This window comes from Pseudomonas sp. NPDC089428, from assembly GCF_044749325.1.
In the GTDB taxonomy this organism is placed as follows: domain Bacteria; phylum Pseudomonadota; class Gammaproteobacteria; order Pseudomonadales; family Pseudomonadaceae; genus Aquipseudomonas.
Genome location: NZ_JBIVHT010000008.1, coordinates 223,043 through 278,502, shown reverse-complemented (window position 1 = coordinate 278,502; position 55,460 = coordinate 223,043). Strand labels below are relative to the sequence as shown.

55 protein-coding genes and 1 pseudogene (2 of these 56 running past the window's edge) are annotated in these 55,460 nt (G+C 63.5%); 27 read left to right on the top strand and 29 right to left on the bottom strand.

The genetic code is table 11. From position 1 onward, the window contains the following. Positions 1–446, top strand: partial view of a flavin reductase family protein gene (locus tag ACIPZ5_RS17625; protein WP_400809825.1) — the 3' portion only. 160 nt of this gene lie to the left of the window's left edge; only the last 446 of its 606 coding nucleotides appear in the window; its start codon lies off the left edge, out of view; the stop codon is at positions 444–446. On the opposite strand, the gene ACIPZ5_RS17620 is transcribed toward ACIPZ5_RS17625, so the two are convergent. After that, a complete protein-coding gene (locus ACIPZ5_RS17620) occupies positions 447–713 on the bottom strand; it encodes a hypothetical protein (RefSeq protein WP_079226713.1) in 267 nt (88 codons plus the stop codon). It lies immediately after the preceding gene. A gap of 12 nt (positions 714–725) precedes the next feature. Next, entirely contained in the window at positions 726–1,019 is a 294-nt protein-coding gene (locus ACIPZ5_RS17615; RefSeq protein ID WP_103449332.1) for a putative quinol monooxygenase, read from the bottom strand. Between the two features lie 202 nt (positions 1,020–1,221). Here ACIPZ5_RS17615 and ACIPZ5_RS17610 point away from each other — a divergent pair, with 202 nt between their 5' ends. Further along, positions 1,222–2,142 carry an AraC family transcriptional regulator N-terminal domain-containing protein gene (locus tag ACIPZ5_RS17610; RefSeq protein ID WP_400809824.1) on the top strand — a complete coding sequence of 307 codons (921 nt, stop codon included), beginning with the start codon at positions 1,222–1,224 and terminating at the stop codon, positions 2,140–2,142. Between the two features lie 2 nt (positions 2,143–2,144). Here the strand turns inward: ACIPZ5_RS17610 and ACIPZ5_RS17605 are convergent, their stop codons facing one another. After that, positions 2,145–3,782, bottom strand: a complete 1,638-nt coding sequence (locus tag ACIPZ5_RS17605; protein ID WP_400809822.1) for a 5-guanidino-2-oxopentanoate decarboxylase — start codon at positions 3,780–3,782, stop codon at positions 2,145–2,147. A 129-nt stretch (positions 3,783–3,911) separates the two neighbouring features. On the opposite strand from ACIPZ5_RS17605, the gene ACIPZ5_RS17600 reads away from it, so the two are divergent. Beyond that, a complete protein-coding gene (locus tag ACIPZ5_RS17600; protein WP_343598707.1) occupies positions 3,912–4,793 on the top strand; it encodes a LysR substrate-binding domain-containing protein in 882 nt (293 codons plus the stop codon). A gap of 43 nt (positions 4,794–4,836) precedes the next feature. Here ACIPZ5_RS17600 and ACIPZ5_RS17595 read toward each other — a convergent pair whose 3' ends face one another. Beyond that, on the bottom strand, positions 4,837–5,451 hold the full coding sequence (locus ACIPZ5_RS17595; protein WP_261941392.1) for an NAD(P)-dependent oxidoreductase: 615 nt from the start codon (positions 5,449–5,451) through the stop codon (positions 4,837–4,839). 107 nt (positions 5,452–5,558) lie between these two features. Here ACIPZ5_RS17595 and ACIPZ5_RS17590 point away from each other — a divergent pair, with 107 nt between their 5' ends. Continuing rightward, a complete protein-coding gene (locus tag ACIPZ5_RS17590; RefSeq protein WP_400809820.1) occupies positions 5,559–6,467 on the top strand; it encodes a LysR family transcriptional regulator in 909 nt (302 codons plus the stop codon). 45 nt (positions 6,468–6,512) lie between these two features. Next, on the top strand, positions 6,513–6,686 hold the full coding sequence (locus ACIPZ5_RS17585; RefSeq protein WP_177408513.1) for a hypothetical protein: 174 nt from the start codon (positions 6,513–6,515) through the stop codon (positions 6,684–6,686). Between the two features lie 19 nt (positions 6,687–6,705). On the opposite strand, the gene ACIPZ5_RS17580 is transcribed toward ACIPZ5_RS17585, so the two are convergent. Beyond that, positions 6,706–7,575: an oxaloacetate decarboxylase gene (locus tag ACIPZ5_RS17580; RefSeq protein ID WP_400809818.1), complete on the bottom strand. Its 870-nt coding sequence runs from the start codon at positions 7,573–7,575 to the stop codon at positions 6,706–6,708. A 353-nt stretch (positions 7,576–7,928) separates the two neighbouring features. Here ACIPZ5_RS17580 and ACIPZ5_RS17575 point away from each other — a divergent pair, with 353 nt between their 5' ends. Further along, on the top strand, positions 7,929–9,380 hold the full coding sequence (locus ACIPZ5_RS17575) for an MDR family MFS transporter (protein WP_400809817.1): 1,452 nt from the start codon (positions 7,929–7,931) through the stop codon (positions 9,378–9,380). 77 nt (positions 9,381–9,457) lie between these two features. Here ACIPZ5_RS17575 and ttgR read toward each other — a convergent pair whose 3' ends face one another. Next, complete coding sequence (gene ttgR / locus ACIPZ5_RS17570) at positions 9,458–10,090, bottom strand: efflux transport transcriptional regulator TtgR (RefSeq protein WP_261941396.1); 633 nt, start codon at positions 10,088–10,090, stop codon at positions 9,458–9,460. Positions 10,091–10,345: 255 nt separating this feature from the next. Here ttgR and ttgA point away from each other — a divergent pair, with 255 nt between their 5' ends. The 6 genes from ttgA (at position 10,346) to ACIPZ5_RS17540 (ending at position 19,528) form a co-directional block, all read left to right on the top strand. Next, a complete protein-coding gene (gene ttgA / locus ACIPZ5_RS17565) occupies positions 10,346–11,500 on the top strand; it encodes a toluene efflux RND transporter periplasmic adaptor subunit TtgA (RefSeq protein WP_261941397.1) in 1,155 nt (384 codons plus the stop codon). Between the two features lie 3 nt (positions 11,501–11,503). Beyond that, positions 11,504–14,656 (top strand): multidrug efflux RND transporter permease subunit TtgB, encoded by a 3,153-nt coding sequence (gene ttgB / locus ACIPZ5_RS17560; RefSeq protein ID WP_261941398.1) that lies wholly within the window; start codon positions 11,504–11,506, stop codon positions 14,654–14,656. Further along, positions 14,653–16,107, top strand: coding sequence for an AdeC/AdeK/OprM family multidrug efflux complex outer membrane factor (locus ACIPZ5_RS17555; protein WP_400809814.1), 1,455 nt, complete (start codon positions 14,653–14,655; stop codon positions 16,105–16,107). The genes ttgB and ACIPZ5_RS17555 overlap by 4 nt, the downstream gene beginning before the upstream one ends. 294 nt (positions 16,108–16,401) lie before the next feature. Next, on the top strand, positions 16,402–17,658 hold the full coding sequence (locus ACIPZ5_RS17550) for an OprD family porin (protein ID WP_261941400.1): 1,257 nt from the start codon (positions 16,402–16,404) through the stop codon (positions 17,656–17,658). Between the two features lie 224 nt (positions 17,659–17,882). Further along, positions 17,883–18,806, top strand: a complete 924-nt coding sequence (locus tag ACIPZ5_RS17545) for a LysR family transcriptional regulator (RefSeq protein WP_261941401.1) — start codon at positions 17,883–17,885, stop codon at positions 18,804–18,806. 203 nt (positions 18,807–19,009) lie between these two features. Beyond that, the gene (locus ACIPZ5_RS17540) at positions 19,010–19,528 is read left to right on the top strand and encodes a DUF962 domain-containing protein (RefSeq protein ID WP_261941402.1); all 519 of its coding nucleotides are present in this window, start codon (positions 19,010–19,012) and stop codon (positions 19,526–19,528) included. A gap of 117 nt (positions 19,529–19,645) precedes the next feature. On the opposite strand, the gene pcaC is transcribed toward ACIPZ5_RS17540, so the two are convergent. From pcaC to pcaR, 7 genes are all read right to left on the bottom strand, one after another. Then, entirely contained in the window at positions 19,646–20,041 is a 396-nt protein-coding gene (pcaC, locus tag ACIPZ5_RS17535) for a 4-carboxymuconolactone decarboxylase (protein WP_016488879.1), read from the bottom strand. Positions 20,042–20,051: 10 nt separating this feature from the next. Next, the gene (gene pcaD / locus ACIPZ5_RS17530; protein WP_343598710.1) at positions 20,052–20,843 is read right to left on the bottom strand and encodes a 3-oxoadipate enol-lactonase; all 792 of its coding nucleotides are present in this window, start codon (positions 20,841–20,843) and stop codon (positions 20,052–20,054) included. 11 nt (positions 20,844–20,854) lie between these two features. Then, positions 20,855–22,207 (bottom strand): 3-carboxy-cis,cis-muconate cycloisomerase, encoded by a 1,353-nt coding sequence (locus tag ACIPZ5_RS17525; protein WP_313713855.1) that lies wholly within the window; start codon positions 22,205–22,207, stop codon positions 20,855–20,857. Between the two features lie 9 nt (positions 22,208–22,216). Next, a complete protein-coding gene (locus ACIPZ5_RS17520; RefSeq protein ID WP_261941406.1) occupies positions 22,217–23,506 on the bottom strand; it encodes an MFS family transporter in 1,290 nt (429 codons plus the stop codon). Positions 23,507–23,703: 197 nt separating this feature from the next. Further along, positions 23,704–24,909, bottom strand: a complete 1,206-nt coding sequence (gene pcaF, locus ACIPZ5_RS17515; protein ID WP_205524627.1) for a 3-oxoadipyl-CoA thiolase — start codon at positions 24,907–24,909, stop codon at positions 23,704–23,706. A 152-nt stretch (positions 24,910–25,061) separates the two neighbouring features. Then, positions 25,062–26,405 carry an MFS transporter gene (locus ACIPZ5_RS17510; protein WP_343598711.1) on the bottom strand — a complete coding sequence of 448 codons (1,344 nt, stop codon included), beginning with the start codon at positions 26,403–26,405 and terminating at the stop codon, positions 25,062–25,064. 293 nt (positions 26,406–26,698) lie between these two features. Continuing rightward, positions 26,699–27,574: a pca regulon transcriptional regulator PcaR gene (pcaR, locus tag ACIPZ5_RS17505; RefSeq protein ID WP_400809812.1), complete on the bottom strand. Its 876-nt coding sequence runs from the start codon at positions 27,572–27,574 to the stop codon at positions 26,699–26,701. Positions 27,575–28,031: 457 nt separating this feature from the next. Between pcaR and ACIPZ5_RS17500 the strand changes: the two genes are divergently transcribed. Continuing rightward, the gene (locus ACIPZ5_RS17500) at positions 28,032–28,232 is read left to right on the top strand and encodes a hypothetical protein (RefSeq protein ID WP_085675141.1); all 201 of its coding nucleotides are present in this window, start codon (positions 28,032–28,034) and stop codon (positions 28,230–28,232) included. 96 nt (positions 28,233–28,328) lie between these two features. On the opposite strand, the gene ACIPZ5_RS17495 is transcribed toward ACIPZ5_RS17500, so the two are convergent. Then, a complete protein-coding gene (locus ACIPZ5_RS17495; RefSeq protein WP_343598713.1) occupies positions 28,329–28,490 on the bottom strand; it encodes a hypothetical protein in 162 nt (53 codons plus the stop codon). 57 nt (positions 28,491–28,547) lie between these two features. On the opposite strand from ACIPZ5_RS17495, the gene ACIPZ5_RS17490 reads away from it, so the two are divergent. Continuing rightward, a complete protein-coding gene (locus ACIPZ5_RS17490) occupies positions 28,548–30,020 on the top strand; it encodes an inorganic phosphate transporter (RefSeq protein ID WP_400809811.1) in 1,473 nt (490 codons plus the stop codon). A gap of 170 nt (positions 30,021–30,190) precedes the next feature. Here the strand turns inward: ACIPZ5_RS17490 and ACIPZ5_RS17485 are convergent, their stop codons facing one another. Beyond that, entirely contained in the window at positions 30,191–31,666 is a 1,476-nt protein-coding gene (locus ACIPZ5_RS17485) for a helicase HerA-like domain-containing protein (protein WP_343598714.1), read from the bottom strand. Between the two features lie 162 nt (positions 31,667–31,828). Between ACIPZ5_RS17485 and ACIPZ5_RS17480 the strand changes: the two are divergent. The 5 genes and pseudogenes from ACIPZ5_RS17480 to ACIPZ5_RS17460 form a co-directional block, all read left to right on the top strand. Beyond that, positions 31,829–32,845: pseudogene (locus ACIPZ5_RS17480) on the top strand (cache domain-containing protein); the annotation flags it as partial. Positions 32,846–32,938: 93 nt separating this feature from the next. Beyond that, complete coding sequence (locus ACIPZ5_RS17475; RefSeq protein WP_371856889.1) at positions 32,939–33,703, top strand: methyl-accepting chemotaxis protein; 765 nt, start codon at positions 32,939–32,941, stop codon at positions 33,701–33,703. Positions 33,704–33,919: 216 nt separating this feature from the next. After that, on the top strand, positions 33,920–35,041 hold the full coding sequence (locus tag ACIPZ5_RS17470; RefSeq protein ID WP_343598716.1) for a glycosyltransferase family 1 protein: 1,122 nt from the start codon (positions 33,920–33,922) through the stop codon (positions 35,039–35,041). Next, on the top strand, positions 35,034–35,798 hold the full coding sequence (locus tag ACIPZ5_RS17465) for a DUF2334 domain-containing protein (RefSeq protein ID WP_343598717.1): 765 nt from the start codon (positions 35,034–35,036) through the stop codon (positions 35,796–35,798). Before ACIPZ5_RS17470 ends, ACIPZ5_RS17465 begins: the two co-directional genes overlap by 8 nt. Then, positions 35,795–36,787 carry a lysylphosphatidylglycerol synthase transmembrane domain-containing protein gene (locus ACIPZ5_RS17460; RefSeq protein ID WP_400809809.1) on the top strand — a complete coding sequence of 331 codons (993 nt, stop codon included), beginning with the start codon at positions 35,795–35,797 and terminating at the stop codon, positions 36,785–36,787. The genes ACIPZ5_RS17465 and ACIPZ5_RS17460 overlap by 4 nt, the downstream gene beginning before the upstream one ends. A 188-nt stretch (positions 36,788–36,975) precedes the next feature. On the opposite strand, the gene purU is transcribed toward ACIPZ5_RS17460, so the two are convergent. Continuing rightward, the gene (purU, locus tag ACIPZ5_RS17455; protein WP_261941416.1) at positions 36,976–37,827 is read right to left on the bottom strand and encodes a formyltetrahydrofolate deformylase; all 852 of its coding nucleotides are present in this window, start codon (positions 37,825–37,827) and stop codon (positions 36,976–36,978) included. A gap of 296 nt (positions 37,828–38,123) precedes the next feature. Here purU and mvaT point away from each other — a divergent pair, with 296 nt between their 5' ends. Beyond that, on the top strand, positions 38,124–38,501 hold the full coding sequence (mvaT, locus tag ACIPZ5_RS17450; RefSeq protein ID WP_313714259.1) for a histone-like nucleoid-structuring protein MvaT: 378 nt from the start codon (positions 38,124–38,126) through the stop codon (positions 38,499–38,501). A gap of 70 nt (positions 38,502–38,571) precedes the next feature. Here the strand turns inward: mvaT and sbcB are convergent, their stop codons facing one another. From sbcB to ACIPZ5_RS17435, 3 genes are all read right to left on the bottom strand, one after another. Then, positions 38,572–40,008 carry an exodeoxyribonuclease I gene (sbcB, locus tag ACIPZ5_RS17445; protein WP_343598720.1) on the bottom strand — a complete coding sequence of 479 codons (1,437 nt, stop codon included), beginning with the start codon at positions 40,006–40,008 and terminating at the stop codon, positions 38,572–38,574. A gap of 46 nt (positions 40,009–40,054) precedes the next feature. Further along, a complete protein-coding gene (locus ACIPZ5_RS17440; protein ID WP_085675132.1) occupies positions 40,055–40,414 on the bottom strand; it encodes a PilZ domain-containing protein in 360 nt (119 codons plus the stop codon). Between the two features lie 125 nt (positions 40,415–40,539). Next, complete coding sequence (locus ACIPZ5_RS17435) at positions 40,540–40,926, bottom strand: tol-pal system YbgF family protein (protein WP_261941419.1); 387 nt, start codon at positions 40,924–40,926, stop codon at positions 40,540–40,542. 180 nt (positions 40,927–41,106) lie between these two features. On the opposite strand from ACIPZ5_RS17435, the gene pyk reads away from it, so the two are divergent. Beyond that, a complete protein-coding gene (gene pyk / locus ACIPZ5_RS17430; protein WP_343598721.1) occupies positions 41,107–42,561 on the top strand; it encodes a pyruvate kinase in 1,455 nt (484 codons plus the stop codon). 149 nt (positions 42,562–42,710) lie between these two features. Here pyk and ACIPZ5_RS17425 read toward each other — a convergent pair whose 3' ends face one another. Further along, positions 42,711–43,631: an iron-sulfur-binding ferredoxin reductase gene (locus ACIPZ5_RS17425; RefSeq protein WP_400809807.1), complete on the bottom strand. Its 921-nt coding sequence runs from the start codon at positions 43,629–43,631 to the stop codon at positions 42,711–42,713. 250 nt (positions 43,632–43,881) lie between these two features. Here ACIPZ5_RS17425 and ACIPZ5_RS17420 point away from each other — a divergent pair, with 250 nt between their 5' ends. Continuing rightward, a complete protein-coding gene (locus ACIPZ5_RS17420) occupies positions 43,882–45,405 on the top strand; it encodes a fumarate hydratase (RefSeq protein WP_110635935.1) in 1,524 nt (507 codons plus the stop codon). Between the two features lie 103 nt (positions 45,406–45,508). On the opposite strand, the gene ACIPZ5_RS17415 is transcribed toward ACIPZ5_RS17420, so the two are convergent. Together ACIPZ5_RS17415 and ACIPZ5_RS17410 are read right to left on the bottom strand one after the other, a co-directional pair. After that, entirely contained in the window at positions 45,509–46,381 is an 873-nt protein-coding gene (locus tag ACIPZ5_RS17415) for a carbon-nitrogen hydrolase family protein (protein WP_343598723.1), read from the bottom strand. Further along, a complete protein-coding gene (locus tag ACIPZ5_RS17410; RefSeq protein ID WP_343598724.1) occupies positions 46,378–46,968 on the bottom strand; it encodes a GNAT family N-acetyltransferase in 591 nt (196 codons plus the stop codon). The genes ACIPZ5_RS17415 and ACIPZ5_RS17410 overlap by 4 nt, the downstream gene beginning before the upstream one ends. 115 nt (positions 46,969–47,083) lie before the next feature. Between ACIPZ5_RS17410 and ACIPZ5_RS17405 the strand changes: the two genes are divergently transcribed. Further along, a complete protein-coding gene (locus ACIPZ5_RS17405) occupies positions 47,084–47,482 on the top strand; it encodes a nuclear transport factor 2 family protein (RefSeq protein ID WP_313713722.1) in 399 nt (132 codons plus the stop codon). Between the two features lie 114 nt (positions 47,483–47,596). Here the strand turns inward: ACIPZ5_RS17405 and ACIPZ5_RS17400 are convergent, their stop codons facing one another. The 6 genes from ACIPZ5_RS17400 to ACIPZ5_RS17375 form a co-directional block, all read right to left on the bottom strand. Then, the gene (locus ACIPZ5_RS17400; protein ID WP_054885073.1) at positions 47,597–48,175 is read right to left on the bottom strand and encodes a DJ-1/PfpI family protein; all 579 of its coding nucleotides are present in this window, start codon (positions 48,173–48,175) and stop codon (positions 47,597–47,599) included. 51 nt (positions 48,176–48,226) lie between these two features. Next, complete coding sequence (locus tag ACIPZ5_RS17395) at positions 48,227–49,384, bottom strand: phosphatidylserine/phosphatidylglycerophosphate/cardiolipin synthase family protein (protein WP_400809805.1); 1,158 nt, start codon at positions 49,382–49,384, stop codon at positions 48,227–48,229. Position 49,385: 1 nt separating this feature from the next. Then, entirely contained in the window at positions 49,386–49,967 is a 582-nt protein-coding gene (locus tag ACIPZ5_RS17390) for a YceI family protein (RefSeq protein WP_261941426.1), read from the bottom strand. Positions 49,968–50,011: 44 nt separating this feature from the next. Then, positions 50,012–50,308 (bottom strand): amidase, encoded by a 297-nt coding sequence (locus tag ACIPZ5_RS17385; RefSeq protein WP_343598727.1) that lies wholly within the window; start codon positions 50,306–50,308, stop codon positions 50,012–50,014. Beyond that, on the bottom strand, positions 50,305–51,387 hold the full coding sequence (locus ACIPZ5_RS17380; protein WP_400809803.1) for a serine hydrolase domain-containing protein: 1,083 nt from the start codon (positions 51,385–51,387) through the stop codon (positions 50,305–50,307). The genes ACIPZ5_RS17385 and ACIPZ5_RS17380 overlap by 4 nt, the downstream gene beginning before the upstream one ends. 166 nt (positions 51,388–51,553) lie before the next feature. Further along, positions 51,554–52,441: an acyl-CoA dehydrogenase family protein gene (locus ACIPZ5_RS17375; protein ID WP_261941429.1), complete on the bottom strand. Its 888-nt coding sequence runs from the start codon at positions 52,439–52,441 to the stop codon at positions 51,554–51,556. A 146-nt stretch (positions 52,442–52,587) separates the two neighbouring features. On the opposite strand from ACIPZ5_RS17375, the gene olsB reads away from it, so the two are divergent. Together olsB and ACIPZ5_RS17365 are read left to right on the top strand one after the other, a co-directional pair. After that, on the top strand, positions 52,588–53,343 hold the full coding sequence (gene olsB, locus ACIPZ5_RS17370; RefSeq protein ID WP_343598729.1) for an L-ornithine N(alpha)-acyltransferase: 756 nt from the start codon (positions 52,588–52,590) through the stop codon (positions 53,341–53,343). Continuing rightward, positions 53,343–54,125, top strand: coding sequence for a lysophospholipid acyltransferase family protein (locus ACIPZ5_RS17365; RefSeq protein ID WP_343598730.1), 783 nt, complete (start codon positions 53,343–53,345; stop codon positions 54,123–54,125). The genes olsB and ACIPZ5_RS17365 overlap by 1 nt, the downstream gene beginning before the upstream one ends. A gap of 82 nt (positions 54,126–54,207) precedes the next feature. Here the strand turns inward: ACIPZ5_RS17365 and ACIPZ5_RS17360 are convergent, their stop codons facing one another. Then, positions 54,208–54,789 carry an ACP phosphodiesterase gene (locus tag ACIPZ5_RS17360; RefSeq protein WP_343598731.1) on the bottom strand — a complete coding sequence of 194 codons (582 nt, stop codon included), beginning with the start codon at positions 54,787–54,789 and terminating at the stop codon, positions 54,208–54,210. Between the two features lie 152 nt (positions 54,790–54,941). On the opposite strand from ACIPZ5_RS17360, the gene ACIPZ5_RS17355 reads away from it, so the two are divergent. Then, positions 54,942–55,244: a helix-turn-helix transcriptional regulator gene (locus ACIPZ5_RS17355; protein ID WP_261941433.1), complete on the top strand. Its 303-nt coding sequence runs from the start codon at positions 54,942–54,944 to the stop codon at positions 55,242–55,244. A gap of 17 nt (positions 55,245–55,261) precedes the next feature. After that, positions 55,262–55,460, top strand: the 5' portion of a protein-coding gene (locus ACIPZ5_RS17350) for an alkene reductase (protein ID WP_400809801.1). The gene runs 851 nt beyond the window's last position; the window shows 199 of its 1,050 coding nt (coding positions 1–199); it begins with the start codon at positions 55,262–55,264; its stop codon lies beyond the right edge, outside the window.

Sequence of the window (55,460 nt, the reverse complement as noted above, 5' to 3'; positions counted from 1 at the left end):
CGATCATCGGTTTCTGCAGCGTCGGGCGCAAAGACAGCCTGAACAACATCGAGCAGACCGGCGAATTCGTCTGGAACCTGGCCACCCGCCCGCTGGCCGAGCAGATGAACCAGAGCTGCGCGGCTGTTGCCGCCGATATCAACGAGTTCGAACTCAGCGGCCTGACTGCGGCGCCATCGAGTATCGTCAAGGTGCCACGGGTGGGCGAAACGCCGGTGGCCTTCGAGTGCAAGATGACTCAGATCGTCCAGCTCAAGCGCGCCGACCAGGAACCGGTGCCGAGTTGGCTGATTCTTGGTGAAGTGGTGGCAGTGCACATTGCCGAGCACCTGCTGAAGAACGGCATCTACGATACCGCTGCCGCCGAACCGATCCTGCGTGGCGGTGGCCCGGCGGATTACTTCGAGTTGGGCAACCTGTTCAAGATGGCTCGCCCACAGGCCTGATCACCAGATCAGTTCGCCTTCCTCGCCCACGCCCTGCAGGCGTGCGAGTTCGGCGCAGGCGGCCTCGTCGGCCGCCATGGCGCTTTTGAACACTTGCTCGTCGAGCACCTTGTGAAAGCGTGGTGCGCCGCCCATGCCCAGTGCCTTGACCGCGATAGCGGCGTTGTAGCCACCGCCTTCCACCGGGACCATCGCCGATACCGCTTCGAAATGCGGGAATTCTCTACGTGCCATGTTGCCATCCGCCTGTTGATCGAGGGGCGGCATTCTAACCGTGTTTCAATCGAAGGTATGCAAGTCGAGGCTGCTGACGACCTGCGCCTGAACCAGTTCGCCGAACACATTGAGAGTGGGCGAGGCGAAGTAGCCACTCATCGCCTGCTGATCCTGCCAGCTGCCACTGAGCAGCCACAGGTCGGCATCGGCCTGGGAGCGCTGCACGGTGAAGCTCAGGCAACCCGGTGTGCGCAAGGATGGCTCCAGCAGGTCGCGCAAGCGGGCGCCGAGCTCTGCGGAACGACCGCTGCTGGCGCGGATGAAAGCCAGATGGGTGACCGGTTGTCGTAGGGTCATTGCACGATCTCCTTGAAGCAGGCGGGCGGAAAAACCAGGCTGCCAAGGTTAGGGGCTGGCGCGCGCGACGCGTTAGGCCATTACTGCTCACCGATTGCCTGATCCTGCAGCACGGCAGGATCAGGCAATCGACGTGCAGCTTTCGACTAGCGCCCGCCATTGCCCAAACCTATGCTGCGTCGGTCAGCAGAGGAAAGCCATCATGACCACCGCCCCGTCCATCGACCCGACTCTGGAAGTGCAACGCCAGGAACTGGCCGAGCTGATTCGCAAGCACGCCGGTGAGCCCTATGGCCCCGCCTCGGCCATCGACGACCTCTACCTGGTGCGCTACACCGAGAACGTTCGATCTGTGCCGACCTTGGCCCAACCCGCTTTGTGCATCCTGGCGCAGGGCAGCAAGAGCCTGTTCCTCGGCGACGAACAGTACGCCTACGACCCGTTGCACTACATGGTGGTTTCGGTGACCTTGCCGCTGAGCGGCGTGAAGCTGGACGCCAGCCCGGAGAACCCGAGCCTGGGTATCCGCATGGACCTCGACCCTGCCGAAATCAGCCAGTTGATCGCAGAGAGCGGGCCGATGCTGGTGCCCAACCTGCCCTCTGGCCGTGGCCTGTATGTGGAGCGCACCGATCCACAGCTGCTCGACGCGTTGCTGCGGCTGATCCGCCTGCTGGATTCACCGCGCGACATCGGCATGCTGGCGCCGCTCATTCGTCGCGAGATTCTCTACCGCCTGCTGCGTGGGCCGCAGGGTTATCGCCTGTACGAAATTGCCCTGGCCAACAGCCAGACTCACAGGGTGTGCCAAGCCATAACCTGGCTCAACCAGAACTTCCAGCAGCCGCTGCGCATCGAGGACCTGGCCCGCGAGGTCAACCTCAGCACATCGACCTTGCATCACCGTTTCAAGGCCGTGACTTCCATGAGCCCGTTGCAGTACCAAAAGCAACTGCGCCTGCAGGAGGCGCGGCGGCTGATGCTCAACGACGGCCTGGAAGCCGCGGTAGCGGGCTATCGGGTGGGGTACGAAAGCCCGTCGCAGTTCAGCCGCGAGTACAGCCGGCTATATGGCGCACCACCGATTCGAGATGTCGCAAGGTTGCGCGCCAGTGCGGGTTGATATCAGCCCGCGACCGCTGCCTGCCACTGGTTCTGATCAACCTGGATCAGCGTCGGCCCCTTGCGTTCCACTGCCCTGCCCAGCGCAGCCTGCAGTTGCTCGACATCGGCCACATGCTCGGCGTCGGCGCCCAACGCCCGCGCCACGCCGATGAAGTCCGGGGTATGGATGTCCACGCCAACCGGCTCGATGGCCCGGTTGACCATGTACTTCTTGATTTCCTCGTAGCCTTGGTTGTTCCACAGCAAAACGATCAGCGGCACTTGAGCCTCGACCGCGCTGGCCAGCTCCGGCAGGGTGAACTGCATGCCGCCGTCGCCAATCAGGCATACCGCAGGTGCTCGCTCGCTGATCTGTTCGGCGCAGCCCAACCAGGCGCCCATCGCCGCCGGCAAGGCGTAACCCAGGGTGCCGTAACCGGTGGAAGCATTGAACCAGCGGCGTGGCGCCGGCATGTCCAGGGTCAGGTTGCCGGTGTACACCGGCTGAGTCGAATCACCGACCAAGATGGCGTTGGGCAGCCGCTCCAGGATGCCAGTCAGCAACCGCGTCTGGCTCAGCGTCGGCTGGTCCCAGCTTGCCGCCAACGACTCACGCAAGCGCTGCGCACGGGCAACGCCCCAGCCCTCGGCGCGCACCGGCGACGGCAGCTGCCGCAAGGCTTCGAGCACGGCCTGGGCGGCAAGCTCGGCATCCGCCACCAGTGCCAGCTCGGGCAGGTAATTGCGCACGGTCTGGTCCGGGTCGATATCGATGCGCAGCAAACTGCCGGGGATCTTGAAGCCACCCTTGAAAGTCACGTCATAGTCGGTCTCGGCCAGTTCGGTGCCGATCGCCAGCACCACATCGGCCTCTTCCACCAGCTCACGGGTGGCAACCAGCGATTGGGTCGAACCGATCTGCAACGGGTGGCTGGCCGGCAGCAGGCCCTTGGCATTGATGGTCAGCGCCACCGGCGCCTGCAAGTGCTCGGCCAGCAGCGCCAGTGGCGCGCCCGCAGCCAGCGCACCACCACCGGCGAGGATCAGCGGCCGACGTGCCTTGGCCAGGCGCTCGGCCATGGCGGCCACTGCCTGGGGGGCGGCGCCAGCACGGGCACTGCGGACAGGGCGGCCCGGCAGCAGGTGATCGGCGGGCTCGACCAGCACGTCCAGGGGGATCTCGATGTGCACCGGGCGCGGGCGGGCGCCGTCGAACACGGCAAAGGCACGAGCCAGCACCTGCGGCAGGTCATCGGCGCTCATCAGCGTCTGCGAGAACGCCGCCACGCCCGACACCAGCGCGGACTGGTTCGGCAGCTCGTGCAGCTTGCCGCGACCACCGCCCAGTTGATCCCGCGACTGCACGCTGGAAATAACCAGCATCGGGATCGAATCGGCATAGGCCTGGCCCATGGCGGTGGTGATGTTGGTCATCCCCGGGCCAGTAATGATGAAGCACACGCCAGGCTTGCCACGGGTACGCGCATAGCCATCAGCCATGAAGCCAGCACCCTGCTCGTGGCGCGGGGTGATGTGGCGGATCGACGAGCCCGCCAGGCCACGGTAGAGCTCCACGGTGTGTACGCCGGGGATGCCGAAGACATGGTCCACGCCATAGCCTTCAAGGAGTTTGACCAGTACTTCGCCACAGGTAGCCATCGGGTTTCACCTAAGATCTTGTTGGGGAGCATCTTGTTGGAATCTGCGCCCATTGGACCCAAGGCATGGCTACCGCCACAATGCAAAAAAACACATACTAGCCATGTCCTGTAATCATGGCTCAGCGCAATGAAACGGCTACCGCCCCTGCCCGCCCTGCACACCTTCCTGGTCACCGCCCAGCACTGCAATTTCACCCGTGCCGCGCAGCAGCTGCACATTACCCAGGGGGCCGTAAGCCGCCAGATCGCCGGGCTTGAGGAGCACCTGGGCTACGCCTTGTTCCAGCGCCAGGCCCGTGGCCTGAGCCTGACCCGCGAAGGCCAGGACTGGCTGCCACGGGTGCAGCAGATCTTTGGCTTGATCGAACAAGGTGTGCGCGAAGTGGGCGGGCGCAGCGCCACCTTGCAGCTCAAGGCTCCGACCTGCGTGATGCGCTGGCTGCTGCCGCGGCTGATGGAATGGCAGGCGCTGCGGCCCGACGTGCCGGTGGAGCTGACCACCACGGTGCAGCACGGGGTGGATTTTCGCCGTGAAGGTTTCGATGCTGCCGTGGTCTATGGCGAGGCGCCGAACCATGGGCTGCGGGTGCGCAAGCTGTTCGACGAGCAGCTCACGCCAGTGTGCGCTCCGTCGCTGTTGAATGGGCCGATCGCGCTGCACCAGATCCAGGACCTGGCGCGCCATATGCTGCTTCACCCGTCACGGGATGAGCATGACTGGCGGCTGTGGCTGCAGGCAGCAGGGGTGCTGCTGGAGGCCCAGGGCCCGAAGCAGCATTTCGAAACCCTGGACATGGCGATGGCCATGGCATCCCAAGGCACTGGCGTGGCGATTGGTGACTGGTCGCTGATTGGTGATGACCTACGCAGCGGGCGGTTGTGCATGCCGTTTGCGCTGAAGGTTAAAACCGGTAAAGGGTATTACCTGGCGAGCCAGGCGAAGAGCCTGCCCCCGGGGCTGGTGGAGTTGCTGGATTGGCTTGAAGATCGCGCCAATCCTCGACTGTAGGAGCGGCCTTGCCGGGGGCGCTCCTACAGAAAAACCAGGCGATTCAGTAGCCGACGGTAAAGCGCTGGCGCGAATGCGCCGGTTTCTCCAGCTCATCGAGCATCGCGATGGCGAAGTCGGCAAAGGTGATCCAGCTCTTGCCATCCGCACCGATCAGCAGATGGTCCTTGCCCAGCGTGTAGTGCCCACTGCGCTCACCTTCGACGAACTCCGCCGACGGCGACAGGAAGGTCCAGTCCAGCGTCGGCTCCTGGCGCAGCACCTCGAGAAAACGCACGCCGGCAGTGGCTTCTGCCTTGTAGGCTTCAGGGAAGTCGGGGCTGTCGATCACACGGTGGCCGGAAGGCAGCAGCAGGCTGCCGGCACCGCCCACCACCAACAGGCGCTTGACCCCGGCGCGCTTGACCGGTTCGATGACGGCGTGGGGTTCAAGGGTCGAGAAATGCGCTGCACTCAGCACCGCGTCGACACCCGCAACCGCCTGCTGCAAAGCGGCACTGTCCTTGGCATCCAGCGCCCGGGTAGTTACACCATCACGCCCCTGCAGCTTCGAGGGGTCGCGGGCAATGGCCACGACGCTGTGACCACGGCGCAGGGCTTCTTCCAGCAATTGGCTGCCGGCACGGCCGGTGGCACCGATGATTGCGATCTTGCTCATGGGTAGGTTCTCCAGCAGTTGAACAACGAATGCACACAGCTTAGTTGCCCGATCCATGACAAAAAATGCGATGCTCAGACATAGTTTGTTTCTGAAATCGGCAAATCATGGACCGTCTCAACGCCATGCGCGTTTTCGTCACCGTCGTCGACCTGGGCAGCCAGTCGGCAGCGGCAGACCATCTGCAGCTGTCGCGGCCAGTGGTGTCGCGCTACCTGGCCGAGCTGGAGGACTGGGTCGGCGCACGGCTGATGCAGCGCACCACGCGCAAGCTCAGCCTGACCGCCGCCGGCCAGGAAACCCTGCCCCGCTGCCGCCAGCTGCTGGAGCTGGCCGGCGACCTGCAAGCCGCCGTGCAACAACCGCAAGATGCACCAAAGGGGGCCCTGCGCATCAGCGAGAGTACATCGTTTGGCCAGGCGCAGCTGGTGGATGCGGTGGCCGATTATGTGCGGCGCTACCCAGGCGTGAAGGTTGAACTGCAGATGCTCGATCGCACGGTCAACCTGGTGGATGAGCGTATCGACCTGGCAATCCGCACCAGCAACGATCTGGACCCTAACCTGATCGCCAGGCGCCTGACTGTATGCCGCTCGGTGATCTGCGCATCGCCCGCCTACCTGCGCGAGCACGGCACACCGCAACGGGTCGAGGAACTGAGCCAGCACAACTGCCTGACCCATGCCTACTTCGGCCACAGCCTGTGGCATTTCGAGGTGGATGGCCAGCAGATCGCCGTGCCAGTGCAAGGCAACATCAGCGCCAACGAAGTCATGACACTGCAGAACGCGACGCTGGCAGCTGCCGGCATCGCCATGCTGCCGACCTACCAGGCGGCCATGGCCCTGCGCAGCGGCGCCCTGGTGCGCCTGCTGCCGCAAGCGCGGCCACGGGAGCTGAGCCTGAACGCGGTATACACCTCGCGCAAGCATATGCCAGCGACCTTGCGCAGCATGCTGGATTTTCTGGTGCAACGGTTCAAGGACGAACCGGAGTGGGACCGAGACCTGTATTGACTATGCTTACAGCATCACCTGTTGCAGTCACAGGAGGCGAGCACCATGGGAATCAAGTCCAGAAGGGTCGCCCTGGTCATGGCCCTGACCGCAGTCGCAGCGCTGTATGGCTCGGCCTGCTGGCGCGCCGAGCTGCTACGCAGCCAGCCCAGTGCGGCCAACCGTTGCGAGCAGGAACACTGCGTGCCCCACACCGCAACCTTGAGTGCCGTCCGTTAGTTGACCGGCGCTACGCCGATCACTCCTCGACGCTCATGTACTCCTTGGCCCAGCGGATGTAGTCCTCAGGCTGGGTGTAGGTGTGCGAGAGCTCGGTGGCGCTGAGGTTCTCGGACTTGTTCTGCTGGCCGCGCTGCAGGCGCAGGCAGTCGTAAGTGGCCTTGATCGCGGCGAAGTAAGCGGCATGGCCATCAACCACGATACGCACGCCCAGGCGAGCGAGGCGTTCGTCGTCACGCAGGTTGGGGTTGGCGTAGGTCACCAGCATCAGCGGCACCGTCAGGTGCTCGGCAATCTGTTCCAGCTGCTCGAAATCCTTCACCCCGACCATGCAGATACCGTCGGCACCGGCCTTCTGGTAGCTCTGGGTGCGCACGATGATTTCCTCGGTGGTGAGCACCCCTGCGTTGGTCCGGGCGATGATCGACAGCGACGAGTCGACACGCGCTTCCAGGGCCGCACGAATCTTGCCTACGCCCTCCTCGACCGAGATCAGGTCGGTGGACTTGCGCCCGAACTGGGCGGGCAACAGGGTATCTTCGATGGTCAGCGCAGCCACGCCGGCGCGCTCCAGCTCGACGACCGTGCGCATCACGTTGAGCGCATTGCCATAACCGTGGTCGGCATCGGCGAGCACCGGCAGTTGAGCCACGCGACCAATTCGGGTGGCCTGCTCGACGAACTCACTCAAGGTGATCAGGGCGAAGTCGGGGGCGGCCAGCACCTGCAACGAAGCCACCGAACCGCCGAGGATGCCGACTTCGAAACCCAAGTCGGCAGCGATGCGTGCCGACATCGGGTCGAACACGGAGGCGGTGTGATAGCAGGAACCTGAAGCGAGCAGCTCGCGGAAGGCAAAACGCAGATTTTGATGGGAAGCCTTGGGCATGATCACTCCGCTTAAATATGTAGAAATTGAACGGTTGCTACCGACCCCTGAATCGGGTCTACCTGACCTGTTCCAACCGTCGCCATCTGGGCGGTCATGCTCGACATGCAGGCAGAGGAATAAAAGGTGTGGGAGACAGCGGCCTGCAGTGCTGCGACAAAATGCTGCACCAAGCTGGTGCAGGCCGCGGCGTACAGCCCCTGTGGCATACCAACGATATCACGCGGCCATGCAGCGCTGGATGAATGCGCCAATGCCGATCTTGCATAGGGGATGCAGATAGTACATAGGGAGCTACCTAACCCGGGTTACAATCGCGCTATTCGCGTCACCCTCCCAGACAAGGTACCTCCGTGACCGCCGCCCTGCCCCCGACCGTCCTGCGCAACGTGTTGACCGCCCTGATGCTGGCGATCTTTCTCGGCGCCCTCGACCAGACCATCGTCGCCGTCTCCATGCCGGCCATCTCGGCCCAGTTCAACGACGTCGGCCTGCTGGCCTGGGTGATCTCCGGCTACATGGTGGCGATGACCGTGGCCGTGCCGATCTACGGCAAGCTCGGCGACCTGTATGGCCGCCGGCGCATGATCCTCACCGGCATCAGCCTGTTCACCCTGGCCTCGATCGCCTGCGCCCTGGCCCAGGACATGCAGCAGCTGGTGATGGCGCGCGTGCTGCAAGGCATCGGTGCCGGCGGTATGGTGTCGGTGAGCCAGGCGATCATCGGCGACTTCGTGCCACCGCGTGAACGCGGCCGCTACCAGGGCTACTTCAGCAGCATGTACGCCGTGGCCAGCGTGGCCGGGCCAGTGCTCGGCGGCTGGCTGACCGAGTACCTGTCCTGGCGCTGGGTGTTCTGGATCAACCTGCCGCTGGGCCTGGTCGCGCTGTGGGCGATCCACCGCGCCCTGGCCGGCATGCCCGTGCAACGCCGTCAGGCCCGGGTCGATTACCTCGGCGCCGTGCTGCTGATCCTAGGCCTGGGCAGCTTGCTGCTGGGCATCACCCTGGTCGGCCAGGGCCAGCCCTGGACCGCGCCTGCCGTGCTGGCCTTGTTCGCCTGCGCAGCGCTTGGCCTGGCCTTGTTCATCGGCCATGAGCGGCGCTGCCAGGAACCGCTGCTGCCCATGGACCTGTTCGGCAACCGGGTTGCCGTGCTGTGCTGGGGGGTGATCTTCTTCGCCAGCTTCCAGTCGATCTCGCTGACCATGCTGATGCCGCTGCGCTACCAGGGCATCACCGGCGCCGGGGCCGACAGCGCCGCGCTGCACCTGCTGCCGTTGGCCATGGGGCTGCCCATGGGTGCCTTCACCGGTGGCCGCATGACCAGCCGCACCGGGCGCTTCAAGCCGCAAATTCTGGCAGGCGCCGTGCTGATGCCCGTGGCGATCTTCGCCATGGCCATCACCCCGCCGCAGTCCGGCGTGCTCAGTGCCGTGTTCATGCTGCTCACCGGTATTGCCTGCGGCCTGCAATTCCCGACCTCGCTGGTGGGTACGCAGAGCGCTGTGGCCAGCAAGGATATCGGCGTGGCCACCAGCACCACCAACCTGTTCCGTTCGCTGGGTGGAGCCATGGGCGTGGCGTGCATGTCCAGCCTGCTGCTGGCGCTGCTGCAACAGGGTGGTTTCGAATTGCTGGGCAACCCACTGCTGGGGAGCTTGAAGGCGGGCGAGGCGGCCCCAGACACACAGATGAGGCTGCTGGAGACCTTCCGTCACCTGCTGCTGGGCAGTGCTGCGATTGCGCTGCTGGGGTTGCTGGCGGCCGTGGCACTGCCGGACCGGCAATTGCGCGGCCGTTGACGGCTGCGCTTGCCGGCAGGCGTTAATGCTTGGTTAATACACAAGGGAAACACTTCCTCACAATCCTTAACAAAGTGTCATTTGCGCAGCGCAGGGCTCAAGCGCAGCATATCCAGCCCTGTGTCGACCCATTTTTCCGCGTCGCGCAGCAGATCGAAACTGTCAGGCAGCAGCAACCAGCGCCCGATCAGGCCATCGACATAGGCGAACAAAGCCACAGCCGCTCGTTCTATATCGATATCCGCAGGTAGCTGACCGCGGCGCACGGCATTGGCGAAGGCCAGCTTGATGCCCACATGGCAATCCAGCACCGCACCTTGGCGCTGCTGGCGAATTTCACACATGTCATCGGTGAACTCGCACTTGTGATGCAAGATTTCATTGATACGCCGGGTACGGGCGTCGAGCACCAGCTCGTTGAGCACCTGCAGCAACAGCTTGCGCATGCAGCCGAGCGGGTCCAGTTCGTCTTCGCTTTCACTGGCCCGCGCCAGGTGGTCATGGGTTTCATGCAGGCTGTCGAGCAGCGCCTGTACCAGTTCCGCCTTGTTGTTGAAATGCCAGTAGATCGCGCCCCGGGTCACGCCCGCCAGCTCGGCGATGTCGGCCAGTGTGGTGCGCGCAACCCCGCGCTTGTAGAAGGCCTTCTCCGCTGCCTCGATGATCTGGGCGCGGGTCTCCTGGGCTTCTTCTTTTGTTCGACGGACCATGGCAGTGCAACCTCATCTGGGCCCGCTGCGCTGCGCAGCCGGGGAAAAACGCCGGGGTCACCTCTGCAGGGTGCCTCCCGAATGGGCTAATCGAGGGCTGCGGTAGTAGCCAAGTACTACCCAGCGGTATTTACAAACAACCGTGAATGTAAGTATATTCGTTAGTAAGCTATTTATCCACCGGATAGTTTTTTTCTGACAAGACTCTTCCATTACTCTTGAGCGTCTCCCTGCTCTTGCGACCCGAGGATCCTCATGCAATTCAAGCCAGCCGTTACCGCTCTGGTTTCCGCCGTCGCCCTGGCAACCCTGCTAAGTGGCTGTAAGAAAGAAGAAGCCGCGCCCGCAGCGCAGGCTCCTCTGGTCGGCGTCGTCACCTTGCAGCCACAGTCCTTCACCCTGACCTCGGAACTACCGGGGCGCACCAGCGCCTACCGCGTCGCCGAAGTGCGCCCGCAGGTCAACGGCATCATCCTCAAGCGCCTGTTCAAGGAAGGCAGCGAGGTCAAGGAAGGCCAGCAGCTGTACCAGATCGACCCAGCCGTGTACGAAGCCAACCTGGCCAATGCCCAGGCCAACCTGCAGTCGACCAAGTCGCTGGCCGAGCGCTACAAGCAGCTGGTCAACGAACAGGCGGTATCGAAACAGGAATACGACGATGCCAGTGCCAAACGATTGCAGGCCGAAGCTTCGCTGAAAAGCGCGCAGATCGACCTGCGTTACACCAAAGTCCTGGCACCGATCAGCGGCCGTATCGGGCGCTCTTCGGTCACCGAGGGCGCGCTGGTGAACAATGGCCAGACCAACGCCATGGCCACCATCCAGCAGCTCGACCCGATCTACGTCGACGTCACCCAGTCCACCGCCGAACTGCTCAAGCTGCGCCGTGACCTGGAAAGCGGCCAGTTGCAGAAGGCCGGCGACAACGCCGCCTCGGTGCAGCTGGTGCTGGAAGACGGCAGCCTGTTCAAACAGGAAGGTCGCCTCGAATTCTCCGAAGTCTCGGTCGACGAGACCACCGGCTCGGTGACCCTGCGCGCGCTCTTCCCCAACCCCGACCACACCCTGCTGCCAGGCATGTTCGTGCATGCGCGGCTCAAGGCCGGGGTCAACGCCAACGCCATCCTGGCCCCTCAGCAGGGCGTGACCCGCGACCTCAAGGGCGCGCCGACCGCGCTGGTGGTCAACCAGGAGAACAAGGTCGAACTGCGCCAGCTCAAGGCCAGCCGTACCCTGGGCAGCGACTGGCTGATCGAGGAAGGCTTGAACCCGGGCGACCGCCTGATCACCGAAGGCCTGCAATACGTACGCCCAGGCGTCGAGGTCAAGGTCAGCGACGCCACCAACGTCAAGAAGCCGGGCAGCCCTGATCAGGCCAACGCGGCCAAAGCAGACGCCAAAGCGGAGTAAACCATGTCGAAGTTCTTTATCGATCGCCCGATCTTCGCCTGGGTGATCGCCTTGGTGATCATGCTGGTCGGCGCCTTGTCAATCCTGAAGCTGCCGATCAACCAGTACCCGAGCATCGCGCCGCCGGCCATCGCCATCGCCGTGACCTACCCGGGCGCCTCGGCGCAGACCGTGCAGGACACCGTGGTGCAGGTCATCGAGCAGCAGCTCAACGGTATCGACAACCTGCGTTATGTGTCGTCGGAAAGTAACTCCGACGGCAGCATGACCATTACCGCCACCTTCGAACAGGGCACCAACCCTGACACCGCCCAGGTCCAGGTGCAGAACAAGCTCAACCTGGCCACCCCGCTGCTGCCGCAGGAAGTGCAGCAGCAAGGTATCCGCGTCACCAAGGCAGTGAAGAACTTCCTGCTGGTGATCGGCCTGGTGTCCGAAGACGGCAGCATGACCAAGGACGACCTGGCCAACTACATCGTCTCCAACATGCAGGACCCGATTTCGCGGACTGCCGGCGTGGGTGACTTCCAGGTGTTCGGTGCACAGTACGCCATGCGTATCTGGCTCGATCCGGCCAAGCTGAACAAGTTCCAGCTGACCCCGGTCGACGTCAAGACCGCAGTTGCCGCGCAGAACGTGCAGGTGTCCTCCGGCCAGCTCGGCGGCTTGCCTGCCATGCCTGGCACCCAGCTGAACGCTACCATCATCGGCAAGACCCGCCTGCAGACTGCCGAGCAGTTCGAGAAGATCCTGCTCAAGGTCAACAACGACGGTTCGCAGGTGCGTCTGGGTGATGTTGCCCAGGTCGGCCTGGGCGGTGAAAACTACGCGGTCAGCGCTCAGTTCAACGGCAAGCCGGCTTCCGGCCTTGCGGTAAAACTGGCCACCGGCGCCAACGCCCTGGACACCGCCAAGGCCCTGCGCAAGACCATTTCCGACCTTGAACCGTTCTTCCCGCCTGGGGTGAAAGCGGTGTTCCCGTATGACACCACCCCGGTGGTCACCGAATCGATCAGCGGCGTGATCCACACCTTGATCGAAGCCGTGGTCCTGGTGTTCCTGGTGATGTACCTGTTCCTGCAGAACTTCCGCGCCACCATCATCACCACCATGACCGTACCGGTGGTGTTGCTGGGTACCTTCGGCATCCTTGCCGCCGCGGGCTTCAGCATCAACACCCTGACCATGTTCGCCATGGTCCTGGCCATCGGCTTGCTGGTGGACGACGCCATCGTCGTGGTGGAGAACGTCGAGCGGGTGATGTCCGAGGAAGGCCTGCCGCCCAAGGAGGCGACCAAGCGCTCCATGGAGCAGATCCAGGGCGCCCTGGTGGGTATCGCCCTGGTGCTGTCGGCGGTACTGCTGCCCATGGCGTTCTTCGGTGGTTCCACCGGCGTGATCTACCGGCAGTTCTCCATCACCATCGTTTCGGCGATGGGCCTCTCGGTCCTGGTAGCGCTGATCTTCACCCCGGCCTTGTGCGCAACCATGCTCAAGCCGCTGAAGAAAGGCGAGCACCACACCGCCAAAGGTGGCTTCTTCGGCTGGTTCAACCGCAACTTCGACCGCAGCGTCAACGGCTACGAGCGCAGCGTGGGCGGCATCCTGCGCAACAAGGTGCCGTTCCTGCTGGCCTATGCCTTGATCGTGGTCGGCATGATCTGGCTGTTCGCCCGCATCCCTACCGCGTTCCTGCCTGAAGAAGACCAGGGCGTACTGTTCGCCCAGGTGCAGACCCCGGCCGGCTCCAGTGCCGAGCGCACCCAGGTGGTGGTCGACCAGATGCGCGAGTACCTGCTCAAGGATGAATCTGACACCGTTTCGTCGGTGTTCACCGTCAACGGCTTCAACTTCGCCGGCCGCGGCCAGAGCTCGGGCATGGCGTTCATCATGCTCAAACCCTGGGATGAACGCTCCAAGGAAAACAGCGTGTTCGCCCTGGCCCAGCGTGCCCAGCAGCACTTCTTCACCTTCCGTGACGCGATGGTGTTCGCCTTCGCCCCACCGGCAGTACTCGAGCTGGGTAACGCCACCGGCTTCGACGTGTTCCTCCAGGACCGCGGCGGTGTCGGCCACGCCAAGCTGATGGAAGCGCGCAACCAGTTCCTGGCCAAGGCCGCGCAGAGCAAGATCCTCAGCGCTGTGCGCCCGAACGGCCTGAACGATGAACCGCAGTACCAGCTGACCATCGATGACGAACGTGCCAGCGCCCTGGGCGTGACCATCGCCGACATCAACAACACCCTGTCGATTGCCCTGGGTGCCAGCTACGTCAACGACTTCATCGACCGTGGCCGGGTCAAGAAGGTGTACATCCAAGGTGAACCCAACTCGCGGATGAGCCCGGAAGACCTGCAGAAGTGGTACGTGCGCAACGGCGCCGGCGAGATGGTACCGTTCTCCTCCTTCGCCAAGGGCGAGTGGACCTACGGTTCGCCGAAGCTGTCGCGTTACAACGGCGTCGAAGCGATGGAAATCCTCGGTGCGCCAGCGCCAGGCTACAGTACCGGTGAGGCCATGGCCGAAGTCGAGCGCATCGCTGGCGAACTGCCAGCGGGTATCGGCTACTCCTGGACCGGCATGTCCTACGAGGAAAAGCTCTCCGGCTCGCAGATGCCGGCGCTGTTCGCCCTCTCGGTACTGTTCGTATTCCTCTGCCTGGCAGCGCTGTACGAGAGCTGGTCGATCCCGATCGCCGTCGTGCTGGTCGTCCCACTGGGTATCATCGGTGCACTGATCGCCACCAGCCTGCGCGGGCTGTCCAACGACGTGTACTTCCTGGTCGGCCTGTTGACCACCATCGGCCTGGCGGCGAAGAACGCGATCCTGATCGTCGAGTTCGCCAAGGAACTGCACGAGCAGGGCCGCAGCCTGTACGACTCGGCCATCGAGGCGTGCCGCATGCGTCTGCGCCCGATCATCATGACCTCGCTGGCGTTCATCCTCGGCGTGGTACCGTTGACCATCGCCAGCGGCGCCGGCGCCGGCAGCCAGCACGCCATCGGCACCGGTGTGATCGGCGGCATGATCAGTGCGACCGTACTGGCAATCTTCTGGGTACCGCTATTCTTCGTCGCAGTGTCGTCGCTGTTCGGCAGCAAAGAGCCGGAAAAACACGACTCCCCTGAAACTCCACGTTATGAGGCTGGGCAATGACCAAGTCTTTATTGTCCCTGGCGGTAACCGCTTTCATTCTCGGCGGCTGCTCGCTGATCCCTGACTACCAGACCCCGGAATCGCCGGTGGCTGCGCAGTGGCCGCAAGGCCCTGCGTACTCGCCGACCCAGTCGGCCGAGGTGGCCGCCGCCGAACAGGGCTGGCGCCAGTTCTTCCATGACCCGGCACTGCAGCAGTTGATCCAGACCTCGCTGGTGAACAACCGCGACCTGCGTGTGGCAGCGTTGAACATCGACGCCTACCGCGCCCAGTACCGCATCCAGCGCGCCGACCTGTTCCCGGCAGTTTCGGCTACCGGCAGCGGCAGCCGCCAGCGCGTGCCGGCGAACATGTCGACCAGCGGTGAGTCCAGCATCACCAGCCAGTACTCGGCCACCCTGGGCGTCAGTGCCTATGAGCTGGACCTGTTCGGCCGCGTGCGCAGCCTGACCGAGCAGGCCCTGGAAACCTACCTGTCCAGCGAGCAGGCGCGCCGTTCCACGCAGATTGCCCTGGTGGCCAGCGTGGCCAACGCCTACTACACCTGGCAGGCCGACCAGGCACTGTTCAAGCTGACCGAAGAGACGCTCAAGACCTACGAGGAAAGCTACAACCTGACCCGTCGCAGCAACGAAGTCGGTGTGGCTTCGGCGCTCGACGTCAGCCAGTCGCGCACCGCCGTGGAAGGTGCACGGGTCAAGCACTCGCAGTACCAGCGCCTGGTCGCCCAGGACGTCAACAGCCTGACCGTGCTGCTGGGCACCGGCATTCCGGCCGACCTGGCCAAGCCACTGGAGCTCAATGCCGACCAACTGGCCGAGGTACCGGCCGGCCTGCCGTCCGAGATCCTTCAGCGTCGCCCGGACATCCAGGAAGCCGAGCACCTGCTCAAGGCTGCCAATGCCAACATCGGTGCGGCCCGTGCAGCGTTCTTCCCGAGCATCAGCCTGACGGCCAATGCCGGCAGCCTGAGCCCCGACATGGGCCACTTGTTCGCAGGCGGCCAGGGCACCTGGCTGTTCCAGCCGCAGATCAACCTGCCGATCTTCAACGCCGGTAGCCTGAAGGCCAGCCTGGACTACTCGAAGATCCAGAAGGACATCAACGTCGCCAAGTACGAAAAGACCATCCAGACCGCCTTCCAGGAAGTCTCCGATGGCCTGGCGGCGCGCAAGACCTTCGAAGAGCAGCTGCAGGCGCAACGCGACCTGGTGCAGGCGAACCAGGACTACTACCGCCTGGCCGAACGCCGCTACCGCATCGGTATCGACAGCAACCTGACGTTCCTCGATGCCCAGCGCAACCTGTACTCGTCCCAGCAGTCACTGATCACCGACCGCCTCTCGCAGCTGACCAGCGAGGTCAACCTGTACAAGGCACTCGGCGGTGGCTGGTACGAGCAGACTGGCCAGGCCAATCAGCAAGCCTCGGTGGACACACCGAAGAGCTGATCGACCCGCAACAGCAACAAGCCCAGCCTCGCGCTGGGCTTTTTGTTTGTCGATTGCCTGCACCGGCCTCTTCGCGGCGGTTCGACGCCTCGAAGAGGCCGGTGCAGGCAAATAATTAACTAGGCGTTACATAGCGTTCGATTATCGCCCAAAACCGTTTGCGGCGAATTGCCTCACCCCCGCCCAGCCCCGCAACATCCCCCACGCAACGCTGCACAAGTTCATCAAAGACCACGCCTGCAGGCCGCACCCTGCTGCGTAGGTTCGACCATAAAAACAAGAGATCCACGACAGATGAGCACTTCACAACCCGCACGCCAGCTGCTGCCCGGCCTGTTGGCCATTTCCTGCGCCCTGCCTGTATGCGCCGCCGACAATGGTGGGTTCATGGAGGACGCCAAGGCCAGCCTCAACCTGCGCAACTTCTACATCAACCGTAACTTCGTCGACCCGGCCCACCCACAGGGCAAGGCCGAAGAATGGACTCAGAGCTTCATCCTCGATGCCCGCTCCGGTTTCACCCAAGGCACCGTCGGCTTCGGCGTGGACGTACTGGGCCTGTATTCGGTCAAGCTCGATGGCGGCAAAGGCACCACCAACACCCAGCTGCTACCGGTGCATGACGACGGCCGCCCCGCGGACGACTTCGGCCGCCTGGGCGTGGCATTGAAAGCCAAGCTGTCCGAGACCGAACTGAAAGTCGGTGAATGGATGCCGGTACTGCCAATCTTGCGCTCGGACGACGGCCGTTCGCTGCCACAGACCTTCCGCGGTGGCCAGGTCACTTCGAAGGAAATCGAAGGCCTGACCCTGTACGCCGGCCAGTTCCGCGGCAACAGCCCGCGCAACGACGCCAGCATGGAAGACATGTCGCTCAACGGCCGCGCGGCCTTCACCTCCGACCGCTTCAACTTTGGCGGCGGTGAATACACCTTCAACGACAAGCGCACCATGATCGGCCTGTGGGACGCCCAGCTCAAGGACATCTACCGCCAGCAATACCTGAACCTGGTGCATAGCCAGCCGTTGGGCGAATGGACCCTGGGTGCCAACCTGGGTTACTTCTGGGGCAAGGAAGATGGCGCGGAACGCGCAGGCCAGCTGGACAACAAAACCGCCTCGGCGTTGCTGTCGGCGCGCTACAAGGGCAACACCTTCTACGTCGGCCTGCAGAAGGTCAGTGGCGACAATGCCTGGCTGCGGGTCAACGGCACCAGTGGCGGCACCCTGGCCAACGACAGCTACAACTCGAGCTTCGACAATGCCAAGGAGCGCTCCTGGCAGGTACGCCACGACTTCAACTTCGTCAGCGTCGGCATCCCCGGCCTGACCCTGATGAACCGCTACATCAAGGGCGACAATGTCACCGCAGGCGGCGTGACCGACGGCAAGGAATGGGCGCGGGAGACCGAGCTGGCCTATGTGATCCAGTCGGGCACCTTCAAGGACCTGTCGGTGAAGTGGCGCAACTCCACCATGCGCCGGGATTTCAGCACCAACTCGTTCGATGAGAACCGGCTGATCGTGAGCTACCCGCTGAACCTCCTATGAGTTCACTGGCCTCTTCGCGGGTAAACCGGGGCGCCGAACCGCCGCTCCCACAAGGTCCTCCACAAGATTCAAATCCTGTGCGATCCCTGTGGGAGCGGCTTTAGCCACGAAGATGCCAGACGCCTTACAAATAACTAAAATGAATAAACAAATCAAAAAACCTTCTTTGACGACATATAAAACAATCGCTTAAATCGAGCCCTGTTCCACCGCAGAGCCTCGACATGGACCTTCGCCAACTGCGTTACTTCATCGCCCTCACCGAATACCGCAGTTTCGTCCGTGCCGCCGAAGCCATGGGCATCACCCAACCTGCCTTCAGCCGTGCCATCCAGGGCCTCGAACACACCTTCGGCTGCCCGCTGGTCGACCGTGCCAGCAAAGCCCTGCGCCCGACCCCCGAGGGCCTGGTGGTGCTGCAGCACGCCCGCCGCCTGGTACAGGGCGCCACCCAACTGAGCAACGAAGTGCTGCAAATGACCAAGCTCGACGCCGGCGAACTGCATTTCGGCAGCGGCCCGGCCCTGGCCGTGCGCCTGGTCCCTCAAGCACTGCAGCATTTCATCGCCAGCCACCCCGGTATCCGCACGGCCCTGTTGGTGGACAACGCCGAACGCCTCGGCCAGGCCCTGCGCCGTGAGCAGATCGAGTTCTTCGTCGACGACATCCGCCCCTTCGAAGCCGACCCCAACTTCCACACCGAACCGCTCACCCCGCGCCCTGGGCTGTTCTTCTGCCGGCCCGGCCACCCGCTGCTGGCCAAGGACAGCCTGTCGACCAACGACCTGTTCGCCTACCCCTTGGCCAGTGCCTTGCTCGCCCCTGGGGTGCGCAAGCGTCTGGCCAACCTCAGCGGGCGCAGCGACTTCACTCCGCACCTGCAGACCGAACACCTGGCGGTATTGCGCAGCGTGGTGCTGGCCAGCGATGCCATAGGCACGGCCAGCGAGGAAGCGGTGGCCGACGACCTCGCGGCGGGCAACCTGGTACGCCTGCACTGGCGCAACCTGCCACCGGCTCTGGAGGTACTGAGCGTGAGATGCGGGGTGGTCAGCCGTAGCGGATACCGCTTGTCACCGGCAGCACGGGCGATGATCGAGACCTTGGTGGGGCTGGATGCGCCAATGCGCGCCGCTGCCATTCGCTGAACTGATGATGGTGGTGGCTGCGGGCTATTCTGATCACTATCAGATCATGGGTTGCCAGTGACGCCCTCTTCGCGGGCAAGCCCGCTCCCACAGGTACAGCGGCTCTCTCAAGCACTGCAGTAATCCTGTGGGAGCGGGCTTGCCCGCGAAAGGGCCGGTACAGGCAACACCACGCTGAACAGGCCACCCAGGGAGGAACAACAATGAAAAACCTCGTCGAACACCTGAGCCAGTACGCCAACTACCACCGCGACCCGCGCAACATCGCCACCCACTTCGTCGGCATACCGCTGATCGTCGTGGCTGTCACGGTGTTGCTGTCGCGCCCCGGCTGGGACCTGGCCGGCATCTGGCTATCCCCCGCCCTGCTCGCCGCAGCCGCTGCAGTGCGTTTCTACCTGCGCCTGGACCTGCGCTTCGGCCTGGTCATGGGCCTGCTGTTGGGCTTGTGCCTGTGGATCGGCCAGGCACTGGCCACGCAGTCCACCGGCCTGTGGCTGAGCGCCGGGCTGGGTGCGTTCGTGGTGGGCTGGATCATCCAGTTCGTCGGGCATCATTACGAAGGCCGCAAGCCGGCGTTCGTCGACGATATCAGCGGGCTGATCATCGGCCCGCTGTTCGTGGTGGCTGAAGCGGCGTTCATGGTGGGCCTGTGCCCGGCATTGAAACAGGCCGTGGAGGCCAATGCCGGGCCAGTAGCACTGCGACACAAAGCAGCCTAGCAAGAGGGCCCCCGGCTTCATCGCCGGCAAGCCGGCTCCCACAGGTACCGCACTGCTCTCAGGCTTGATGCTGTACTGGGAGGGAGCGGCTTGCCGGCGTTGAGGCCAGTGCAGGTATTACTGCTGGCGCGACTCCACGCCCAACTCATCCCACACCGACTCGGCCAGGTGGAAAGTGGCATTGGCTGCCGGAATGCCGCAGTAGATCGCGCTCTGCATCAGCACTTCCTTGATCTCGTCGCGGGTCACGCCGTTGTTGGCCGCCGCCCGCAAGTGCAGCTTGAGCTCGTCGTTGCGGTTCATGCCGATCAGCATGGCAATGGTGATCAGGCTGCGGGTGTGACGCGGCAGGCCCGGGCGGGTCCAGATATCGCCCCAGGCATGGCGGGTGATCATTTCCTGGAACTCGCCGTTGAAGTCGTTGAGCTTCTCCAGGCTGCGGTCCACGTGGGCGTCGCCCAGCACTGCGCGGCGAACCTGCATGCCGGCGTCGTAACGTTGTTTCTCATCCATGGCCAATACCTCAGCGAGCCAGCAGGAAGTCGAGCACGCGGCGGCTGAATGCCTCGCCAATCTCGACGTTGGACAGGTGCGCCGCCGGGAACTCGGCGTAAGTGGCACCGATGATACCAGCCTGCATGAAGCGGCCATGCTCCGGCGTGGTGACCACGTCTTCGGTACCGGCAACGATCAGCGTCGCCACCTGGATGCGGCCCAGCTGTTCACGGAAATCGGCGTCGCGCACGGCTGCGCAGTTGGCGGCATAACCCTCGGGGCTGGTCTGCGCGAGCATCTGGCAGATGCGCTGGGCCTCCTGCGGCTGCTGCTCGGCAAACGCCGGGGTGAACCAGCGGGCGATGGAGGCATCGCGCAGGCCGACCATGGCTTGCTGACCGCCCTTGAGCACGGTGTCGATCCGGGTGTTCCACACCTCGTCGTTGGCGATCTTGGCGGCGGTGTTGCACAGGGTCAGGCTGTGCAGGCGCGCGCCGGCATGGATGCCCAGCCACTGGCCGATCAGGCCGCCCATGGACAGGCCGACAAAATGCGCGTGCTGGATGTCCAGCGCGTCCAGCAGCGCCAGTACATCCTGGCCCAGCTGCTCGATGCTGTACGGGCCTTCAGTGACCTGCGAAGCGCCATGGCCACGGGTGTCGTAGCGCAGCACGCGGAAGTGTTCGCTCCACAGCGGAATCTGGCTGTCCCACATGCCCAGGTCGGTACCCAGCGAGTTGGACAGGACCAGCACCGGAGCATCGGCCGGGCCGTCGAGTTGGTAGTTCAGTACGCCATCGGCCAGTTGCAAGTGCGCCACAGCGGTCTCCTTCAGGCAGTCAAACGTTGATGTTCAGCCACGGCGCGCGCCACCCAGACGCGGGCCTGGCCGAGGTAATGGGCAGGGTCGAGCAGGCGGTCGAGTTCTTCCGCGCTCAGTTCGGCACTGACCTGCGGCTCGTCACCCAGTACGGCGCGCAGGTGGCGCTGTTCGGCCACGGCACGCTGGCAGCATTGCTCCAGCAGGTGGTGGGCGCGGTCACGGCCCAGGCGCTGGGCGAGCACGATACTCACCGCTTCGGCCAGCACCAGGCCCTGGGTCAGGTCGAGGTTGTGGCGCATGCGCTCGGCATCCACTTGCATGCCTTCTGCGATCACCTGGGCCTGGCGCAGGGCGCCAGAGACCAGGCAGCAAATGTCCGGCAAGGTTTCCCATTCGGCATGCCACAGGCCGAGGCTGCGCTCGTGCTCCTGGGGCATGGCGGCGAACAGCGTCGAAAGCAGGCCCGGCACGCGGGTAGCGGCGCCGATCAGCACCGCCGCACCGACCGGGTTGCGCTTGTGCGGCATGGTCGACGAACCGCCCTTGCCCGGCGCCGACGGCTCGAACACCTCACCGGCTTCGGTCTGCATCAGCAGGCTGACATCACGGCCGAACTTGCCCAGGCTACCGGCAACCAGGCCCAGCACCGAAGCGAACTCCACCAGGCGATCACGCTGGGTGTGCCAAGGCTGCTCAGGCAAAGTCAGCTTGAGTTGCTCGGCCAGTGCTTCAGCCACCGGCATGGCCTTGCTACCCAGGGCCGCGAGGCTGCCGGAGGCACCGCCGAACTGCAGCACCAGCAAACGCGGTCGCAGCTCCTGCAGGCGCTGGCGATGGCGGGTCAAGGCACCGAGCACACCGGCCAGCTTCATGCCCAGGGTCACCGGCGTGGCGTGCTGCAACCAGGTACGGCCAACCAGCGGCGTATCGGCATGCTGCAAGGCCTGGCGCGCCAGGGTGTCGGCCAGCTTGCCAAGATCGGCTTCGATCAGTTCCAGTGCATCGCGCAACTGCAAGACCAGCCCGGTATCCATCGCATCCTGACTGGTGGCGCCCAGGTGCACGTAGCGCTCGGCCTCGGGCACACCGCTGGCGATCACCTTGCCCAGCGCCTTGACCAGGGGGATCGCCGAGTTGCCGGCGGTGGCGATGGCATCCGCCAGGGCGCGCACATCATAGCGCTCAGCCTGGCAGGCCGCCTCGATGGCCGCCACGGCACTGTGCGGCACCAGGCCGGCAGCGGCTTCGGCACGGGCCAGCGCAGCCTCGAAGTCGAGCATGCCCTGCAGGCGGCCGCGGTCAGAGAACACTTCGCGCATGGCCGGCGCGGTGAAGTAGGCGTCGAACAGTTGGTTGCTCATGCAACGTCCTTAATCATCGTGGTGCAGGTATTGCGCCTGCTTCGGCAGGCGCAGGCTGAACAGGAAGGCGATTGCCATCATGGCCGTCACGTACCAGTAGAAGGTGTTTTCCATGCCCATGGTCTTCAGGCCCAGGGCCACGTACTCGGCCGAGCCACCAAACGCCGCGTTGGCCACCGCATACGCCAGGCCCACGCCCAGCGCGCGGACCTGCGGCGGGAACATCTCGGCTTTCACCAGGCCACTGATCGAGGTGTAGAAACTGACGATGCACAGGGCCAGGGTGATCAACACGAAAGCCATGAACGGGCTGCTCACGGTCTTCAGTGCCATCAGCAGCGGTACGGTGCAGAGGGTGCCCAACGCACCGAACAGCAGCATCGAGTTACGCCGGCCGATGCGGTCGGAGAGCATGCCGAAGAAGGGCTGCATCACCATGTACAGGAACAGCGCCCCGGTCATTACGAAACTGGCGGTCTTGGCATTCATGCCTGCCGTGTTGACCAGGTACTTCTGCATGTAGGTGGTGAAGGTGTAGAAGATCAGCGAACCACCGGCGGTGTAGCCAAGCACCGTAATGAATGCTGCGGTGTGGTTGCGGAACAACCCCTTGATGGTGCCGGCGTCCTTGTCCTTGCGGGTTTCGGCGCTGCTGGTCTCGTGCAGCGAGCGGCGCAGCATCAGCGAGATCAGCGCGGCGATGGCACCGACCACGAACGGAATGCGCCAGCCCCAGGCGCGCAGTTCTTCCTCGCTCAGCAGTTGCTGCATGATCACCACCACCAGCACCGCCAGCAACTGGCCGCCGATCAGGGTCACATACTGGAACGACGCAAAGAAACCACGCTGACCGCGCAGGGCCACTTCACTCATGTAGGTTGCGGTGGTGCCGTACTCGCCACCCACCGACAGGCCCTGGATCAGCCGCGCAAGCAAAAGCAGCGCCGGTGCCCAGGCGCCGATGCTGGCATAGGTGGGCAGGCAGGCGATCATCAGCGAGCCGAAGCACATCATCAGCACCGAGATCATCAGGGAATTCTTGCGGCCATGGCGGTCGGCCAGGCGACCGAAGATCCAGCCACCGATAGGGCGCATCAGGAAGCCTGCAGCGAATACCCCGGCCGTGTTGAGCAGTTGCACGGTAGGGTCGCCGGAGGGGAAGAAGGACGCGGCGAAGTAGATCGCACTGAAGGCATAGACGTAGAAGTCGAACCATTCCACCAGGTTGCCCGAAGAGGCACCGACGATGGCGAAGATGCGTTTACTGCGCTCTTCACCGGTGTAATAGGTTGAGGTCATGACGGTTTACTCCTGGAGGGTCCTAGGTAAGTCTAGACATACCTAGTAACACACCGTTCCGCTATCAGGCTGGCAACAGGCCTTGCGTCGTTCAGGTCAGCCTCTTCGCGGGCAAGCCCGCTCCCACAGGTTCGCGTTGTGCAGTGGGCAACGATCGTCTGTGGGAGCGGGCTTGCCCGCGAAGAGGCCGGTACAGGTCAAACCCGTTCGATGGCCAACGCCAGGCCTTGGCCAACGCCCACACACATGGTCGCCAGGCCCTTGCGGCCGCCGCTCTTCTCCAGCTGGTGAAGCGCAGTCAGCACCAGGCGCGCACCGCTCATGCCCAGCGGGTGGCCCAGGGCGATCGCGCCACCGTTGGGGTTCACCTGCGGCGCATCGTCGGCCACACCCAGCTCACGCAGCACCGCCAGGCCTTGGCTGGCGAAGGCTTCGTTGAGCTCGATCACATCGAAATCATTCACCGCCACGCCCAGGCGCTCGGTCAGCTTGCGCACCGCCGGCACTGGGCCGATGCCCATGACACGCGGAGCAACCCCCGCGCTGGCCATGCCCAGCACACGGGCACGTGGGGTCAGGCCGTGTTTCTTCACTGCCTCGGCCGAGGCCAGGATCAGTGCCGCGGCGCCATCGTTCACGCCGGAGGCGTTGCCAGCGGTGACGGTCTTGTCCGGGCCGTTGACTGGCTTGAGCTTGGTCAGCGCTTCCAGCGTGGTTTCCGGGCGCAGGTGCTCGTCACGCTCGACGATGGTTTCACCCTTCTTGTGGGCGATACGCACCGGCACGATCTCTTCGGCGAAGAAGCCGGCAGCCTGGGCCGCAGCAGCCTTCTGCTGGCTGCGCAGGGCAAAGGCGTCCTGGTCAGCGCGGGAAACCTGGTAGTCGTCAGCCACGTTGTCGGCGGTCTCCGGCATGGCGTCGACGCCGTACTGGCTCTTCATCAGCGGGTTGATGAAACGCCAGCCGATGGTGGTGTCCTCGAGCTTCATGTTGCGCGAATAACCGCTTTCGGCCTTGCCCATGACGAAGGGTGCACGCGACATCGATTCGACGCCACCGGCAATCACAAACTCCATCTCGCCGCTGGCAATGGCGCGGAAAGCGGTACCAATGGCGTCCATGCCCGAAGCGCACAGGCGGTTCAGGGTCACGCCCGGAACGCTCTCTGGCAGGCCGGCCAGCAGCAGGGCCATGCGCGCGACGTTGCGGTTGTCTTCACCGGCCTGGTTGGCACAGCCGAAAAACACTTCGTCGAGCTGGTCCCACTGGACCGAGGGGTTGCGTTCGATCAACGCCTTTAGCGGCACGGCCGCCAGGTCGTCGGCACGCACGCCGGCCAGGGCGCCGCCGAAGCGGCCGATCGGGGTGCGGATGGCGTCACAGATAAATACTTCACGCATCAGGCTTCTCCTGCCAGGGGTGCTACGTTGAGCCCAGATTAAGGAGACAAAGGGGTCGCTTACAATTCGATAATCGACTATTCGTGCGATTATCGAACCAAATGTTGCCCTACTATCGTTCGTCGAATGACGGGGCCGCAGTGGGCCCCGCCTGGTCAGGTCGCGTCGGCGTGGCTTACCAAACCTTTCACGATCACGCCCACTGTCGCCAGCGCCGCCGGCACCAGCAATGCGGTCAGTACCTGCTCGAAGTTCCAGCCCAGGCCCAGCAGCGTCGCGCCGCTCCAGGCCCCTAGAATCGCGCCGAAGCGGCCGATGCCCAGCATCCACGATACGCCTGTGGCGCGAGCTTGGGTCGGGTAGAAGCGTGCGGCCAGCGACGGCATGGCCGACTGCGCGCCGTTGACGCACATGCCGGCGACCAGCACCAGGGTGGCGAGCACGGTGATGTTGCCCAGGCTCTGACCTACGGCGTAGGCAAACACGCCAGCCAACAGGTAGAAGATGCCAATGACCTTGTGCGGATTGAAGCGGTCCATGGCCCAACCCACCGCCACCGCACTGAGCACACCGCCGAACTGGAACAGCGCACCGATGAATGCGGCCTGTTCCATGCTGGCGCCGCTGTCGCGCATCAGTGTCGGCAGCCAGCTGGTCAGCAGGTAGACGATCACCAGGCCCATGAAGTAGGTCAGCCACAGCAGCACCGTGCCCAGGCCGTAGGTCCCGGAGAAGATCACCGCAAACACGTTTCGCGCAGCCACGGCCTTCTGCTCCGGCACGCTGAAGCTGGCCGCCTGCGCAACCACCGCCGGCGCGATCGGCGCGAGGGTCTTGCGCACCTTGTCGTTACCACGGTTACGCACCACCAGGAAGCGCGCCGATTCCGGCAGCCAGACCATCAGCACCACGGCCAGCAGCAGCGGCAGCACGCCACCGATCACCAGCAGGCTGTGCCAGCCGTAGGCCGGGATCATCTTCGCGGAAATGAAACCACCACCGGCCATGCCGAGGTTGAAGCCGCAGAACATGCTGGTCACCAGCAGCGACTTGAGGCGTTCCGGGGTGTATTCGGACAGCAGTGTGGTGGCATTGGGCATCCCCGCCCCCAGTCCCAGGCCAGTCAGGAAGCGCAGCACCATCAACTGGTCGACGTTGCCGGCATAGGCCGAGGCCAGGCTGAAACCACCGAACACCAGCACCGCACCGACCAGTACGCCCTTGCGCCCGAAACGGTCAGCCAGCGGCCCGGAACCCAGGGCACCGAACACCATGCCGATCAACGCGGCACTCATCACCGGGCCGAGGCTGGCGCGGTCGATGCCCCACTCCTGCGACAAGGCAGGCGCGATGAAGCCCATGGCCGCGGTATCGAGGCCATCGAGGAAAACGATCAGGAAGCAGAGGATCACCACGCGCCACTGATAGCGCGACAGCGGTTGTTCATTGATGAACGACTGGACGTCGAGATTGTTCCCGACAGAGTGTGGTTGGTTCATTGTTGTTATCCAGAAAGGAGGGCACGGTCTGGCCGCTGCACTTGGGTCAATAGCACAGGGCTTCAATAGCGATTAAGTGCGGCCTGAATCAGCCTGGATACAACGGTACTGCGAACGGGTGCGGCCGCGGCAGTCGAGTGACAGTGGTCATGGGATGCGCCTCTTATGTTTTTCTTGTATCGGTCGGCAGAGCCGACCGTTGCGAGAGACATTAATCAGCGATCAGGGGAGGCGCAATTGACCCAGAGCGACACTGTGCGTTTATCGAACAGGAAACAGTGTCGACACTGCCGCTAGCCGAACAACTGGTGGCAAAGGTCGCGGCTGGCCGCCAGCAGGATCGGCAGGAAGCGCTGCTCCAGCTCGCTGCGCGTCACCCGCCCGACATGGGTGCTCACGTTCAGCGCCGCCAGCACCTGCCCGGACGCATCATAGATAGGCACTGCGATCGAGCGCAGCCCCTGCTCAAGTTCCTGGTCGACCACGCACCAGCCCTGCTCCCGCACCTGCTGGATACAGGCGAACAACGACTCGGGGTCGTTCAGGGTACGGCTGGTGCGCGCCTTGAGGTCAGCGCGCTCGAGGTACTCGCGCAGGCTGGTGTCGTCCATCGCCGCCAGCAGGATGCGCCCCATGGACGTGCAATAGGCCGGCAACCGCCCACCCACCGAGAGGTCGACCGAAATCAGCCGCTCCACCGTGGCCGAACGGGCTATATAAAGAATGTCGTCGCCTTCGAGGGTGGCCATGTTGGCAGCCTCGTGCAACTGGTCGCTGATGCGGTCGAGGTAGGGCTGGGCCGAAACTGCCAGCGGCGTCGACGACAGGTAGGCGTGCCCCAGGGTCAGTACTTTCGGCAGCAGCGAATAGGTACGCCCGTCAGTAGTGGCGTAACCCAGCTTGATCAACGTATGCAGGCAGCGGCGCACGGCGGCCCTGGGGATTTCAGTGCGATGACTGATCTGCGCGATGGTCAGGTGGCGCTTGCGCTCCTGGAAGGCCTGGATCACTGCCAGACCACGCGCCAGGGAGGTCATGAAGTCAGGGTCGCCGGTAAATGCCTGGATGCGCTTGGCCGGCGAGGCCACGATCGGCGGTGCCAGTGCGGGTGCGCTCGGGCGGGCCACCTCTGGGTTGGCAGATTCGTTGGGCGTGGTTTCGTCGTTCATCGCTCACCTCAAAAAAATCGCTGGCTCGTGCGATTATCGAACGAACGGCCGATAATCGCAATTGACCGCCGACAAATTTACTTATACCTTTCTCCTGCCACATGTGGCTTCTTTGGAGAGACTGGTCAGGTACCCACCGTAGAAGTCCCCAGGCAACGGCCTCGCCTCGTGCGGGGCCGTTTTATTTGTGCTTTGCGCAAAACGACAGCGAACTATTCAAGGTGCTGTTTGCTCAAAGTTTGTACAGGCCACTGCTGGCCTTGAAAGTTTGTACGCTGTTGCATAAATATCCCTGTTTGGCGATTTACCGATTGCTATAATCGATTCCGCTGGCCCGGATCGACACTCCGGCAATGGAATACTGGCCCGGCTTTCATCCGCCAACCAGCACGTCGTGTGCATGGGCAACTTGCACCTGCATACAACACCAGCCACTTCTACTCATTCAGGTATTACTGTGACGAAAGATGAACTGCGCGCAGAACTCGAGCGCCAGGCAGAACGTTACAAGGAAGTTTACGGTGGTGAAGTCACCACCTATGCCGCGCAACCGGACCCGGAACGCAAGCCTTGGCGCAAACGTGCCACTGTCCAGGACCAGGCATTCAGCCAGGAACTGGAAAAAATGGAAAAGGAACTGCGCAGCGAGCAACCCTGAGCTGCCCGCTGCTCCGCCCTCACGTCGCGGGCCAAGCGCCCTCGACGCGGCCGATCTTTACCGAATGGCCGAGGATGAAATGGAATTACACAAATTTCATACAACCGTTTGAAGCGTTGCCGCACTGAGATTTTTCCAGAAATTTAGCGAATTTTTCGCTATTTCTTGTTTTTTAACGGAACTTTTTCCGCCAGATCCCATCACCTGCTGGGCTGAGAGGGTGCTCACAACGCTGCCATCGGTCAGCAGTGGGTGCATCGATTGCCAAGGTTTTCTGGCATAATCCCGCCCCCCTATGACCGCCAGACAACCTTCATGATCGATTTATTCAGCGGACTGGATGCCTGGGTATTGGTGAGCCTGCTGCTCGCCCTGACCTTCGTGCTCGCATTCGAGTTCATCAATGGCTTTCATGACACCGCCAACGCGGTAGCCACCGTCATCTATACCAAAGCCATGCCACCACACCTGGCCGTGTTCTTCTCCGGGGTGTTCAACTTCTTCGGCGTTCTGCTCGGCGGTGTCGGGGTGGCCTACGCCATCGTCCACCTGCTGCCGGTCGAGCTGCTGATCAATGTGAATACCGGGCATGGCCTGGCCATGGTCTTCTCGTTGCTGGCTGCCGCCATCACCTGGAACCTGGGTACCTGGTACTTCGGCATCCCCGCTTCCAGCTCGCACACCCTGATCGGCTCGATCCTCGGGGTGGGCCTGGCCAACGCACTGATCAACGACATCCCGCTAGGCGATGGCGTCAACTGGCAGAAGGCGATCGACATCGCCATGTCGCTGGTGGTCTCGCCGATCGCCGGCTTCGCGGTCGCCGCACTGGTGCTGATCGGCCTGAAATGGTGGCGCCCACTGTCGAAGATGCATAAAACCCCGGAGCAGCGCCGCAAACTCGACGACAAGAAGCATCCGCCATTCTGGAACCGCCTGGTCCTGGTGATTTCGGCCATGGGCGTGAGCTTCGTGCACGGCTCCAACGATGGCCAGAAAGGCATCGGCCTGATCATGCTGGTGCTGATCGGCATCGTTCCGGCCAAGTTCGTCCTCGACCTGAACAGCACCACCTACCAGATCGAGCGCACCCGCGACGCCACCCTGCACATGAGCCAGTTCTACCAGCGCAACGCCGCCACCCTGGGCGAGTTCCTGGCACTGGGCAAGGCCAAGTCGACCGACCTGCCGGAGCAGTTCAGCTGCAACCCGCAGCAGACCGAACCGACCATCGCTGCACTGCAGTCCTCGCTGCAAGGCGTGACCGACTACCACGCGCTGGATGCCGAAAAGCGCGTTGAAGTGCGCCGCTACCTGCTGTGCCTGGACGATACCGCGAAGAAGGTAGGCAAGCTGCCTGGCCTTGAAGCCCGTGAAAAGGCCGACCTCGAGAAGTTGCGCAAGGACCTGACCGCCACCACCGAATATGCCCCGTTCTGGGTGATCGTGGCCGTCGCCCTGGCCTTGGGCCTGGGCACCATGGTCGGCTGGAAGCGTGTAGTGCTGACCGTCGGTGAGAAGATCGGCAAGCAGGGCATGACCTATGCCCAGGGCATGTCGGCGCAGATTACCGCTGCGTGCGCCATCGGCATGGCCAACGTGTTCGCCCTGCCGGTGTCGACCACCCATGTGCTGTCGTCCGGCGTTGCCGGCACCATGGTCGCCAACAAGAGCGGCCTGCAAGGCGGCACCGTGAAGACCATCCTGCTGGCCTGGGTGTTGACCCTGCCGGCCTCGATGGGCCTGGCGGCCGGGCTGTTCTGGCTGGCCTCCAAGGCCCTGGCCTGAGCGATTCCGCTGCACTGAAAAAGGCGCCCTCGGGCGCCTTTTTCGTAGGTGTATTCCTGTACCGGCCTCTTCGCGGGGCAAGCCCGCTCCCACAGAGATAGCGCCGCCCCAAGGTTAGGCGCTATCTCTGTGGGAGCGGGCTTGCCCCGCGAAGAGGCCGGTACGGAAAGTCACTTTTTCTTGCCGCCCAGCAACGACCCCATCAACCCACGCACCAACTGCCGCCCCAACTGATTGGCCGCCTGGCGCACCGCCGACTTGATCGCCTGCCCCGCCGCACTCTGCAAAAAATCCCCTGCCTTTTCTGCGAAACTCTCTTCGTCCGCCTTCGGCACTGGCGCAGGTTCCGTCGGCTCACCCTTACGCTGGGTCAGCATTTCATACGCCGACTCCCGGTCGATCGCCTTGTCATACCGCCCCAGCAGGGGTGAAGCCGCAATCAACCCACTGCGTTCGGCCGCACTCAATGGCCCGATCCGCGATTGCGGTGGCGCGATCAGCACCCGCTGAACCATTGCCGGCGTGCCCTTGTCTTCCAGGGTGCCTACCAACGCCTCGCCAATCCCCAGTTCGGTCAGCACCGCCAGGCTATCGAACGCCGGGTTTGGGCGGAAGCCATCTGCCACAGCCCTGAGCGACTTCTGCTCTTTGGCGGTGAAGGCGCGCAGGCCGTGCTGGATACGCAAGCCCAACTGGGCCAGCACGCTATCGGGTAGATCGCCGGGCGACTGGGTGACGAAATACACGCCAACGCCCTTGGAGCGGATCAGCCGTACCACCTGCTCCAGGCGGTCCTGCAGCGCTTTCGGCGTGCCGTTGAACAACAGATGTGCCTCATCGAAGAACAGCGCCAGTATCGGTTTGTCGGCATCACCGCGCTCCGGCAATTGCTCGAACAGTTCAGCCAGCAGCCACAGCAGGAAAGTCGCATACACCTTCGGCGCCTCGTGCACCAGCCGACTGGCGTCAAGCAGGTGGATACGCCCACGGCCATCGGCCCCCGGCCGCAACAGGTCTTCCAGTTGCAGCGCCGGCTCGCCAAACAGCGCCTCGGCACCCTGCTGCTCCAGGGTTGCCAGCCGGCGCAGCAAGGCCTGGGTCGAGCCGGTGGTCATCAGCGCGCTGTCTTCACCCAGCAGTTGCGGGTTGTCCTTCAGGTGCGCCAACAGGGCCTTGAGGTCTTTAAGATCGAGCAGCAGCAAGCCTTCGCGATCCGCCACCTTGAAAGCCGCATACAGCGCGGCCTGCTGGCTGTCGGTCAACTCCAGCAGGTTGCCGAGCAGCAACGGGCCCATTTCGCTGAGTGTGGTACGCAACGGGTGGCCGGACTGCCCCGCCACATCCCAGAGCGTCACCGGATAGGCTTTAGGCGTGTGCCCCAGCCAAGGCATGCCAGCGATTCGCTCAGCCACCTTGCCTTGTGGCGCACCTGCGGCACCCAGGCCACACAGATCGCCTTTGACGTCTGCCGCGAACACCGCCACTCCGGCATCGCTGAATACTTCCGCCAGGTGCTGCAGGGTCACGGTCTTGCCGGTACCGGTAGCCCCGGCGACCAGGCCGTGGCGATTGGCCAGGCGCATGGCTTGCTGCACTGGCTGACCACTCGGGTCAGCGCCTACAACTATGGTCGAAGTTTCCGACATCTCTCTCATCCCCGCTCAAGCTTTGGCTTAATTCTGCCGATACCGTTGGGTGATATTCGCCTTAATAGACAGGAGCAACCGAAAAGGACTTTCAGGATTTGCACTGCTTGCAGCGATACCGTGCGAACGCCCGATAAAAACCTTAGCGGAACCGATTACGCCATGAACAAAAACCTGCGTTTCAGCCACAAGATCCTTTTGGCTGCATCATTGATCGTGATACTCGCCTTCAGCCTGTTCACTCTTTACAACGATTACCTCCAGCGTAATGCGATCCGCGAGAATCTGGAGAATTATCTGGCAGAAATGGGCGAGTCCACTTCGACCAACATCCGCAACCTGTTCGATGGCCGTATCAAACTGGTGGAAAACCTGGCGCAGAACATTGCCCAGCAACCGGCCAACGCCGAAACACTGATGGGTCAGAATGCCCTGATCTCGAGTTTCCTCACGGTCTACCTGGGCAAGGTCGATGGTGGTTTCAGCGTGCGCCCGGACGCCAAGATGCCTGACGGCTATGACCCGCGCACCCGCCCTTGGTACAAGGACGGCATGAACGCCCAAGGTGCGATTCTGACCGAGCCCTACATCGACCTGACCACCAACAAGATGGTCATCGGTATCCTCAGCAAGGTTTCCGCCAGCGTCGGCGTAGTCGGTGGCGACCTCGCCCTCGACGGCCTGGTGCAGATCATCAACTCGCTGAACTTCGGCGGCATGGGTTATGCGTTCCTGGTCAACGATCAGGGCAAGATCCTGGTCCACCCGGACAAGGAACTGGTCATGAAGTCGCTGTCGGACCTGTTCCCACAGCACACGCCGAAGCTGTCCGGCGAGCTGACCGAAGTCGACGCCAACGGCCAGGCCCGCCTGCTGACCTTCACCCCGATCAAGGGCCTGCCTTCGGCCAACTGGTACATCGGCCTGTCGGTGGACAAGGACAAGGCCTTTGCCATGCTCAGCACCTTCCGCACCTCGGCGGTGATCGCCACCCTGGTGGCCGTGGTGATCATCATCGGCCTGCTCGGCCTGCTGATCCGCGTGCTGATGCAGCCGTTGCACACCATGACCCGCGCCATGGAGGATATCGCCGAAGGTGAAGGCGACCTGACCAAGCGCCTGAGCATCCACAACCACGACGAGTTCGGCATTCTCGGCAAGGCCTTCAACCGCTTCGTCGAACGCATCCACGGCTCGATCCGCGAAGTGTCGTCGGCGACCGAGCAGGTCAATGAAGTGGCCCTGCGCGTCATCAGCGCCTCGAACTCGTCGATGGCCAATTCCGACGAGCAGTCCAACCGCACCAACAGTGTCGCCGCAGCCATCAACGAACTCGGCGCCGCCGCCCAGGAAATCGCCGGCAATGCCGCCCAGGCCTCTCAGCACGCCAGCTCCGCGCGCCTGCTGGCCGAGGAAGGCCAGCAAGTGGTGGAGCGCAACATCGCTGCGATGAACCGCCTGTCCGACCTGATCGTCACGTCGAGCGCGCACATCGAGACGCTCAACAGCAAGACCGTGAACATCGGCCAGATCCTCGAGGTGATCACCAGCATTTCCCAGCAGACCAACCTGCTGGCACTCAACGCCGCGATCGAAGCGGCCCGCGCCGGTGAGGCCGGGCGTGGCTTTGCCGTGGTCGCCGACGAAGTCCGCAACCTGGCGCACCGCACCCAGGAGTCGGCGCAGCAGGTACAGACCATGATCGAAGAGCTGCAGGTCGGTGCCCGCGAGTCGGTCGACACCATGGGCCAGAGCCAGCGCCACAGCCAGGACAGCATGCAGATCGCCAACCAGGCCGGCGAGCGCCTGGACAGCGTGACCGTGCGCATCGGCGAGATCGACGGCATGAACCAGTCGGTGGCCACCGCCACCGAAGAGCAGACTGCGGTGGTCGACTCGATCAACATGGACATCAACGAGATCAACATGCTCAACCAGGAAGGTGTCGAGAACCTGCAGGCAACCCTGCGTGCCTGCTCGGACCTGGAGCAACAAGCCACCCGCCTGAAACACCTGGTCGGCAGCTTCCGCATCTGACCTGAATCACCGCGTCGTACTTTTCGCGGGCAAGCCCGCTCCCACAGGTACCCCACAGCCCTACCGGCTGGTGCATGACCTGTGGGAGCGGGCTTGCCCGCGAAGATTGCAGCACTGCCCTCCCGCCCAACCCTGATCGAACAAACTATCCTTCTGGTAGGTCAACCTTTAGGCGCGTCATTGCCAGATGACAGACCCAAAGACGATCCTGGAGGGATGCTGATCGTGCACATAGCCGACATCACCATGTTCTACGCCCCGGCCAGCGGCGGCGTGCGGACGTACCTCGATGCCAAACACCACCGCCTCGACGCCTTACCGGGCGTGCGCCACAGCCTCCTGATCCCCGGCGCCAGCGCCAGCCATGCCGATGGCATCTACCAGGTCCCCGCTCCGCCGCTGCCATTCGGCAAGGGCTACCGCTTCCCGGTGCGCCTGGCCCCCTGGTGCAACGTACTGCGCCGCCTGAAGCCCGACCTGATCGAAGTCGGCGACCCCTACCTCACCGCCTGGGCGGCACTTGAAGCACGGCGCAAGCTCGACGTGCCGGTAATCGGCTTCTACCACTCCGACCTGCCGCTGCTGGTGAGCAACCGCATGGGCAACTGGTTCACGCCCAATGTCGAAGCCTATGTCAGCAAGCTGTATGGCAATTTCGACCGGGTGCTGGCGCCGAGCCTGGTGATGGCCGACAAGCTGCGTCGCCTGGGCGTGCGCGACGTTCACGTGCAGCGCCTGGGTGTCGATCTGGAAACCTTCCACCCCGACCATCGCGACCCGCACCTGCGAGCCCAGCTGGGCATCGCCGATACCAGCCGCCTGCTCATCTATGCCGGGCGCGGTTCACGGGAAAAGAACCTGCCGGTGCTGCTCGAATGCATGCAACACCTGGGGCGCCGCTATCACCTGTTGCTGGTCGGTTCGAACATGCCGGCCAACGTGCCCGAGAACGTCAGCGTCATCGACCAGTTCCGCCCGCCGCAGGAAGTCGCCCGCCTGATGGCCAGTGCCGACTTGCTGGTACATGCCGGCGACCAGGAAACCTTCGGCCTGGTCATCCTCGAGGCCATGGCCAGTGCCACGCCGGTCGTCGCGGTTCGCGCCGGGGCCTTTGGCGAGATTGTCAACGAGCACTGCGGGCGCCTGTGCCGGGCCAACGATGGCCAGGCCATGGCCATGGCCGTGCGCGAAGCATTCGAGGCCGGTGTGCACAGGCTCGGCGCCCAGGCCCGTCAGCATGTGGAACAACATTACTCGTGGGACAAGGTGGTGACCGGCTTGCTGCAACACTACCAGGCAGTGCTCGGCCATCAGCCTCAGGTGCGCGCCCATGGCTGAGCTCGACTATGCACCGCGCAGCCTGATGTTGGTGCTGCACGATATCGCACCGGAAACCTGGCCGGACTATCAGCCGTTCGTGCAGGCCGTGGACGAGATGGGCAATGTGCCGATGACCTGGCTGGTGGTGCCAGACTTTCATCACCGCAACCCACTGACCCGCTCACCGACCTTCTGTAGCCTGCTCGAGCGGCGCCTGGCGCGGGGTGACGAACTGGCGCTGCACGGCTTCTATCACGCTGACGACGGGCCCACGCCGCGCAGTCTCGGTGAATACTTCATGCGGCGCATCTATACCCATGAAGGCGAATTCTATGCCCTTGATCAGGCGCAGGCGATGCAGCGCCTGGAGCAAGGCCTGGCGCTGTTCGCCGAGCAAGGCTGGCCAGTGGCCGGTTTTGTCGCACCAGCCTGGCTGATGAGCCAGGGCACCCGGCAGGCCCTGAGCCAGCTGCCGCTGCGGTACACCAGCACGCCCCAGCACCTTTATCGCTTGCCGGACTTCACCGCGTTCGAGGCGCCAGGGCTGGTATGGAGCGCACGCAGCGCCTGGCGCCGGGGGCTGTCAAAAGTGGTCTGCGATTGGCAGTGTCGGCGCTGGCGCAAGGCCGAAACCCTGCGCCTGGGCTTGCACCCGGTGGACATGCGCCACCACTCAGCGCGCAACTACTGGCTGCGCACTCTCGACAAACTGCTGCTGCAAGGCCGTGAGCCGCTCACCAAGTCGGCCTGGCTGGAGCGCCAGGTGATCGCATGAACCGCCTCGGCTGGCTGGCCCTGGCACTGGCCGGTGCCTTGATGGTACCGGCGCTGCTCGGCGGCAACCAGCTGCTGCCCAGGCTGTCGGCCTTCGACAACAGGCTGTTGCTGGTGCTACTCGGCATGATCCTGCTGTGCTGGGTTATCAATGCCATCCGCCTGCGCCTGCTGCTGGGCCAGCAAGCGGCGCAGCTTGGCCGTGTGCGCAGCCTCGGCGTGGTGATGGCCACCGAGTTCGCCATTTGCACCACCCCTGGCGGCAGTGGTGGGCCGATCACCCTCATGGCCCTGCTCGCACGTGACCGCATCGGCCCGGCACGCAGCGGTGCGGTGTTTGCCATGGACCAGTTGAACGATTTGCTGTTCTTTTTCTGCGCCATGTTGGCGATTGCCGGCTATGCCCTGTTCCACAGTCTTGGTCGCAGCCAGCAAAGCATGCTGCTGGGCAGCGCACTGCTGCTGTGCACTGCCCTGGCCATCATCGTCGTGCTATTGCGTTACCGTCGGGCGGTGATGCGCTTCAACGGCCGCATGCTGCAACGCCTGGGCATGCCCGGCCGGCGCAGACGCCGCTGGGCCCGCAAGGCGCTTCATTTCATCGACGCCCTGGCACAGACCTGGCAGTTGCCCAAACGCACCCTGGCGCTGGTGTTCAGCCTTACCTGCCTGCACTGGAGCCTGCGCTACAGCGTGCTGTACCTGGTGCTGCAAGGCCTGGGGGCGGAGCTGTCGTGGATCCCGAGTTTCCTGGTGCAGATGCTGTCACTCAGCGCCGGGCAATTCAGCCTGCTACCGGGGGGTGCCGGTGCTGCCGAGCTGACCTCTGCCAGCCTGCTGACACCACTGGTGGGCAGTTCCACAGCCGCAGCGGCGATCCTGATCTGGCGGGCGATCACTTACTACTTTTATCTGCTGGCGGGCGGGCCGGTGTTTGTCTGCCTGCTGGCGCGTCCGTTGCTGGAGCGCTGGCGGCGTCAGGCGGGTTGAGCTGGCGCCAGAGCTCGGCGGCGTCCGGGAAGTCGGTGCCGTCGTCGTCGCTCAAGGCCTCGGGGTCGTAGCGGGCCAGGCAACCCTCACCCAGGGTAGGCGGGGGTGAGGCAGTAGCGTTATTGCGTGATCTTGCCATTGCCGTATCGCTCACGATTGTCGGGGGCGCGTTGCGCCCCCATGCGGTATCAGTCGAATACCACGGTCTTGTTGCCGTGCACCAGAACGCGATCCTCAAGGTGATAGCGCAGGCCGCGGGCCAGCACCATCTTCTCGACGTCACGGCCGAAGCGGACCATGTCTTCGATGCTGTCGGCGTGGCTCACACGCACCACGTCCTGCTCGATGATCGGGCCGGCGTCCAGCTCTTCGGTCACGTAGTGGCAGGTCGCACCGATCAGCTTCACGCCACGCAGGGCCGCCTGGTGGTAAGGCTTGGCACCGACGAACGACGGCAGGAAGCTGTGGTGGATATTGATGACCTTCTCGGCATAGTCCTGGCACAGCTGCGGCGGCAGGATTTGCATGTAACGCGCCAGTACCACCACGTCAGCCGAGTGCTCCTGCACCAGGCGCGACACTTCGGCAAAGGCCGGGGCCTTGTCCTTGGGGTCTACCGGTACGTGGAAGAACGGAATGCCATGCCACTCGACCATGCTGCGCAGGTCGTTGTGGTTGGAAATCACACAAGGAATCTCGCAATCCAGTTCATCGGTGTGCCAGCGGTGCAGCAGGTCGGCAAGGCAGTGCGATTCACGGCTGGCCATCAGCACGACGCGTTTCTTCTGCGCCGAGTCAGTGATACGCCAGGTCATGGAGAACTCTTCGGCGATCGGCGCAAAGGCTTCGCGGAACGCCTCGATACCGAATGGCAGCGATTCAGCACGGATTTCATGGCGCATGAAGAACCAGCCGCTCTGCTCATCGGAGTGGTGGCTGGCTTCGTTGATCCAGCCATTGTACAAGGCCAGGAAATTACTGACTTTCGCCACGATGCCAACACGGTCGGGGCAGGCGATCACCAGACGATAGGTGCGCATGAATTAACACTCCAGAACTTCGCAAAGGCGCTCATTCTAGCGGCCCGACCAGAAAAACGCAGTAAGCATTGCACCCGCCGGTAGCCGCAGGCCGGCAAAGGCTCTGTATGAGCCAGGCTGACGAAAGCCTGATGACATTCAGGACCAACTGCAGGGCATATGTAAATTTTTCTTAATCTTGAGATATTTTGTCACAGGGTTAATAACAGTTACGTGCCGAATAATATGTTTACTTGAGAGTATTGCCTGTCTATTATTGCCTCACACATTTCTGAACACGCATTAAGGAACACTCCATGTCCCTGATCAACGAATACCGCGCTACCGAAGAAGCCATCAAGGAACTTCAGGCCCGCCTGGCCAACCTGTCTCAGGATGACAAGCTGAAGAAAGAACTGGAGTTCGAAGGCAAACTGCGCACCCTGATGGGCGAATACTCCAAGTCGCTGCGCGACGTCATCGCCCTGCTCGACCCGGAATCGAAACTGAGCAAAGCCCCGCGCGGTGCAGCGAAACCTGTTGCCACCAAGCGTGCGCGCAAGGTCAAGCAATACAAGAACCCGCACAACGGTGAAGTGATCGAAACCAAAGGCGGCAACCACAAGACCCTGAAAGAATGGAAAGCCAAATGGGGTGGTAATGAGGTTGAAAGCTGGGCGACCCTGCTGGACTGATTGTCCACACCAAAGCGCTGCATATACAAACAAGAACGCCGGCATGAAGCCGGCGTTTTTGTTTGCTCATTCAAGGGTTGATAGCAAACTGCTCACGCAAGTTGCGGGCATGCGCCTGCCAGGCGTCCAGCACCCGCCGCCCGGCCTCGTCAGCGGTGGCCAAGGCCCCCAGCCTGGCTTGCTCGAAATCACCCAAGGTGTTCGGTGCGCCCCACTGCGGGTCACTCAGGCGTTGCTGGCAGAAACCATACCAGCGCTGGCGCTCTTCGCTGTTCAAGGTCTCGGGGAAGTTCCGCGCGCGGTAACGGAACAACAACTCAGGCAGGCGCGGATCATCGAACATCCAATGGCCGTGGCCTAATTGAGCTGGGTCCAGCGTGCGAACTTGCTCGCACAGGCGGCGGTCGCGGTCACCGATGAAACCGTCATACAACTGCTGCTCGGGGTCTTCAACCGCCGCAAAATCCTCTTTGCCGTAGATAACCTCGAGCTTGTCTTGCCATGCAGACTGTTGCTTAGCCAGTTGTTCAGCACGTGATTGCATCAATGCCAAGTCGATACCCAGTCGTTGCTGATCGGCAGGGCGCAATACCGAAAGCGGCGCGACTACCGGACAGCGATTGATCTGCACCAACTTGAGCGGAACCGGTAATTGTCCTTCAGACAGTTCCTCATGTCGCGTATACAAGCGCTCGCGCAGCACCTCGGCACTTTCCCTTATTAACGGTAGGGTTTCCTGATGCAGGTCGCACACAATAAGTGCATTGCGATTACGCGGGTGCCAGGCCAACGGCAGGACCACGCCAAGATAATTACGCGCCGCTGAAAAGCGCCCGGAAATATGCACCAGTGGCTGCAATAGACGGATCTGCTCCATCACTTTGTGCTTGCTGCGCAACTGGAACAGCCACTCGTACAACTTGGGTTGTTTCTGCCTTATCAAGCGTGCCAGGGCGATGGTGGCCCGTACGTCGGAAAGCGCTTCATGGGCATGCCCATGGTCGATGCCATTGGCCTGGCTGAGCAATTCCAGGCGCAGGCTGGTGCGCCCATCCTGTTGCGGCCAGACGATGCCTTCCGGGCGCAAGGCGTAGGCGGTACGCACCACGTCGATCAGGTCCCAGCGGCTATTGCCGCCCTGCCACTCGCGGGCATAGGGGTCGAAGAAATTGCGGTACAGGCTGTAGCGGGTCACTTCGTCGTCGAAGCGCAGGGTGTTGTAGCCAGCACCGCAGGTGCCGGGGCGCGCCAGCTGCTCATGGACCCGGGTCATGAACTCGGCTTCGCACAGGCCCTGGTTGGCTAGTTGCTCGGGGGTGATACCGGTGACCAGGCAGGCGGCCGGGTGCGGCAGGATATCGTCCGAAGGGCGGCAGTAGAGGCTGATCGGGTCTTCGATCTCATTGAGGTCGAGATCGGTGCGTACACCGGCAACCTGCAGCGGCCGGTCACAGCGCGGGTTGATGCCAGTGGTTTCGTAGTCGTGCCAGAAGATGCTGGAAGTCACGGGGTCGTCCTGTTTCGAGGTCGACCCGATTTTAGCGGAGCCAGGCTCAGGCGGAAGCGTTGGCAGGGCGGAAACTGAAATAGTCGCGCAGCGAGCGGACGAATTCATCGTATTCGCGCGGCGCCTGCAGCAGCATGAAGCCGGAATCGTAGTGGCCCGGGGTCTGGTCTTCGCGGCACCACAGGCAACTAGCGGTCAGGTTGATGAACTGAAACCCGCCACCGGCCAGTGGCAAGCGCAATTGCAGCTCGAAGTCCGGGCCAACCAGCACAGGCAGCGAGCTGATCAGCATGATCCCATCTTCGGAGGCATTGCCCAGCTGACCGATCGGCTGATCGGTAAAGCGGTTGTAGACCTTGAGCACACAAGGCAACTGATGGCGTTCGATATGGCGCTGGTTGAACATGATCGCGATTGCAGTCCCGTACCTGATGCCAGGAATGCAAGGTACTGGCGGTTTGTTGTAACAGCTGAGTTACAGATTAGCGCAGCGCACCGGGCAAATCCCGTGAAATTAACGACACCTTGGTGTTAACGCCAAGTGGGGGTATTGACCGGGTTGGCCACTGCCGCCTCTGCAGCACGATAGTGGCCGAGCTTCTCCAGGGTCTCCAGGCGCGCCTTGGCCCGATAGGCATATTCATTGCCCGGGTACTGCTGGATCAGGTATTCGTAGGTCTGCGCGGCATCCACATAAAGCATGTCGCGCTCCAGGCACTGGCCACGCAGCAGCGACACTTCCGGGTGGATGAACGGCCGCGCACGGCTGGTGCGGTCGACTTGCGACAACTCCAGCATGACCTTCGAACAATCGCCACGGTCATAGGCGCGGTAGGCGTTGTTCAGGTGGTGGTCCATGGACCAGCGGGTGCAGCCGACAGTGCTGGCCGCCAGGGCGATTACGATCAGGGCGCGCATGGGTATCTCCTTTGATGCCAGTGTATCGGCCATTGCCGGCAAATCTTCACAGCCTTTTGCAAGGATACTCCCACCCGTTCAAATGCCACCCTGCATTGGTCGCAGGTAGTGCAACGGAACAATGACTACAGCGCAATTGAGGAGTAGCCTTTCGCTGCGCTTCACTATAGGAGTCTGTGCATGAGCATCCGCCGTACCAAAATCGTCGCTACCCTTGGCCCCGCCAGCAACTCGCCGGAAGTAATCGAACAGCTGATCCTCGCCGGCCTGGACGTGGCACGCCTGAACTTCTCCCACGGCACGCCGGACGAGCACAAGGCACGCGCCCGCCTGATCCGTGACATCGCCGCCAAGAACGGCCGCCATGTCGCACTGCTGGGCGACCTGCAGGGTCCGAAGATCCGCATCGCCAAGTTCGCCAACAAGCGCATCGAACTGAAGATCGGTGACAAGTTCACCTTCTCCACCGCCCACCCGCTGACCGAAGGCAACCAGGACATCGTCGGTATCGACTATCCCGACCTGGTCAAGGACTGCGGCGTCGGTGATGAACTGCTGCTCGACGACGGCCGTGTGGTCATGCGCGTCGAGACTGCCACCGCAGATGCCCTGCACTGCGTGGTGATCATCGGTGGCCCACTGTCGGACCACAAAGGCATCAACCGCAAAGGTGGCGGCCTGACCGCTCCGGCCCTGACCGAAAAAGACAAGGCCGACATCAAGCTGGCCGCAGAAATGGACCTGGACTACCTGGCCGTTTCCTTCCCCCGCGATGCCAGCGACATGGAATATGCGCGCAAGCTGCGTGACGAAGCCGGCGGCAGCGCCTGGCTGGTGGCCAAGATCGAACGTGCCGAGGCCGTTGCCGATGACGACACCCTGGACAAGCTGATCGCTGCCTCCGACGCCGTGATGGTTGCCCGCGGCGACCTGGGTGTGGAAATCGGCGACGCCGAGCTGATCGCCATCCAGAAGAAGATCATCCAGCACGCCCGCCGTAACAACAAGGCAGTGATCGTCGCCACCCAGATGATGGAGTCGATGATCCAGAACCCGATGCCGACCCGCGCCGAAGTGTCCGACGTGGCCAACGCCGTGCTGGACAACACCGATGCGGTGATGCTGTCGGCCGAAAGCGCCGCTGGCGCCTACCCGATCGAAGCCGTACAGGCCATGGCCCGTATCTGCTCGGGCGCCGAGAAGCACCCGACCAGCCAGAAGTCCAGCCACCGCCTGCACACCACCTTCGAGCGCTGCGACGAAAGCATCGCCCTGGCAGCCATGTACACGGCCAACCACTTCCCGGGTGTGAAGGCGATCATCGCCCTGACCGAAAGTGGCTACACCCCGCTGATCATGTCGCGCCTGCGCTCGCACGTGCCGATCTTCGCGCTGTCGCCGCACCGCGCCACCCAAGCCCGGGCCAACATGTTCCGCGGCGTCTACCCGATCGCCTTCGACCCGGCTTCGCTGCCGGCCGACAAGGTCAGCCAGGCGGCCGTCGACGAGCTGCTCAAGCGCGGCCTGGTGGAGCAAGGTGACTGGGTGATCCTGACCAAGGGTGACAGCTACCACACCATCGGTGGCACCAACGGCATGAAGATCCTGCACGTCGGTGATCCGCTGGTCGGCTGATAGCATCCCGGGGCCGCTTTGCGGCCCTTTCGCGGGGCAAGCCCGCTCCCACAGGGATTGTGCAAGGCTCAAGGCCTGCGCTGTAACTGTGGGAGCGGGCTTGCCCCGCGAAGAGGCCAGCACTTTCAATACCAATCAATACCAATGCCTCAGGCATGCTCAACGAACACATCTGCAAACACCTGCCCCCGCGGCACCCCGGCAATGAACAGTCGCCGCGCGAATCGCTCGACACTCCCCGGCGCCCCACACACCAATGCCACCGTCTGCCGCGATGACGGCCGCAACCCGGCCAGCGCTTCCTCCATCCGCTCCGCCAGCACCAGCTCGACCTTTACCCCCGCCAGTTGCAGCAGCGGCTCGGCCAGATAGTGCGCAGCGCTGTCCCGCGCCACATGCACCACCCGAATCTCCCCTTGATGCCCCTGGCGCAAAGCTTCGCGCAAGATGCCCCACAGCGGCGCCAGCCCGGTGCCCGCTGCCAACAGCCAGAGCGGCCGGGCCTGCCAATCCGGGTCGTAGTGCAAAGCCCCGCCCCTGAACTCACCGAGACGCAGCTGGTCGCCCACCTGCAGCGCACGGGCCTTGTCGCAAAAGGCCCCCGGCCGCTGGCAGTCGACATGAAACTCCAGAAAGTCGTCTTCGCCCGGCAGGCTGGCCAGCGAGTAGGGCCTTGCAACAGCGCCGTTCCACAGCACCACATGCTGCCCCGCCTGATAACGCAACGCCCGCTCCGCTCGCAGCCGCAAGCGCAACACATCGCCGAACCAATCTACTGCACACACTCGCGCCGGCACCCCGTCCTGCTGCGGGTCGAACACCGCCACGCGCAGGTCATCGACCACCCGGCACTGGCAGGCCAGGCGCCAGCCCAGGGCATGCTTGTCCAGCGTCAGGGCTTCGGGCAGGGCATCCACCGGCTGCCCTTCCAGGCAATGCACCAGGCAGGCGTGGCAGCTGCCGGCACGGCAGCTGTAGGGCACATTCAGCCCTGCCTCGTTGAGGGCATCGAGCAGGTTGCTGCCGGTCGGCACCGTCCAGCGGCGCGCGCCCACGCAAAGTTCAGGCATGGTAAGTCTTTCTCCATCGATCACCGGGTCACTGTATGCCAAGCGCGCATTGGCAGCAAAAAGGATGCCTGCCCCCTGCCGACCATGGTCCAGACCACGCGCAGGTGTTTCGCGCGGTGAGGCGCGCTATACTGCCGCGCCCTTTTGCGTCGGCCAGCCTGCCGGCGCGCCTTGCAAGGCGCTTCGACACGCTGGTCGGCACCGTCGAGCGTCTTTTTGAATGTTCCCGTCTTTAAGAGGAGCGCGCTGCATGACCGTGATCAAGCAAGACGACCTGATTCAGAGCGTCGCCGACGCCCTGCAATTCATCTCGTACTACCACCCCGTCGATTTCATACAGGCGATGCACGAAGCCTACCTGCGTGAAGAATCGCCTGCCGCACGCGACTCGATCGCCCAGATCCTGATCAACTCGCGCATGTGCGCCACCGGCCACCGCCCGATCTGCCAGGACACCGGTATCGTCACCGTGTTCATCCGCGTGGGCATGGACGTGCGCTGGGACGGCGCCACCATGAGCGTCGACGACATGATCAACGAAGGTGTGCGTCGCGCCTACAACCTGCCTGAAAACGTCCTGCGCGCCTCGATCCTGGCCGACCCGGCCGGTGCCCGCAAGAACACCAAGGACAACACCCCGGCGGTCATCCACTACTCCATCGTCCCGGGCGACAAGGTCGAAGTCGACGTCGCAGCCAAAGGCGGCGGTTCGGAGAACAAGTCGAAGATGGCCATGCTCAACCCGTCCGACTCGATCGTCGACTGGGTGCTGAAGACCGTGCCGACCATGGGCGCTGGCTGGTGCCCGCCTGGCATGCTCGGCATCGGCATCGGCGGTACCGCCGAGAAGGCTGCGGTGATGGCCAAGGAAGTGTTGATGGAGTCCATCGACATCCACGAACTGAAAGCTCGTGGCCCGCAGAACCGCCTCGAAGAGATCCGCCTGGAGCTGTTCGAGAAGGTCAACCAGCTGGGTATCGGTGCCCAGGGCCTGGGCGGCCTGACCACCGTGCTCGACGTCAAGATCATGGACTACCCGACTCACGCCGCCTCGCTGCCGGTGTGCATGATCCCGAACTGCGCCGCCACCCGTCACGCCCACTTCGTGCTCGACGGCAACGGCCCGGCCGAGCTGGAAGCGCCGTCGCTGGACGCCTACCCGGAAATCGTCTGGGAAGCCGGCCCGAGCGCCCGTCGCGTCAACCTCGACGACATCACCCCGGAAGAAGTCGCCAGCTGGAAGCCGGGCGAGACCATCCTGCTCAACGGCAAGATGCTCACCGGCCGCGACGCTGCGCACAAGCGCATGGTCGAGATGCTCAACCGCGGTGAAGAACTGCCGGTCGACCTCAAAGGCCGCTTCATCTACTACGTCGGCCCGGTCGACCCGGTCGGTGACGAAGTGGTAGGCCCAGCCGGCCCGACCACTGCCACCCGCATGGACAAGTTCACCCGCCAGATTCTCGAGCAGACTGGCCTGCTGGGCATGATCGGCAAGTCCGAGCGTGGCCCGACCGCGATCGAAGCGATCAAGGACAACAAGGCCGTGTACCTGATGGCCGTGGGCGGCGCTGCCTACCTGGTGGCCCAGGCCATCCGCAAGTCGAAGGTCCTGGCCTTCGCCGAGCTGGGCATGGAAGCGATCTACGAGTTCGAGGTCAAGGACATGCCGGTGACCGTCGCTGTCGACAGCAACGGTGAGTCGGTGCACATCACTGGCCCTGCCCTGTGGCAGAGCAAGATTGCCCAGAGCCTGGCAGTCGAAGTGAAGTAAGCCTGATGTAAACGCGGCGCCTGCTTCGCGGGCAAGCCCGCTCCCACAAGGGATCGCAATCTCCCTGTGGGAGCGGGTTCACCGCGAACAGGCCGCAACAGGTCTACACAACTCTGTCGAATTGCTCCGGCCAGTCCCTGCGGGTAAACACCTGCCCTTCCTGCCTCACCCGCCGCACCTCCTCAAGATTCACCTCACACATCAGCCACTGGCTGCTCACCGGGCTCAACGCCTCACTCAGCGCGACCACTCCGTCCACCGGCATCCCGTGATCTGGCGGAACGAACAGCCCAGCCCGGCCGATGTTCTCATCCAGGGCCGGCGACCATGGCGCCACACCTACTGTCGGGCTTTGCAGCACGGCTATCTGGTTTTCCAGGGCGCGTGCCTGCGCACCAATGCGCACCCGATGGTAGCCTGCCTCGGTGTCGGTGCAGCTCGGCGCCAGGATCAGGTCGGCACCACCCTCGGCCAGGCGCCGGGCCAGCATCGGGAACTCATTGTCATAGCAGATCAGGATGCCCAGGCGGCCAAGATCGGTGTCGAAAACCTGCAGCCCGTCACCTGGGGCAATGCCCCACTGCTCCCGCTCGAAGCGAGTCATCATCAGCTTGTCCTGGTAGCCGAGCACACCCTTGGGGCCGAACAGCCAGGCACGGTTGCGGTATAGCCCATCGAGGTCGAGCACAGGCAGGCTACCTGGCTGCAGGTAGATACCCCAGCGCCGGGCAATCCCTTCGCACAACGCCAACCAAGGCTCGATCAGCGGCTGGATGCCGGCGATCGAGGCCTTGAGGTCGCCACGCTGCTCGGCCGGCAACTGGCCGCTGAGCACCAGCCCGGCGTATTCCGGCAGCAACAGCAGCTGGGCGCCCGCCTCCACGGCCTCGGCACACAAAGCCTGCAGGTGGTCGGCATAGGCATCCCAGGTTTCATGCAGTTCGATGGCGTACTGGCAGGCCGCAAGGCGGATCAAATCGGCAGCTCCTTGGTCCAGAACGACATGATCTTTTCCGAACTTTCCGGCTCGTCCAGATCACGCCAGGCGTAGCGGGTGCGCAAGGAGGGATCATGCAGGAAGCCGCGGTTACGCCAGAAGCCGTGCAGTGGCTTGTAGTCCGCAGGCCGGCGCGGATGCATACCCGGGCGCTCCACGGCACAGAACGCGCAGAAGTCGAATTCGGCCAGTTTGTGGGCATAGGACTCGCGCTCGATGAAGAAGCGCACGCCCAGGCCACGACCACGGTACTCCGGCAGTACCAGCGATTCACCGAAGTAGTAGACGCTGGCCGGGTCGCGCCCCAGGGCCAGGAACGGCTGCTGGAACTCCGGGGCCACATCCACCAGCGGCAGGCCAGTCGAAGCGCCAACCACCTGGCCATCGTCCAGGGCCAGCACCACCAGGCTGCGCCCGGAACGGGTGTAGCTGGCCAGGTAGTCGGCTTCGTACTCCGGGGTGCCGTCGTAGAGGTAGGGAAACTCGCGAAACACGGTCAGGCGCAGGCGAGCGAGGTCATCGATGTAGGGCGCGATAGCGGCGCCGTGCAACAGGCGTATTTCCATGCTTGGCGGTCGTTTTGTCGATGTGGATGACGCGCTCGGCTAAGCCGGGCTTGAGGGGAAACCCTATCATCCGAGCCAGCACACCGCCTTTTCCCTACACGACAGGTATTGTTCCATGACCGCTACCGAACTGGTAAATGCTTACTACGCCGCCTTCAATGCCGGCGACATGCCAGCCTTCCTGGCCCTGCTCAGCGAAGACGTGATCCACGACATCAACCAGGGCGAGCGGCAGATGGGCAAGGCAAAGTTCGCGGCATTCATGGACAAGATGAACCGTTGCTACCGCGAGCGCCTGGCCGACATCGTGGTGATGCAGAACCCCGACGGTAGCCGCGCGGCGGCGGAGTTCACCGTGCATGGCGAATACCTGGCCGACGACGAAGGGTTGCCGGCAGCCAATGGGCAGACCTATGTGCTGCCGGCGGGGGCATTCTTCTACATTCACTGCGGCAAGATTGCCCGGGTGACCAACTACTACAACCTCAATGACTGGGTCGAGCAGGTTGCCTGAAGCAACACGGTCTCTGTGGGAGCGGGCGAGCCCGCGAACACCGGCGCAGCCGGTGCCATGCACCGCGTTGGATTCTTCGCGGGCGCGCCCGCTCCCACAACTTGACCGCGTCTGTCAGGCGATACGGGTACCTAATACCTTGAGAAAGGCCGCCAGCCAGGCCGGATGCGCCGGCCAGGCGGGCGCGGTCACCAGGTTGCCATCGACATGTGCCTGGTCCACCGCGATATCGATGAACGTACCACCGGCCAGGCGCACTTCCGGTGCACAGGCCGGATACGCACTGCACTCGCGCCCTTCCAGCACGCCTGCCGCCGCCAACAACTGCGCGCCGTGGCACACCGCCGCAATCGGCTTGCCGGCCTGGTCGAACGCCCGCACCAGCTCCAGCACCTTTTCATCCAGGCGCAGGTACTCGGGCGCACGGCCACCTGGAATCAGCAAAGCGTCGTAGCCTTCGGCCCGCACCCGCACGAAATCGTAGTTCAGGGCAAAGTTGTGCCCTGGCTTTTCGCTGTAGGTCTGCTCGCCTTCGAAATCATGAATCGCCGTGCGCACGGTCTGCCCCGCGACCTTCTCCGGGCACACCGCATGCACCGTGTGGCCGACCATGCTCAGCGCCTGGAACGGCACCATGGCCTCGTAATCTTCGACATAGTCGCCAACCAGCATGAGAATCTTCTTCGCCGTCATCGCACCCACTCCTTCGATTGCCTATGGACAGTCACTGCACGATAGCCGCTCTCAGTCGCGCCGGTCGAGCAAGTTGACCACCAGCCGGTCCAGCCAGCCCCACACCCGCTGCTTCACCCGACGCCACAGCGGCCGGGCGTGCCAGTGATCAAGGTCGACCACCTCGCTCAAGGCGAAATCCCGCTCGAAGCTGGCCTGCACGGCGGCCGTCAAGGGTGGGTCGAGTGCCTCGATGTTGGCTTCCAGGTTGAAGCGCAGGTTCCAGTGATCGAAGTTGCACGAACCGACACTGACCCAATCGTCGATCAGCACCATCTTCAGGTGCAGGAAACACGGCTGGTATTCGTAGATGCGCACCCCCGCACGCAGCAAGCGCGGGTAATAGCGGTGCCCGGCATAACGCACCGAAGGGTGGTCGGTGCGCGGCCCGGTCAACAGCAAGCGCACGTCGACGCCTTTGCCGGCGGCCCGGCGCAACGACCGGCGCACGCTCCAGGTCGGCAGAAAGTACGGCGTGGCCAGCCATACCCGCTGCTTGCCACTGTTGATCGCCCGAACCAGCGAATGCAGGATGTCCTGGTGCTGGCGGGCGTCGGCATAGGCCACCCGGCCCATGCCCTGGCCTTGCACCGGCACCTTGGGCAAGCGCGGCAGGCCAAACCCCTCGGCCGGGCGCCAGGCGGTGCGGCGGTTGTTGGCTTGCCATTGGCGGTCGAACAGCAACTGCCAGTCGGCCACCACCGGCCCTTGCATCTGCACCATCACCTCGTGCCAGGCGCTGCTTGTCTCGCCTGGCGTCCAGAACTCGTCGGTGACGCCCGTCCCCCCCACCACGGCCCAGCGCTCATCCACCAGCAACAGCTTGCGATGGTCGCGGTACAGGTTGCGAAAACCACGCTTCCAGCGCAGCCGGTTGTACCAGCGCAAGTACACACCGGCCTCCAGCAGGCGCTGGCGCAACGCCGCAGTGAAGGCCAGCGAGCCATAGTCATCGAACAGGCACCGCACCCGCACGCCGCGCCGTGCCGCCTGCTCCAGCGCCTCGACCACCGCCTCGGCACAGGCACCTGCCTCGACCAGGTACAACTCCAGGTCGACCTGGAACTCGGCACGCTCGATCGCCTGGAGCATGCGCGGGAAGAATTCAGGGCCGTCGATCAGCAGTTCGAATTCATTGCCACCCCGCCAGGGGAAGACCGGCCCCGGCATGTCAGCGGGCGTTGAAGATCAGTACCGCATTGACCGGTACCGACGGGTTGATGGATTTCAGCCTGGCGAACTTGCGCAGGCTTTCCAGCCCTGGCAGCAAGCCGAAGTCAGAGGCCCGCAGCACCAGGGGTTCGAGGGTCACCACCTGGAAGCGCCGCTGATCCAGGCGGGTGGCCAGCAACAGCGCGTTGTAGCTGTGCGACTGGCCATGCAGGGTGACGGTCAGCGGCAGACGCAGTTCGATCTGCGCACCATCGGCCAGGTCGTTGAGCGGCCGCAGGTCGATCTGCGCCTTCACGCTCGCCTCAGCGAAGCGCGCCACCTCGAACAGGTTGTCGCGCATCTGCTCGTCGCGCAGCGGAATGCCGCTGCTCACCGAGTCCATCTCGATGCTCAGCTCAGCCGAGCCTTTGCGGCTGACGGTGCCGTGCAACACCAAAAAGCGATGCACCTCGGCGGTATCACCGTTCTTGCCAGTGACGAATGACAGGCGTGAAGACTCGCCATCGAGGTGCCAGTTGGCATGGGCGGGCAGGCACAAAGCCAGCAGCAGTGCAGGCAGAAGACGGGGCAGCTTGAACATGACAGGTCTCGTGAAACTTGACCGCCAACCTTACCCGGCTGCCCTCATGGCAGCAAGCGGCAGCCGGCCTGCGCGCCCTGCCAGGCCGCCTGGTTGCGCTGGCCAAGGCCCTCGGCGCTGACCCGCCGTTGCGGGCCGTCTTCCTCCAGCCGGCCCAGGGGCAACCATTGTTGCACATACCCTCGGCAATAGGCCTCGTCGAAACCCATGACGAAGCGGCACGAGCAGTACTCCTTGGCCGAATAGGCCGAAAGGATGCCCGGGAAGTCCGCCAGCGCCTGGCGCTCCAGCCAGGCCCAGCCGAGCAAGGCGACGATCAGCAGCAACAGCACGCGCTTCATGCGCCCTCCTTGGCCAGCGCCGCCAGCACCCGCTTGAGCAGTTCGTTGTGGCGGTAACTGCCGTCGCGGTCATCGGCATAGCGCACGATCAGCAGTTTCTGCGACGGCACGATATACAGCGCCTGGCCCCAGTGGCCGAGTGCGGCGTAAGTGTCTGGCGGGGCGTCGGGCCATGGTGTCGGGCCTCCCGGCAATGGCAGGTTAAGCCACCAATGGCCGCCCGGGTTGGCTTCGCCGGGCACTGCAGTGGCCTGAGTGAACAAAGTGCGGTTGAAGGCCACCCAGCTCGCTGGCAGCAGCTGCCGACCTTGCCAGCGGCCATCGCGCTGCATCAGCAAGCCGATGCGCGCCAGGTCCCGGGCACTGAGATAGAGGTAGGAAGAGCCGACCAAGGTACCGGCGCCGTCACGCTCCCAGACTGCGCTGTCGATGCCTAGCGGGGAGAACAGCGCCTGCCAGGGGTAGTCGGCATAGCTAGCGGTGCCGAGCATGCCGCGCAACGCGGCGGCCAGCACATTGCTGTCGCCACTGGAATAGAGAAAACGCTGGCCTGGCTGTTCGGCACTGGCACGGGTTGCGGTGTAGGCCGCCATGTCGTTGCGCCCGCGGGTGTAGAGCATGGCCACGACAGAGGACTTCAACGGCGCGTATTCGTAGTCTTCCTGCCAGTCCAGGCCACTGGCCCAGTGCAGCAGATCGGCCAAGCGCACATCGGGGTGGGCCTGCATCGGTGGGTAGTAGCGCGCAGCTGGGTCGTGCAGCTGGAACCGCCCTTCACCCTGGGCAACGCCCAGCACAGTGGCCAGCACGCTCTTGCTGACCGACCAGGTCAGATGGGCAGTATTGGCAGTGGTGGGAGCGCTGTAGCGTTCGTGAAGGATGCGACCGTCACGGATGATCAACAAGGCGTCGGTGCGAATGCCGCTGCGTTCGCCGGCGTTGGGCTCCGGGAAGGCATAAGCGTCGACGGCCTGCCAGTCGAAGGCGGTGTCGTCGATCGGCCAGTCAGGTTCGGGCCAGACTTCGGCCCAGGCGGGCATGATGGTCAGGCCGATGATTGCCAACAGGGTCTTTATCATGGGGGGCCTTGTTGGGGGCGCTTCGCGCCCCATCGCCGGCAAGCCCGGCTCCCACAGGTCCAGTGCAATGCTTCAGGACTGCACCGAACCTGTGGGAGCCGGGCTTGCCGGCGATGGGCTGCACAGCAGCCCCAGAATCTGAAAGATCCCACAGTTTCTCAGGCTTTCATGACAGCCCTGCTGCCAGCCAGGCCTTGGCCAGGCGCTTTTCTCGCGCTGCTGTAGCCAATGCCAGCACCCCCTGATCCCGCTGCCACAGCTGCGCCCACTGCTCCGGCCCCGCCAGCAGCGCCTTGTCGATCGCCCCGCGCAGCTCTTGAAACTGCGAAAACAATCCCCCCAGCAGCAGGTGGCAGCCGATGCTGTCAGCGCACTGCCGGCTGCCCTCGGCACATCCCGCCAACAGCCCCAGCAAACGCAGGCGCAACTCCTGCGGCCAGCCACACTCTTGCCCTACGCCGTACAACCAGGCCGTCAGTGCCGTGAGTACGTACAGGTCTTCCAGCGAACGGAACGGTTTGACATAGGCGTCCCAGCCATCGCCAGCCAGCAGCTCGCAGGCCGCGTCCTGCAAGTGCAAGCGAGCATGCCCCACTTCAGGCATCAGCGGCAGGGTCGGCAACGCCTCCAGTGTCACCCCCGGCTCCCCCGGATAAACCACCGCCAGGTTCAGCCGTGGCGCTTCGCCTAGCGCTTCGCTGCGCGCGGCCACCAACAACCATTCCGCGTCTAGGCCGGCAGTGACGAAATCCTTGTTGCCGTTCAGGCGCAAACCGACCAGCCGGGTATGCATGTCCGCCGGGCGCACGCTGCGCCGCTCGGTGGCGCACAGCGCACCAAGGCTGGCGGGGGCACTGGGCCAGAGCACGCGCAATGCGGCCTGGTAACCGATGAGGAACGCCAGGCCCGGCGTGGCCATGGCACGTGCGCCCAGCACCGCCAGTTCGAACGGGGCAACCGCGCCAAGGCGCTCGAGCAGCGCGGCATAGGTCTCGCCCAAGGTGCCAGCCAGGGGCTGGCGGAGAGGGTCGTTGAGTCGTTGCAACCAGGCCATTAGACGCTCCTTCAAGGGGCTGTGCTGGGGTGTCATGCAAGCATCACCAAAGATTCACAGGGGTGACACCGCGCCTACCTAGGCTGACTTTGCACAACAAAGCCGACCGGCCGCAACCCTTCATGGCTGGCTTATGGAGACTCGTAATGACTCGGATCGCTCACGCTGGCGACAACAGCACTGCACGCCGTCTGCAAGCCGAACGCCTGGTTGGCGCTGCGGCCCTGCAGGAAGCACAGGCCCTGCGCTACAAGGTTTTCAGCGCGGAATTCAAGGCCAAGCTCAAAGGCGCCGAACAGGGCCTGGACATGGATGACTACGACGTTCATTGCCGCCACATCGGCGTGCGCGACCTGAGTACCGGCGAGCTGGTAGCCACCACCCGCCTGCTCGACCACCAGGCCGCCAGCAGCCTGGGGCGCTTCTACAGCGAAGAAGAGTTCAGCCTGCACGGCCTGCTGCAATTGCAGGGCCCGATCCTCGAACTGGGCCGCACCTGCGTCGCCCCCGACTACCGCAACGGGGGCACCATCGCCGTGCTCTGGGGCGAACTGGCCGAAGTGCTCAACGAAGGCCGCTACAGCTACCTGATGGGCTGCGCCAGCATTCCCATGCAGGACGGCGGTGTGCAAGCCCACGCGGTCATGCAGCGCCTGCGCGAGCGATACCTGTGCACCGAGCACCTGCGCGCCGAGCCGAAGAACCCGCTGCCCAACCTGGCCCTGCCGAACAACGTCATCGCCGAAATGCCGCCACTGCTCAAGGCCTACATGCGCCTGGGCGCGAAGATCTGCGGCGAGCCATGCTGGGACGAGGACTTTCAGGTCGCCGACGTGTTCATCCTGCTCAAGCGTGACGACCTATGCCCGCGCTACGCCCGCCACTTCAAGGCAGCGGTCTGATGCCTGGCCTGCGGGTGCTCGCCCGCCTCTTGCGGCTGCTGCTGGTGCTGTCGCTCGGCATGCTCATGGCCGGCGTCATCGCCGTGGGCGAACGCCTGGGGATCAAGGCGTCCATCGAACTTCGCCAGCGCTGGTCCTGCTGGTTCATGAGGCGCCTGGTCGGCGCCCTGCCCTTCGAGGTGCGGGTGATCGGTGAACTGCCCCAACGGCCGATGCTGTGGGTCAGCAACCACGTTTCCTGGACCGACATTCCCCTGCTCGGCATGCTGCTGCCGCTGTCGTTCCTGTCCAAGGCCGAAGTCCGCCACTGGCCGGTGGCCGGCTGGCTGGCAGAGAAAGCCGGCACGCTGTTCATTCGCCGCGGTGGCGGTGACGGCCAGCGCCTGCGCGAGCAGATCAGCGAGCAGCTGGGCCAGGCTCGGCCGCTGCTGATCTTCCCCGAAGGCACCACCACCGACGGCCGCCAGCTGCGCACCTTCCACGGTCGCCTGCTGGCCGGTGCCATTGATCAGGGCGTGGCGGTGCAGCCGGTGGCCATTCAGTACCTGCGCAATGGCGAGGCAGACCCGATTGCGCCGTTCATTGGCGACGATGACCTGGTTTCGCACCTGATGCGCTTGTTTGCCGAGCCGCGCGGTGAGGTGTGCATTCACCTGTTGAAGCCGATCAGCAGTGTCGAAAAGGAACGTGCGGCGCTGGCGTTTCAGGCCCAGCAGGCGATTCACATGGCGTTGTTCGGGGTTGAGGAAGTGGCGGTGGCACGTCAGGCACGCGCTGCATGATTTCGCCTTGAAAGTTGTGGCGCCAGTAAGATCGAGCGCCGCGCGGGCGGCGCTCGATCTCTCAGGCGCTGAAGCAACACCGTCATGCCCCTCCCCGCCCTGCGGCAGCAAACGCCTGCAGCTGTGGATAGAACTCGCGAAAGTCCGCCAGCAACGGCTCATACAGCCGCTCCAGCTCGGCCATCACCCCAGCCATCCCTTGCGGCCGCGACAAGCGCCGGGCTATGCCGTTGAACACCTGCTCCAGCGTGGCAAAATCACCATACGCCCCCAGCCAGTCATCCGCCGCCATGAACGGCGCAATGCGAGCCAACCGCCCTGGCAGCTCGGGCTCGGCCAGCAACACCCGATAAAAATCCCCGGTGAACTGCACCAGCGGCTGCTCGGCGTAATCCTCCCAGTGCCGCGCCAGGCAATGGTCAAAAAACACATCTAGGACAATCCCGGCAAAGCGCCGCCGCTCCCGCGGAAAACGCGCCAGCGCCGCCAGTACCAGGGGGTGCTGGTCGGTGTAGCTGTCGATATGCCGGTGCAGTCGGATCGCCGCTTCCAGCGCAGGCGGGAAGCGCCCCTCCAGCGAACCTTTGACGAAGTCGCCATACAGGCTGCCGAGCAGTTGTTGCGGCGCCGGGCCGCCCAGGTGCAGGTGTGCGAGGTAGTTCATGGACGCAGTCTAGCACTCCCACTGCGTATATCGTTATAACGCGATATAGCGATTCGCACTGTGCTCAGAACCACTTCATATTTGTATATCGCGAAATACCGATGTACGTTTCGTCCTATCGCGATATACCGCTACAGCACGAGCCTCAACCCATGCCACTCGATCTCGACGAAATCATAAAAGCACTGGCCCACCCGGTCAGGCGAGAAATTCTCAGCTGGCTGAAAGACCCGGCAACGCAGTTTCCCGACCAGTACCACAGCATCGAAAACGGTGTCTGTGCCGGGCAGATCGACCAGCGCTGCGGGCTATCGCAGTCGACCGTGTCTGCCCACCTGGCCACCTTGCAACGGGCGGGTCTGATCAGCAGCCAGAAGGTCGGCCAGTGGCATTTCTTCAAACGCAACGAAGCCACCATCGAGGCGTTCCTCGAACAACTGCGCCAAGCGCTTTGACAAGGCAGGAAACCGTTATGACCACGCTTTTCGATCCGATCCAACTGGGCGATGTGCAACTGCCCAACCGTATCATCATGGCTCCGCTGACCCGCTGCCGCGCCGATGAAGGCCGCGTGCCCAATGCGCTGATGGCCGAATACTACGTGCAGCGTGCCAGCGCCGGCCTGATTCTCAGCGAGGCGACATCGGTCACGCCGATGGGCGTCGGCTACC

Bases quoted from the DNA above. Each gene is read 5' to 3' on its own strand.
- pcaC (WP_016488879.1), bottom strand. From the start codon at position 20,041: ATGGATGAGAAACAACGTTACGACGCCGGCATGCAGGTTCGCCGCGCA.
- ACIPZ5_RS17550 (WP_261941400.1), top strand. From the start codon at position 16,402: ATGAGCACTTCACAACCCGCACGCCAGCTGCTGCCCGGCCTGTTGGCC.
- ACIPZ5_RS17360 (WP_343598731.1), bottom strand. From the start codon at position 54,789: ATGAACTACCTCGCACACCTGCACCTGGGCGGCCCGGCGCCGCAACAA.
- ACIPZ5_RS17580 (WP_400809818.1), bottom strand. From the start codon at position 7,575: ATGCCCAAGGCTTCCCATCAAAATCTGCGTTTTGCCTTCCGCGAGCTG.
- ACIPZ5_RS17355 (WP_261941433.1), top strand. From the start codon at position 54,942: ATGCCACTCGATCTCGACGAAATCATAAAAGCACTGGCCCACCCGGTC.
- ACIPZ5_RS17390 (WP_261941426.1), bottom strand. From the start codon at position 49,967: ATGTTCAAGCTGCCCCGTCTTCTGCCTGCACTGCTGCTGGCTTTGTGC.
- pyk (WP_343598721.1), top strand. From the start codon at position 41,107: ATGAGCATCCGCCGTACCAAAATCGTCGCTACCCTTGGCCCCGCCAGC.
- ttgR (WP_261941396.1), bottom strand. From the start codon at position 10,090: ATGGTCCGTCGAACAAAAGAAGAAGCCCAGGAGACCCGCGCCCAGATC.
- ACIPZ5_RS17600 (WP_343598707.1), top strand. From the start codon at position 3,912: ATGAAACGGCTACCGCCCCTGCCCGCCCTGCACACCTTCCTGGTCACC.
- ACIPZ5_RS17375 (WP_261941429.1), bottom strand. From the start codon at position 52,441: ATGGCCTGGTTGCAACGACTCAACGACCCTCTCCGCCAGCCCCTGGCT.
- pcaR (WP_400809812.1), bottom strand. From the start codon at position 27,574: ATGAACGACGAAACCACGCCCAACGAATCTGCCAACCCAGAGGTGGCC.
- ACIPZ5_RS17435 (WP_261941419.1), bottom strand. From the start codon at position 40,926: ATGCGCGCCCTGATCGTAATCGCCCTGGCGGCCAGCACTGTCGGCTGC.
- ttgA (WP_261941397.1), top strand. From the start codon at position 10,346: ATGCAATTCAAGCCAGCCGTTACCGCTCTGGTTTCCGCCGTCGCCCTG.
- ACIPZ5_RS17615 (WP_103449332.1), bottom strand. From the start codon at position 1,019: ATGACCCTACGACAACCGGTCACCCATCTGGCTTTCATCCGCGCCAGC.
- mvaT (WP_313714259.1), top strand. From the start codon at position 38,124: ATGTCCCTGATCAACGAATACCGCGCTACCGAAGAAGCCATCAAGGAA.
- ACIPZ5_RS17585 (WP_177408513.1), top strand. From the start codon at position 6,513: ATGGGAATCAAGTCCAGAAGGGTCGCCCTGGTCATGGCCCTGACCGCA.
- olsB (WP_343598729.1), top strand. From the start codon at position 52,588: ATGACTCGGATCGCTCACGCTGGCGACAACAGCACTGCACGCCGTCTG.
- ACIPZ5_RS17395 (WP_400809805.1), bottom strand. From the start codon at position 49,384: ATGCCGGGGCCGGTCTTCCCCTGGCGGGGTGGCAATGAATTCGAACTG.
- purU (WP_261941416.1), bottom strand. From the start codon at position 37,827: ATGCGCACCTATCGTCTGGTGATCGCCTGCCCCGACCGTGTTGGCATC.
- ACIPZ5_RS17495 (WP_343598713.1), bottom strand. From the start codon at position 28,490: ATGCACCCACTGCTGACCGATGGCAGCGTTGTGAGCACCCTCTCAGCC.
- ACIPZ5_RS17440 (WP_085675132.1), bottom strand. From the start codon at position 40,414: ATGTTCAACCAGCGCCATATCGAACGCCATCAGTTGCCTTGTGTGCTC.
- ACIPZ5_RS17460 (WP_400809809.1), top strand. From the start codon at position 35,795: ATGAACCGCCTCGGCTGGCTGGCCCTGGCACTGGCCGGTGCCTTGATG.
- ACIPZ5_RS17540 (WP_261941402.1), top strand. From the start codon at position 19,010: ATGAAAAACCTCGTCGAACACCTGAGCCAGTACGCCAACTACCACCGC.
- ACIPZ5_RS17365 (WP_343598730.1), top strand. From the start codon at position 53,343: ATGCCTGGCCTGCGGGTGCTCGCCCGCCTCTTGCGGCTGCTGCTGGTG.
- ACIPZ5_RS17410 (WP_343598724.1), bottom strand. From the start codon at position 46,968: ATGGAAATACGCCTGTTGCACGGCGCCGCTATCGCGCCCTACATCGAT.
- ACIPZ5_RS17525 (WP_313713855.1), bottom strand. From the start codon at position 22,207: ATGAGCAACCAACTGTTCGACGCCTACTTCACCGCGCCGGCCATGCGC.
- ACIPZ5_RS17465 (WP_343598717.1), top strand. From the start codon at position 35,034: ATGGCTGAGCTCGACTATGCACCGCGCAGCCTGATGTTGGTGCTGCAC.
- ACIPZ5_RS17620 (WP_079226713.1), bottom strand. From the start codon at position 713: ATGCCGCCCCTCGATCAACAGGCGGATGGCAACATGGCACGTAGAGAA.
- ACIPZ5_RS17380 (WP_400809803.1), bottom strand. From the start codon at position 51,387: ATGATAAAGACCCTGTTGGCAATCATCGGCCTGACCATCATGCCCGCC.
- ACIPZ5_RS17510 (WP_343598711.1), bottom strand. From the start codon at position 26,405: ATGAACCAACCACACTCTGTCGGGAACAATCTCGACGTCCAGTCGTTC.
- ACIPZ5_RS17545 (WP_261941401.1), top strand. From the start codon at position 17,883: ATGGACCTTCGCCAACTGCGTTACTTCATCGCCCTCACCGAATACCGC.
- ACIPZ5_RS17520 (WP_261941406.1), bottom strand. From the start codon at position 23,506: ATGACCTCAACCTATTACACCGGTGAAGAGCGCAGTAAACGCATCTTC.
- ACIPZ5_RS17595 (WP_261941392.1), bottom strand. From the start codon at position 5,451: ATGAGCAAGATCGCAATCATCGGTGCCACCGGCCGTGCCGGCAGCCAA.
- ACIPZ5_RS17400 (WP_054885073.1), bottom strand. From the start codon at position 48,175: ATGACGGCGAAGAAGATTCTCATGCTGGTTGGCGACTATGTCGAAGAT.
- ACIPZ5_RS17610 (WP_400809824.1), top strand. From the start codon at position 1,222: ATGACCACCGCCCCGTCCATCGACCCGACTCTGGAAGTGCAACGCCAG.
- ACIPZ5_RS17425 (WP_400809807.1), bottom strand. From the start codon at position 43,631: ATGCCTGAACTTTGCGTGGGCGCGCGCCGCTGGACGGTGCCGACCGGC.
- ACIPZ5_RS17405 (WP_313713722.1), top strand. From the start codon at position 47,084: ATGACCGCTACCGAACTGGTAAATGCTTACTACGCCGCCTTCAATGCC.
- ACIPZ5_RS17590 (WP_400809820.1), top strand. From the start codon at position 5,559: ATGGACCGTCTCAACGCCATGCGCGTTTTCGTCACCGTCGTCGACCTG.
- ACIPZ5_RS17555 (WP_400809814.1), top strand. From the start codon at position 14,653: ATGACCAAGTCTTTATTGTCCCTGGCGGTAACCGCTTTCATTCTCGGC.
- ttgB (WP_261941398.1), top strand. From the start codon at position 11,504: ATGTCGAAGTTCTTTATCGATCGCCCGATCTTCGCCTGGGTGATCGCC.
- ACIPZ5_RS17385 (WP_343598727.1), bottom strand. From the start codon at position 50,308: ATGAAGCGCGTGCTGTTGCTGCTGATCGTCGCCTTGCTCGGCTGGGCC.
- ACIPZ5_RS17605 (WP_400809822.1), bottom strand. From the start codon at position 3,782: ATGGCTACCTGTGGCGAAGTACTGGTCAAACTCCTTGAAGGCTATGGC.
- ACIPZ5_RS17490 (WP_400809811.1), top strand. From the start codon at position 28,548: ATGATCGATTTATTCAGCGGACTGGATGCCTGGGTATTGGTGAGCCTG.
- ACIPZ5_RS17420 (WP_110635935.1), top strand. From the start codon at position 43,882: ATGACCGTGATCAAGCAAGACGACCTGATTCAGAGCGTCGCCGACGCC.
- ACIPZ5_RS17470 (WP_343598716.1), top strand. From the start codon at position 33,920: ATGCTGATCGTGCACATAGCCGACATCACCATGTTCTACGCCCCGGCC.
- ACIPZ5_RS17485 (WP_343598714.1), bottom strand. From the start codon at position 31,666: ATGTCGGAAACTTCGACCATAGTTGTAGGCGCTGACCCGAGTGGTCAG.
- ACIPZ5_RS17475 (WP_371856889.1), top strand. From the start codon at position 32,939: ATGGCCAATTCCGACGAGCAGTCCAACCGCACCAACAGTGTCGCCGCA.